The organism is Vibrio sp. SALL6 (genome assembly GCF_002002385.1).
Classification (GTDB): domain Bacteria; phylum Pseudomonadota; class Gammaproteobacteria; order Enterobacterales; family Vibrionaceae; genus Vibrio; species Vibrio parahaemolyticus.
Window position 1 is genome coordinate 1 of record NZ_MQVK01000026.1, and the last position, 57,671, is coordinate 57,671.

Below are 57,671 nucleotides of genomic sequence, written 5' to 3' on the forward strand. Positions count from 1 at the left end.
CTTATGTGTATCCCACCAATTTTAGAAATTGAAAATTAAACTTTCTCAATACAATAACGAATAAAATTAAACGGAATGATGTTCTTATATTTTTATTGTATTTTAACTTATACATTTTTACTCATTCATTTTAACTGTTTTTGTTGATTTTAAGTTGTTGATAATAATTGTCTTTTAACTTTTGTTTTAATGGCGTTGCTTTGCTGCTTCTTTAATGTTGTGGTGTGTGGCTTTATTTATAAAAAGTCATTTTAAAGTACGTTTTTAAGCAAAGTAGAACGTGACAATACTAAGATAAATAGTATTAAAAAATTAAATAAGGATTTAACCATAAGAGTAATTTTATGGTTGATAGGTTTATTGGGGTTGATTATCTGAATTTTTATGGAATTTCATCCCAATAATCTGTTTGTCTTTAAGTTTATTCTAATGAACTTAATTCTCATGGAAGTTTCAAAACATGCAGCACACAACAAAGTGGATGATGACGCCGCTTGCAATGTTGTTGGGTACGCTGTTTTCAGCGCCATCATTCGCGGTGGAAACGAGTGTAATTGATAGCACTAGCACGCCTGAATCTACACAAAATGAAGGAGATACGTCCTGTATTGTTTGTAAGTTTAGTGGGGCCGTTTACCTATCTTACGATACAAACATTTACGATAAAGACGACTACCGTTCTGTCCGCAATTTCTCGTGGGGAGGCGATCTCGTTTATTCCTTTTCGAGCGACACAAAAGCCTATTTTTCTACGGGGGGCTATCGTGCCCTAGAAGATGAAGTCGGCACCTACGCGACAGATTCGGTGTTGGGCTTGCAATACACGAACCTATATCGCTTTGGAGATACAGGGAAAATCGGCGTTGCGGGTCAGCTCACCATTCCAACTTCAGAAACATCTCGTAAAGATGAACTGCACACCGCGGTTCGTTTAGATGTGCCGATCTCTTTTTCAGCTTGGAGCGTCGATTTTTCGGTTTCGCCGAGACTGAGAAAAAATTTCCACGAATACAAAACCATGGGTGGACGCTCGCTGACTGAGTGGACTTACTCATTGTTTGCTGTTGCAGAAAAGTCGTGGGAATCGTTCGCAGTGGGGATCACGGCGTTAGGTGGTAACAGCATCAGTTATCAAGGTACGCGCAGAAGCAGTTGGCAGTATGAAGGGGCGTTGTACGGCACATACGAGTTTGATGAAAGCTGGTCATTGCTACTCGCGGCGTCATCAACGGGTTTCTATCAAGATGCAGAGCGAGGCACCTTGGGCAACATCGATTTGTTGGACCAAGAGAAAGCGTCTTACATCGCGACAGTGACTTACTCCTTCTAGGAAAATAACAACAATTAAGGATATCCAAATAATGTTTAAAAAATTGACTCTGGTGTCAGCAATAACGGCCGCACTTGCAGGCTGTGGCGCAGATGATCAGGCGTATGACTATGTCGAAAGAGATGCAAAAGAAGTCGCAGTAAAAGATCTTAAAGACGGTCGTTGGTTTTACGTTCCGACGACTGGTGCCGCGCCACGCTTTGCTCTGAACCAATTCCCATTCTTGCAAGGTTCACCTCGTTACGTTGAGCTTTGTTTTACCAAAGAAGGTCTGGAAGTTCGCAGTTACGATAAAAACTACCCAGACGCGCATCTAAGCAAAGATGCTAATAACTACTGCGGTGAAGAGAAATTTGTCGCAGACGACGACGGCGTTAACTTCGCGCAAGTGCTGACGATTCCGGGTGACTTTGCGGCGTATCGCTGTCAAGAAGACGTGCATGGTGATTGCACCAACAAAGAAGAAACCAATGAAGACGCAAGCCTAAACTACAAGAAGAAAACCCACTTCACTCCTCGCCCTGAAGATCTCGAAATTGCAGAATTCAATATGGAAGATCTGTATGGCATTACCGAGGGCATTGATGAAATTGGCGCACCACGATTGATCTCGTGGGACTTTGACCCTAAAAACGGTCTTCTCAATTTCGAACTAGAGCGCACGTTCCGTATCGATTTAGATAATATTTCCGACTACATCAACTTTGCAACGAAAGCGAGTTTGGATGAAGCGCTTGTAGATGGCGCGTTTAAATCTCGGTTCTACTACTCGTTAGTGCACGAAAGTGAAGTGGCAACCGAAGGTTACCAACCGATCTTGTACCCAGTGGGTGATGAGAACGACATTGGTTTCTTCACCACGTCGACGAAAAAGCTTAACCCAGTCACGAATAAATACGACCGTGATGTGGTTTACCTCAATCGTTTCAACCCAGATCAAGGCTCTATCAAATATTACTTGAGCGACAATTTCTTTGAAGAGAAGAACAAGTTGTTCTTGGATGCAACGCTGCAATCGATCGACAAGATGAACCAAGCGCTGAATGTATTTGGGGCGGATGCAGGCAAGCCTGAAATCGAGATTGTGAACAAAACCAAAGCGGCTGGTATTCACCCAGGTGATCTGCGTTACAACGTGATTAACCTGATTGACGAGCCTCTAGCGAACGGTCTGCTTGGCTACGGCCCGTCGGTTTCTAACCCGATGACGGGGGAAATCATCAAAGGCCACGTGAACCAATACGCAGGCGTTGCAAGAACGGGTGTACCTTTCTATTGGGATAACTTGGCGCGTTTCTATAATCGTAATCAACTGGACTTAGATGGCTTAGATCCATTGCCAACCAGCAGCGAATCTGTGAAAACAGAAGTCGCGGATAGAATTGAAGCGCTTTCTACAATGGCGGCGATGGCGAGCCTGAAATCGGATGAAAACATTCATGCGCCGCTCGTTTCAAAAGAAGACATCGTTTCTGGAAAAGCAGCGACGAAGAGCCCAACTCAGCTAATGAAAAACTTCAATGATGACATGGAGTTTGAAAAGGTGGTTGAAGCTGAAGAGAACCGTTTGTCTTTCTGGGCAGAGAACAACGTCTATCCAATCGAAGCGTCGTGGGTTTCTTCAACCAATAAGGCCATGTTGGACAACTTGAAGTTGGATGACGAGCGTTACTTTGAGATCAAACTCGATGACGCAGGTAACGAAGTATCGCGTCAGCTTAAGCGTTGGAAATACCTACCAAAAGAGTTGCAAGTGAAAGCAGCAGATGCGATTACGGTTGCGACTTACAGCAATACGCTTGTTCACGAGCTTGGTCATAACATGGGTCTGCGCCATAACTTTAAAGGCTCAAATGACAAAGCGAACTACTACACGCTCGAGCAAGCGCATCAACTTGGTTTGAACAACATTCCTGCTTACAGTTCGACAATGGACTACGCACCAAGCATGTTGGATGAAACGCCAACTTGGGGTCTGTACGATATTGCGGCGTTTAAGTTTGGTTACGGTCGTAAAGTCGAGACTATTCAAGATTCTTCAGGTTCAGCTCCTGCGCCTGTTGCGAAACCGGCAGACAGTGCGAGCGATGAAGACAAAGCGGCATACGCTCGTTACCTCGCTGATCAGCAAGCCTACCAACAAAGCTTTGCATACAAGTTTGGCAACAATCCAGACAACACATCGCTGATGGTGTGTTCTGAAGTGAAGGCACTAACGGGGAACGAGAAAGGCAAATCACTCTACAACTGTGACTTCAGCCGATTCGATACCGCCGCGTTGTCTGATGATCCAGAACTGAATGCGAAAACTCGTTATGGCGCACTTTACTACCTAGATAAAGTGAATGAAATTGAGCGTAAGTCTTACGATTTCTGTACCGATGGGAACGTTTCTCTAAACAGCGACTGTAACCGTTTTGACGAAGGTACAAACCTAGAAGAAATTGTTTCTTACGAGTGGCAGAACTATCTCGATAGCTATGATCGACGCAACTTGGAGCTATATGGGACGACGGGATTATTCTCGTCCGATTATCCTGGTTACTTAGTGCGCCGTTACATGGAAATGAGCGCTATCCGTGACAAGATGGAAGATCTTGAGCGCATCGATAACCTGTACACCAATCTTGGTTACACTTCGTCAACGGATAAGCCGGGTGATTTCTTATTGCGCATTGCTTCAAACCCTCAATACTGTAGCGAAGGCAAAGCCGATAACTCATGGTTCTGTGATTACGCGAATGGGGCGAAAAAATCCGCGGCGTTCTTCCTTGATATCTTGCGCACACCAGAGCATCAATGTGTGATAGAAAATGCGGCAGGCAACCAAAAAGTGATTTCTTTTGGTCAACTGTTAGACAACAACTCACACCAAATTCCGGCTGATTACGATCTTTCAACAGCCAGCTGTTTTGATGATTTGGCAGCACGCTTTATCGAAGATTCAGATGAGGGCTATATAGTTGTTGCGGAAACTGCGAATGGACGCTTCCTAAACTCAATTGGTAGCTTTGACCCGGATTACCCTTGGTCAAATGCGGTGTCTGTGTTGGGTAACTGGCCAGACAAAGCGCTTGCGAGCCACTTCTTAGCACGTCGATTCTCGAACCGTTTTACCGATGAGGTGAGCTTTGCATCGCTGCTTGATATCCCTGGGGTGCAAGCTGAATACGAAGACATCATGGGCAACATCGTGGCAAATGATGCGTTAAATACGCCAGTTAAATTGGTGGGTAAAGACGGTAAGGAATACACCAATCTAAAAGGTGTTACCGTGAACCTACACATCACTGAGCAAATGGAGTCCCTACCACCAATGCCTCGTGGTATTGCAAGATTCCTTGATATTGGTGCAGAAGGCCGCGGACGTGTTGGCGATGTCATCTTGAGAATGGGTGTGCGCCAAATGAAGTCTTACGACTACACAGTGAAGACTCGTGGTCAATCTCAGTTTGATACGTTTACGAAGCAGCAAGACCGGTACGGTATCATCGCGGGTGACAAAGTTGAGTTTGTTATCGACGGCGAGAAGTTTGTGGCAACAAAAGCAAACAAGCTGGCTTACGACTACGCAAACCAACTGGTGACGTCCAAAGGTTACGATCTAAAAACGTACCTAGATAGCTATGAGCCTGCAACACTAAACAAGGTTGCAGAGAGCATCGATAGCGCTTGGGGGCCATTCCGAACAGCGATTGTCCCAGCGTTCCACGATCCTGTATTGCTGCTGGATGCGCCAATGGTCAACGCAATGAAGCGAACCATTGACGCGGATATTGCGGCAGGTGTGCTGTCGTTTAGCCAGTCTTTCATCAACTTTACGACAGCGAATGTGACTTCGGGTGATTTGGTCATCGATGCAACTTCGGGCACATTGAGCTATAAAGGTGGTAAAGCGCACGATGAGCTGAAAGCGTTCGAAGCTTACACAGATGCGATGCTTTTGATTTACAACGATCACGCCGAAGACATGATGTTCGCGGTCGACAATGTGTACGCAGGGTACATGGCGTCTTCAGATGCTGACAAAGAACTTTGGCTGAAAGATCTCAATATGATCCAAGCGTATTTGCGTGGTGATATCGGCGCTGTGGCTGGTGATTACTACAAGATGCTTGATCGCCTACCAACGGCAGTGAGTTTCCAGTAAATAACTCTTAATTCACTCATACAAAGGCCTGCAGCAATGCAGGCCTTTTTCGTCATAGGACTGATGGAATTTAGGAGTGAAAGATGATCTGTCCGTCTTCTGTCATCACAAGTGTCGCTTTGCTTTGTTCGATAAGTTGGGCAGCATAAGAAGGGGTAACGGCCTGCATATCACCTTTAGATCGAAGAGTTAAAGACTCCCACGCTTGATCTCGATATTTCCCTGCTTGGGTGTATTGAATCAGTACTTTCATAGCTTCACGCTCCGGTGTGGTTGACGTGCTACTTAAGTTAACGATCTTAGGTTGGTTGCGCATCTGTTAAAAATGAAACATTAGTTTAACCAAATGTGCCTTTCCAAATATCGCGTATTGAGCAGAGCAATTTGGAATCCTTGTGATGGAAGGATGAAGGGCACTCAATCTTTCGATTCATACTGCGCAATATAATGTTTGAGAGATTTGGTTTCCGCACTCTGAAACTCTTCATCGTGCATACGCAGTGCTTGGATACGGTCGAGGCGGAACTGGCGGTAGTCATCGCGCAATTCGCACCAGGCGACCAGCGTCCAGACTTTGCCCCAAAAGAACTGGCCTAACGGTTGGATTTTTCTCTCGGTCACCTGTCCGCTTTCATCTTGGTAATCCAAACTGACCTTAAACTGATGATCAATCGCGTGGCGCAGAAGCTGCCCTCGTTTGGCAGTCTCGGATTGGGTGTGATAATCGGGCACAATCAGCGGACAATCTTCCACTTGTTGTTTGAGCTTATCGGGCAATACCGAAAGTATTTTGGTGGACGCAGAGTGAGACGCTTCGGCAAGTTCGGCATCCGACCAGGCTCGAACCATCCGTATACCCAGTTCAAGCGCCATCATCTCTTTTTCTGAGAACATCAAAGGCGGCAGATGAGAGCCAGCTTGCAACAGGTAGCCGACACCTGCTTCACCTTGAATAGGAACACCAGAACTAAGCAACGACTGAATATCGCGATAAATCGTACGTTCGCTAACTTCCATTCTTTCTGCGAGTTCTTTCGCTGTCACGGCGTAACGCTTTGCGCGCAGAAGCGTCAGTAGCTCAAACAGTCGTTCTGATTTGCTCATGATGTTCCTTATCTAGACCTACTGGTTGTTAGTGGTAGTGTGGCTGATTACTTCTCTAGCTCACTGCACATTTTTAAGTTGTGATGTTTAAGCTCGAAGCTTTCGCAGTCAATCATTGATAACAGAGGCTGAAATTCAACGGCTTGCTTAATCTGTTTTCCTGCCTGTTTTGCATCGTCCATGGAACGCCAGTAAATGATGTCTGTCCACACATCGTCCGTCGCTTCGTGACTGAGTGAGCGATACAAAAAGCCCGGCAGATTCTTCACAAACGTTTGTGACTGTTTGGCAGCAGCGATCACGTCTTGCTCTGTTGTGCCTGCGGTTAGACGAAATTGCACAGTTTCGATAACGGTTTCCATATTGTGATTCCTTATTGGTTTTGGCGGATTGCCTGTTGAGTTCCAAATAAGGTTACGCGGATGGAATGTCAGAACATGTCAGTAGTGAAATCTCACTCACTTATCATCAATATGGTTATTTTTCTGGGCTGTTGTAACGATCCCAGTAAGGTAAATCTGTGCCGAGTTTTTCGCTGATAAAATCGATAAAGGCTCTTACTTTCAACGGCATGTGCTTGCGCTCAGGAAAAACCGCATAAATGGCGTGTTCTGGTAGAGAATACTCTTCCATCACCGGTTTTAGATTTCCTGCAGCAAAGTCTCTCCCTGCAATAAATGTTGGCAGTTGCGCAATGCCCGAACCTCTTAACAGCAACTGGCGAATGGCTTCGCTGTTATTGACGATAAAGTTTCCTTTTGGAAGTACCTTGTATTCGCTGCCGTTGTTGATGAACATCCATTCGACGCCGCCACGGAAATAGGAGTAGCGCAGGCAGTTGTGACTGACTAAATCACTTGGTTTTTGTGGTGTTCCAAACTCCGCTAAGTAATCTGGCGAGGCACAAAGCACACTTTTACAAGGGGCGAGACGTTTTGCGATTAGATTGGAAGAGGTGAGTTCACCAATACGGATCCCCAAATCAAAACCGTCTTTAACCAAATCGACCATTTTGTCTTCGAGGTTTAAATCCACTTCAATTTTCGGGTAACGAGCGAGAAACTCGCTGATCAAAGGCGCGATATGCAGTACACCGAAAGACATCGGCACGGTAATTTTGAGCCGACCTTGTGGAGAGCCTTGCAGTTCTGATACCGCGTCCACGCCTTGCTGGGCCAGATTGAGCGCTTGAGAAGCGTACTCAAAATAGCGTTCTCCCGCTTCGGTCAGGCTCAGCTTACGCGTGGTTCGGTTAAGGAGACGAATGCCCAAATCGTCTTCTAGTTGGTTGATGCGTTTGCTGATCGCCGATTTCGTCAGATTCAGCTGTTTGGCCGCAAGGGAAAAGCTGCCGCATTCGACAACAGCAACAAAAACGGGCAGGGAGGCAATCGCGTTCACATCAATCTCCTATTATCGTGAAGCATTTATTGTTGAGCACAAGGATACAATTAATTTCCAATTATAGAGATTATCTTCAAGAAGAAAACAATCTAGACTATGCACCAGTATTACGACCTTGATTTTGGGAAGAAGAAAATGAAGTACGATTGGATCCTGTTTGACGCTGACGAAACCTTATTCCACTTTGATGCTTTCAAAGGTTTGCAGCTTATGTTTTCTCGCAAAGGCGTAGATTTTACTGAACAAGATTTTGCTCATTACCAAACCGTAAACAAACCGCTTTGGGTGGATTACCAAGACGGCAAAGTAACGGCAGATGAGCTAAAACATAAGCGTTTTACCGAGTGGGCTGAGAAGCTGAATACCACAACAGCAGATCTCAATAGCGCATTTTTAGAAGCAATGGCCGATATTTGCAGCTTGTTGCCAGGTGCAAAAGAGCTGATGGAAGCGCTGCAAGGCAAAGCTAAAATGGGCATCATCACCAACGGTTTTACAGAGTTGCAAGCAATTCGCCTTGAGCGCACAGGGATGACTGAGTACTTCGATAAAGTGGTGATCTCTGAACAAGTGGGCGTAGCAAAACCGGACTTAGGTATTTTTGAATACGCGATGCAGCAAATGGGCAACCCATGCAAAACGCGCGTACTGATGGTGGGTGACAACCTGCATTCCGATATTCTGGGTGGTAATAATTTTGGTATTGAAACTTGCTGGTTAAATACCACAGGCGCAAGCGTCGATGAGCGTATCGCACCAAATTACACCGTTGAGTCTTTGAGTGAACTAAAGAACATTTTGGTGGCGTAACCGAATCGGGTATTATTCCGCTGTAACCCTCAGAAAAATCAAGGAATAACCATGTCAGACATCAAACAGTTAGACAGCAAAGTCGTTTACCAGAATAAGTGGATGACGGTGCGTGAGGACAAAATTTTACGTCCGAGCGGCGCAGAGGGCATCTATGGTGTGGTCGACAAACCTGATTGTGCTGCGATTCTGGCTATCGATAACGGGATGATTCACTTGGTTCAGCAGTACCGTTACACCGTAGGTCAACGTTGTTGGGAGATCCCACAAGGGGCGTGGGAATCAAATCCAGATGCGGATCATCTTGAGCTTGCCAAAGGCGAGCTGCGTGAAGAAACGGGCATGCAGGCGAGCGCTATGGCGTATGTCGGCGCGCAGTTTATCGCATACGGCTTTTTGAATCAGACATGTCACGTCTACTTCGCCAGTGATTTAACGGACGTGGGCAATCAACTCGACAGTGAAGAAGAGGATTTGATCACTCGCGCTTTTTCGGTTGAGGAGTTCGAACAGAAGATGATCGACGGCACGATCAAAGATTGTGTCACCATCGCCGCTTATGGTTTGGCGAAGCTGAAGAAATTCATTTAGTTATCCATGACGATTTTTAATGAAAACAGCGGCCTAGTGCCGCTGTTTTTAGTTTGGGTGAGTTCGTTGAGCCATCGCTTACTCGTCGATTTTCTTACCTAAGATTTCCACTTGCGCTTTTTTAGTCACCCCCGCGACTTGCAGCGCAGTGCTGCCAACCGATTCATAGTTCAACTCGATTTTGTCTAACTTCGCGTTATCTTTTGTTGGTAGGCTTAAGCTTCTTGATGACATGCCTTTAGTCAGAACACCTAAACTGTCGAACGTCTTTTCCTGACCATCTTTCATGATTACTTTAACGCTTTTCAGATCGACCGTACCTTGTGTACATTTGATTTTTATGTGGCTGAAACGAGCGTTAGCAAATGGTGACAGTGGATTGACTGTGTCGGTTTCCGATTTAAAACTGACGGTCTTATCTGCAATCTTGTCCCAATCGTTGTCTCCTGCAACCGATTGGAAAGAGGCTACAGCCGCTAAAAGACAGAGTGCGATGGTGTTGAACAGTTTCATAGCTTTTCCTTACCTTAGGTTTAGATATTCTGTTTAATCAGTTCGATGACGTGTGTGATTTCGTCTTGAGTTAAAGCCCCTTCTTTCACGAATAAAATTTCGCCTTGTTTATTTTGTACGATAATCGCAGAACTTTCTTGCTGCAGATCCCAAGTTGTTGCTAATACGCCATTTTTGTCTAACACCATGGAAGACCAAGAGAATGTCTTTTTGCTGTCCTCTGCCGACGATTTTACAAATGTACCGGTTCCCCAGATGGCGTCTTCTTGGTTGATCACGGTTGTGGTCTGATACTGATCTTCAGGAAAGTGAGCGGCAGTGATTGCTGACATCAGCGGCGCGTTCATCTCTTTAGCTTTACTACGACCTGCAATGGCTTGTATCACACGGACTTTGCCTAACATCTGCTGAGTTGCCCAAGGTTGATAAGCCACATCGTCTCCTTGCAGCGTCATTTCGCCATAGGTATCAATGCTGACGGATGGGGTGGTTTGACCGACAGAAAGGTTATGAGAGAAGGCGAATGTCGGGGCGAGTGCGAGTAAGAGTGACAGAACAGATGGAGTTTTCATTGGGGGTTCCTGTAACGAAGTGAGGTTAGAGCGAATCAAAATAAGGGGCAAATACGATGCCCCTTATCGGATGTGGCGATTAGTTAGAAAGTACAACGCGCGCATTTAGCGGTTGCAGCGGACGATTGTTTTGTCCCATGACTTCCATCAGTTTCTCGGCTTGATCTTTGGATAAGGTTTGAGTGTCTTTAAGCACAAACCAGCGCACACCTTCTGAACATGGTGGTGTGGTTAAAGAGCCGTTAAATCGATAGTAGTTTGCAGTTTTTGGCAGTAAGTCGTTAATCTCAAACGTATCTTTAAAGAACGTGGTTTGATTCTCTTGTGGGATTGCGTTGATCAGTTTAGACAGCGCTGCGTTTTGATCGCCAGCATCAAACATCACCGAAATTACCGCCAACTCGCCGTTTGCGTTGGCGTGTACAAAGTGCGCTTCAAGTGGATATTGGCGGCCTTTGATTTGGTTTTCTGAAGGTGTGTGGAAATGGAACTGTTGCAGCTCGAACGTCTCGCCATCGATGGTGAAGCTATTACGTCCGTTCACTTGCGCTTGCAGCGTATGACCATTGTTGGTTAAACCAATGACCTGACCAGTGTACGAAAGGTTCAGTGCTTCCAGTTTTGCATCGGCTGGGTTGTCGATGTTGATTGGGCTTTGGTTTTTCGTGGTTGCGCAGTCTTTGGCGATTTCTCCCCAGTGCTCTGGCCCGTGTTTGTCATTGCCATAGCCCCATTCCGAAGCCTGAGCCGCGCTTAGAGTGAGAAGTGAGAGTGAAAAAGCAAGTAGTGTTTTGTTCATAATAATGTCTCTGTTCGGTCGCTTCGATAAGCGTTGTTACAAGGCAATGACCTAGAGGTTTGATCACTGCCTGACAAATTAGAAACGGTGGCTGAGTTGGGCACCAATTAGGAACGCATTTGAATGGGTCACGCCCGTCACCATCGGTGCAGGAACACCTTCATACGCGTACTCTTCTACGTTGACATCTTCACCAATCAAGTACGTCATGCCGATGTCAACCGTGGTATCTGATGACCATTGGTAAGAGGCACCCGCAGATAACCAGTGACGGTTCGAATCTGGGATAGAAAGCGAAGTCAGCTCATCGACAGGTGTTTTGTCGAACATGTAACCCGTGCGAAGTGTCCAACGTTCATTGGCGTACCAAGTCGCACCGATGGAGTAGTGCGCGGAGTCTTGCCACTGAAAATCTTTTAGCAACTGATCATCAGCTTTCAAGCTGTCAAATGCTGACCAACCAATCCACTGCACAGAATAGTGCAGGGCAAATTTAGGTAAGACGCGGTGATAACCGGAAAACTCCGCAATATCCGGTAGCGGCATCGCAAGTGAGTCGTACGATTCGCCAGCAAAGTGGATGTCGCCCTTGGCATCTATGTTGGGGCTGTGCTTGTAGCTTAAACCTAAGCGATGACGTTCGTTAAACTCGTACATCATGCCAATATTCGCACCAAGCCCAATGCCGCCAGCTTCCACATCAAGTGCGTTGCCTTTTACGGATCCACAGCGTTGTTCTAGTTCGTTTCCAAGTATGTTCCCACCAACGCAAACACCCACGTCCATATCGCGGTACAGCTCACCAGAGCCGTAAATCACATCAATACCACCACCGATACTAAAACGATCGTTCACCTTGTATGCCAAGCTTGCGCCAAGGTTGACACTCGCTACGCTGGTGACACCGCCAAAAACGGGTGCGCCATAGTTTGGTTTAAACTCCATGTCGGTTCCGAAGTTGGAGTATGCCGATAAGCCTAGATACCAGTCGTCGTTGATAGGGTGAATAAAGTAAAAATTGGGTACAACGGCTGGTTGACCAACGCCATCGACGTCATCAATGTCGGTCACGGTTTGAGAGAAGGACGGGGTAATGTCAACTTGAGGGGATGGAGGGAAGCCGCCCATACCAACATTGACATCTGCATTAATGTTAGCTCGATGATATTGCGCATTTTTAACGGTAACGTCAGGTTTGACGTAAGTGACACCGAACGATAAGGCATTTTGTTTAAACAGCGTCATCGCTGCGGCGTTGCGGCTGACTACAGACGCATTATCACCAATAACAGCATCACCAGCAAAAGCACGACCAAGACCCGTCGCCGAATGTTCGTTAATTTGAAAACCACCGGCATACGCCGTCGAGGAGGCTAAACCGATTAATAAATAAATCGGTGAAAGAGTGAATTGTCGCTGCATGTTTTTTCTCATGAATTAATTAGAGGTTGTATTGCAACGAAAAGCAGTAAAATAAACAAATCTGACCAGTATATTTAGGAGTAAAACTAACAGTATGTTGACAATAAATAAATTTAACTTAATAAATATTTATTGATGAATTTATTAATGGTTCATGTCGTGAATGTGGTGATTATTTTACGTGTAAATTAAACTCAGAGCCTCTATTTTTATTTTTGCGGTATTACTTCTCTATTTTTATTGTGCTGACTGTTCCCTAACAAACAGAGGCAAATCCAGCGATAAAGTGTCCGTGATGGAAACTCTGAGTCATTTGTATTTCCATTGCATCCCAACGTTGGTAGTTCGAATCAGCAAGAGAACTATCGTTTAAACCCACATGACACACTCCTCTCGGTCTTACCTGTGTTATGTGGGTATTTTTTATTTAACTTATCACTTAACTCCTCTTGAAATTCAATAATTAAAGATGGCCATAATGAAATTTAAATTGATGGAATGTTGAATAATTTTGGATTTTACTGGTTTGTTGGTATTTAAAAGTTTTGTTTATAATACTTATAACTTGAATTTCTATATTAAAAATGATCTTTGTTATATTTATTGAATGATAAAGTTTTGAAGTGACTATAATATCTCGGATTTTTCACGTTAGTGAAGTTATTCCTTCAGTATCTTGACGTTAATTTACCTATCTTTACGTCTCGTACCCTGTACGGCTAAGACAAATAGCAGTATAAAATCAAAACGATTATTTACTTCACTCCTGCTATGAAACTCAATAAAAAATGGCTCGTTTTGTGTGGCCTACTCGCTATTGGTGCTGGTGGTTATCATTATCTGCAACGTCCAGAACCCATTTCTCCTTACGCGACAGAAGTCGTTCGCAAAGGCAATATCGAAAAGGCGGTATTAGCCAACGGCATGTTGCAAGCGTCCAAATTGGTGAATGTAGGTGCGCAAGTATCTGGGCAAATTCAACGCCTCGCTGTGAACTTAGGGGATGAGATCAAACAGGGGGACTTGATTGCACAGATTGACAGCCTGACTCAGCAAAACAGCCTCAAAGAAGCCCAAGCGTCTCTTAATAGTTTCAACGCTCAGTACCAGGCTAAGCAAGCGCAGATTAAACAAGCAAACTATGAATACGTGCGCCAAAAAGGCATGTTGGCAGCGAAAGCGAGCTCACGAGCTGATTACGAGAATGCCGAAGCGACGCTCGCCATCTACAAAGCTGAGTTAGCGCAACTGGATGCCGAAATCGAGAAAGCCAAAATCAACGTCGACAATGCGCAGTTAGATCTCGGTTACACCACTATCAACGCACCGATGGATGGCACGGTGGTTTACACCGCGGTGGAAGAAGGACAAACCGTAAACGCCAATCAAACCACGCCAACTATTATCGAGTTAGCCAAGTTAGATACGATGACGGTGAAAGCCGAAATTTCGGAAGCCGATGTGATTTTTGTTCACCCAGGCCAAACGGCGCTGTTCACCATTTTAGGCAAACCGAATCAGCAGTTTAAAGGCACATTGCGCGCCATTGAGCCGGGGCCAACCATCATGGATGGCGATGACAGCGATTTGAGCATTTCAGATAGCGACGCCATTTACTACAACGCTGTATTTGATGTGAAGAACCCGCAAGGTATTTTGCGTATCGGCATGACTGCGCAAGTTTCGATTGTCCTTGAGCAATCGGAAAATACCTTGATTGTCCCTTCACAAGTGCTGCAAAAATCTGGCGGCAAAGGCAACTATACCGTGCCAGTGCTTGAACAGGACCAAGTGGTGCAAAAGCCCGTGACAGTGGGTATCAACAACAAAGTGAACGCAGAAATTCTCTCAGGTTTGAAGGAAGGCGACCAAGTTGTTCTTGGCAATGCTATGGATGGAGAATCATCAAGCCGAGGTGATCGTCGTCGACCTCCAATGAGGTTCTAAGATGAGTGACGTGCTTTTAAAAGTTGAGGATTTAACTCGACGTTTCGTCTCTGGAGACGAGTCGCTTACCGTGTTGAACCACATTAATTTAGAGATAAAACGCGGTGAAATGGTCGCGATCGTGGGTGCATCGGGCTCAGGTAAATCGACGCTGATGAATGTGCTCGGCTGCTTGGATAAACCGTCCAGCGGTCGATACTTCATTAATGGGCAAGATGTCTCGACGTTGGAATCCGACCAACTGGTGGAACTGCGCCGTGAGTATTTTGGCTTTATATTCCAGCGTTACCATCTGCTGGGGGATTTAACCGCGGTGGCAAACGTGGAAGTACCTGCGGTTTACGCGGGAGTTCCTCATCGTCAAAGAACGGAGCGAGCGCAGTCGTTATTGGCTCGCTTAGGGCTGGAAGATCGTTTGACTCACAAGCCCAGCCAGCTGAGTGGTGGCCAGCAACAGCGCGTGAGTGTTGCTCGTGCACTGATGAACGGTGGTGAGGTGATTCTCGCTGATGAGCCCACTGGCGCATTAGACAGTCACAGTGGGCAAGAGATGATGGCACTGCTTAAAGAGTTGCATCAACTTGGGCATACGATCATCTTAGTGACTCATGATATGAACGTGGCGAACTTTGCGGATCGCATCATTGAAATCAAAGATGGTGAAATCATTGCAGATACGCCAAATGCACAAGTTGTAATTAATGAGCAAGCAGAAAAGACACCGAGCGCATCTTTTCATCGCCCAGCGCAAGCCGCCAGTAAGTGGTGGAAGTGGGACAGTTTTATTGACGCGCTAAAAATGGCGCTGCTGGCGATGTCTAGCCACAGAATGCGCACGTTTTTGACCATGCTCGGCATCATTATTGGTATAGCCTCGGTGGTTTCCGTGGTGGCACTAGGTAATGGTTCACAACAGCAAATTTTGTCGAATATTTCATCCATGGGAACAAACACCATTGATGTCAGGCCGGGCAAAGGGTTTGGTGACCGCCGCTCCGGACGAGTGAAAACGCTAACCGCCGACGATGCTAAATCGTTGGAGAGTCTACCTTTTGTCGACAGTGTCACGCCGTCTTTATCCAACAGCTTAACCGTGCGTTACGCCAATCAGGATGCAACCGCGTCTGTGGAAGGGGTTGGGGAAGATTATTTTCGTGTGCGCGGTTATGAGATCGCCAAAGGTCAGTTTTGGGATGAAGAGAGCGTGAATTCGCTCGCCCAAGAAACAGTGATTGATGACAACACCAGAAAGGAAATGTTTGCGGATAGAAATCCGATTGGTGAAGTGATTTTTCTAGGTTCATTGCCAGTGCGTATTGTGGGTGTCACGCAGAAAAAAGAAGACGCGTTTGGCAACAGCGACGCGCTGAAAATTTGGGTGCCATACACCACCATGTCTGGACGCATGATGGGACAACGCTACCTCAACGGCATTACTGTACGGATTGATGAGAACGCCCCAAGCGCTGCGGTAGAACAGAGCATCATCAACTTGTTAAAAATGCGCCACGGTACAGAAGATTTCTTCACGATTAACACTGACACCATTCGTCAGAGCATCGAGAAAACCACCGCAACCATGACGTTATTGATCTCAGCGATTGCGGTGATCTCCCTAATTGTCGGCGGAATTGGCGTAATGAACATCATGTTGGTGTCGGTGACAGAGCGCACGAAAGAGATCGGTGTGCGAATGGCTGTGGGTGCGCGGCAAGCGGATATTTTGCGTCAGTTTTTGATTGAAGCGGTACTAGTGTGTTTGTGTGGTGGCATTGCTGGTATTGGCTTGGCGTTTTTGATTGGTTTTGCATTCAGTACATCTGGCAGCAGCTTCCAAATGATTTACTCAATGAACTCGATCATCTGGGCGTTTATTTGCTCAACGTTGATTGGCATCGCTTTCGGCTTTTTACCCGCTCGCAATGCCGCCAAACTCGATCCGATAGAAGCGCTAGCGAGAGACTAAAAATGAGTAACACAATGAAATTCAAAACTCGATTGGTCGCGGCTGCCTTAATTGCAGTGTGGTTGTCAGGTTGTGGTTCGCTTATGCGTAGCGACTATCAAGCTCCTGAGGTGCAAGTGCCTGCAAATTGGCAACAGATGCATGTTGCGGGTGATGTCAGTATGGATCCTTGGTGGTTGGCGTTTAACGACCCAACGCTTAATCAATACATTACTCAGGTGTTGGCTCAAAACAACGATTTGACGCTGGCAACGCTAACGCTAAAGAAAGCGCGTTTACAGCTGGGTTTAGCGCAAGATGACCTTTTCCCTACGTTGAGTTCTTCCACATCAGGACAAGTTCAAAAACCTCTTGATAGCGGGGAATCGGCAGATAGCTACAGCACTAACTTGTCCGTCAATTACGAGTTGGATTTGTGGGGAAAAATCTCGGCAGACGTTGACCAAGCCAAGTGGACGGCGATGGCAAGTCAACAAGATCGCGAGGCGACCGCACAAAGTTTGGTGGCAACGACTGCATCGTTATATTGGCAAATCGGCTATCTAAAACAGCGCTTAAACCTCAGTCAGCGTAATGTGGAAGACGCAGCTCAAACGCTACAATTGATTGAAAAACGGTACCAACTTGGCGCTGTGGATCAGTTAGATGTGCTTGAAGCCAAACGTACGTTGGCAAGCTTACAAGCGCAGCAAAGTGAGTTTGAACAGAGTTTACTTGAGGCAAACAACGCCTTTGCGATTTTGTTCAATCAACCGCCGAAGAGTATCAGTGCAAACATCCAAATGCTGCCTGAAGGCGATATGCCATCGTTGAGTGTTGGTGCTCCGTCTGATTTATTGATCCGCAGACCCGACATTAAAGCAGCGATTTATGAAGTCAAAGCCGCGCTAGCAAATAAAGACGCAGCAGATTTGGACTACTTGCCCAAGCTGACGCTCACTGGGGCTTTGGGTGGATCGTCACAAGCGCTCAAAGACCTGCTTTCCAACCCGATCGGCAGTTTAGGTGCAGATATGACGTTGCCGTTTTTGCAGTGGAATGAGATGAAAAATAGCCAAGCCATTGCCGATTTAGACTATCAATCGGCTATTGTGAGTTATCGCCAAGTGTTGTACGCCGCATTCCAAGATGTCGAAAATGCCTTGTCAGCACGCGAGAAATTGAAGTATCAGGCGGCGCGTTTACAAGAGCAATATGATGCCGCAAGTGCCGCTGAGTCCATTTATGCTGCGCGGTATCAGTATGGCTCGACGTCGATCATGGACTATTTGAATGCACAAGAAGAGACCAGAAACGCGCAAGCTTCTTTGTTGGAAAACCGCTACAACCAGTTTCTTACTCAGGTTACGCTTTACCAGTCTTTAGGGGGAACCGACGTCGCGCCACTGTAACTGTTCAGCGTTGTGACTGCTGTGATCACAAAGTTCCTTCGATAAAAATGGCCACGATGTGTCGTGGCCATTTTGCTTATCAACGTGTGTACGAAGATAAGGTTTCAACTCAGAAGCCGTGTCTGGTTAGAAACGGTACTCGGCTAAGTTGTTGCTACTTTCTAGCATTTTCTCTGCAACATAGCGGTGAGTTGCTGTTGTTGGATGCGTGACATCCCAGAACACAAACTTCTCAGCACCAGACGCTGCACACTCAGAGCGCAATGCGTGGGTGTACATGTAATCGACAGACGATGAGCGGTTGATGTCCAAACAAGGATCGCTCGCGTTCACGAAACCGTGCTCTTCTGGCGCAGAAGTTAGCGTCTCGAACAAGGCGTGAGTATCAAACAACGTGATGTTGTAACCTTGCGCTTTGTAGTACATCGCTTGTGCCTTGATGAACTCGTTCATCTCAAGCACTTTCGCACGAATTTTGTCGATCTCTTCTTGTGTTGAGTACTTAAACTGAGGCGCTTTCGTCGCGTCTGGCAGTGTCATCAACATGAAGTTCTTCGCACCTGCGTCCGTCAAACGAATCAGGGCTTCTGCATAATCCGCTTTCACTTCTGGAACGCCACGGTTGTAGTTCATGAAGTCATTCAAACCAAACTCAAGCGTAAACAAGGTGTTTGCTGGTTTGTAGTTCTTCGCCAGTTTTGCGTAGGTTAAGTACGAAGAAACTTGATCACCAACCCCTGTTAGCGCGATGTATTGGTTCTCACCAGCCGCGCCGCCAACTGCCCAGTTGTAGAGCGGAAGGTTCTTCGCTTTGGCAATGTATTCTGTCCACACAAAACCGTTGGAGAAGTGACCTAAGAACCAGCTGTTCGGGTTAGGGAAGCGCCATTGTGATGCGTTAAAGATGTTGCCTGTATCAGACAAGCTGTCACCGAGTGCAACCACTTTGTTGATTTGATCTGGCTGCATTGCTGCGTCGTTGCTCCAGATCGTGTGGTTGTATGAGAAGCGATTGTCAGCGGCGAAGAACGTAATGTCTGCGTTCTCGTTCGCCAAATCTAATGTTGCTTCACAACGCTGACGGATAACGTTTTGCGACGTGTTGGTGTAGAACATGTTTTTAAATGAAACGGAGCTCCACCAGTAGCCGTCAATGGTGAAGTAGCTACCATCTTCGTTTTTTGCCCATTCCCAATCGGTCGCCGGATCATCTTTCGAGTAGCTGGTGCGATACCAACAGCGAACATAGGTATAGGTTTGGTTTTCTTGCGTGCTGATCACTTCAGACGCTGAAACCATTTCTGGTGATAAGGTTGGCTCTTCGGCAACTGCAGAAGCAAGCGGGAGTAATGCAGTTAATAGTGTGATTGTTTTTTTCATCATTCACTCTTCTTGTAATGGTTATTGACCCAAGCACATTGAAAAAATACTTGGCTATAACATTGTTTAGATGAGAATTTTTCTCACTAAACCCTCTAATTCTGAGTAAATACTCCAGACAGTCAACAACTAAATATTCATTATTTTGATTTTGGCATCACGGTCAAAAAAATCATTCAGCATAGCAATCGATTAAATGGCTCATATTTAGAATAATTACTCACTAACATTAATTTAACATGCACTTTTTGTTAAATAAGTGATTGCTTTATAAGGTTTTGTTGATGCTTTTTGATGTTAACTAAAAATGTTGATTGAATGATATTTTGTACAAATTTGTATATTCATGAAACAAATTGTTTGGCATTTTTGGACGATGAACTATAGCTGAGTGACTCATGTATACATCGCAATGATGATTTTTCATGAGGATATAGTGAATAAAAATTAGCTCAACTAAGGAATAGGGCAAATGCACTACACAACAAGTAAAAAACAAGGCTTATTTACATTGTCTGCTGTCGCCGTCGCGCTGACTGCTTCCATGTCAGCATTCGCGGCTCCACCGATGGGATTCGACGAATCCAAGTTGCCGACGAAATACATCGTCAAATTCAAAGAAGATCCGGTAAGCCGATCTTCGATGGGTGGCAACTCGTTTTGGGGACCACGTATCGCGCAAGAATCTGTTTTGCAACAGGTGAAAGCACGTAAAGTGGAAAAACTAGGTAACCGTGCCATTTACAGCGTTGAGCTGGATGGGGATGATCTTGAACCACTGCGTAACCGTGGTGATGTGGAATACGTGGAAGTCGATCCACCGCGTTACCTGCTAAGTGAAACGGTACCTTGGGGTTACAACGCAGTGAATGCTCAACAGTTGGATGACTTCAATGCAGGTAACCGCACGGTTTGTATCATCGACTCTGGCTACGATCTGTCGCACAACGATCTGAGCGGTAACCGTGTTGCTGGTACCAATGACAGCGGCACAGGATCATGGAGTGATCCTGGCAACAACAACGCGCATGGTACTCACGTAGCGGGCACTATCGCTGCGATCGCGAATACTGAAGGCGTGAAGGGCGTGATGCCAAACCAAAACGTGAACCTTCACATCGTGAAAGTGTTTAACGAAGCGGGCTGGGGTTACTCTTCTGGTCTTGTGAAAGCGATACAAACGTGTGCTGATAATGGCGCAAACGTGGTGAACATGAGCCTCGGTGGTAGCCAATCGAGCCGCACGGAGCAAAATGCGCTGAAAGCGATCTACGATCAAGGCGTACTGTTAATCGCTGCGGCGGGTAACGACGGCAATACTGCGCACAGCTACCCAGCGTCTTACGATTCTGTCATGTCAGTTGCAGCGGTCGATAATCAAAATGATCACGCGGCGTTCTCGCAAGCGACGGATCAAGTTGAAATCGCGGCGCCGGGTGTGGCGATCCTGTCCACCGTAACAGTAGGCGAAGGTAAGTTATCTGACATTACGCTAAACGGTGTTAGCCAGTTTGACCGTGGCATCGTGCCTCATAACCGTTTGGTCCACAACGGCACTGAGTTTGTACCAGCACCAGTTGCAGGTTCAGTCACCGCGACATTGGCAAGCTGTGATGTGTCTGGTGGCAACTTCAACTGTGGCGACATGTCAGGCAAAATCTGTCTTACTGAGCGTATTGGCAATCAATCTTCAGGTACGTACCCAGAGGTGGATGCAGTTCGAGCATGTTACAACGCGGGCGCAAGCGCGGCGATTGTATACAGCAACGCGGCATTAGCTGGGTTACAAAACCCATTCTTAGTTGACCAAAACAACGCTTATCGCATGGTGTCGGTGACAGTTGATCGTGCATTTGGTCAAGAGCTATTGGGTTACGTAGGCCAAGAGATCACGGTTGCAACTACATCAGGTGAAGACTACGAGTACTACAACGGCACTTCGATGGCAACTCCGCACGTAACGGGCGTAGCTGGCTTGGTGTGGAGTTACCACCCAACGTGTACCGCAGCGCAAGTACGTAACGCGTTGATCAAAACCGCGACAGACATTGATGTTGCAGGTCGAGATAACCGCACAGGTCACGGCCTAGTGAATGCGGAAGCGGCGAAGCTGTTCTTGGATGCGGGCTGTAATGGTCCTGACGGCGGCGGTAGCTCTTCAGATTCTAGCTACTCAAACACTAACTCTGTTGCGATTCCTGACAACAAAACCTCTGGTGCCATCAGCGCACTGAATGTCGATCGCACTGGCGACTCAGGTACTGTAAGCATTGACGTAGATATTAGCCATACTTACATCGGTGACCTACGAGTGACTCTGACTTCACCGACAGGTGGACAAGTCGTGCTTCACGACAATACTGGCGGCAGCGCTAACGATATCAAAACCACTTTCCAAGTTGATTTCTCTGGTTTTGAATCACAAGGTTCTTGGGAACTTAAAGCCGTCGACAGTGCCAGAAGAGACACAGGTACAATCAACAGTTGGTCTCTGACATTTCAATAAGGAGTGACTATGAAGAAGCTGACCTTACTTTCCGTAACGGCGGGGAGTTTGACCGCGCTATTGGCGATTGGCATGAGCGCCACCAGCCTTGCCAACAACCAAGGCTTTCCTCTTGTGGATGAGCGTCCAACAAGTGCAGAGCAACAACCGGCTCGCTATTTTGTGAAATATCACAAAGGGAAAGAAAGCGAAGTGAGAGCGCTTCTTCGTCACAACAACCTTGAAGTGGTCGATGCTTTGGTGAAACAGCAAGTGTTGGTGGTGACCGGCTCTCAAGAAGATGTCGACAAGCTTTCCACCAGCGATGCGGTTGAGTACACCGAGCAAGAACCAACGAGAAAGTTGCTGTCCCAATAAGATAGCCTCAATAAGAAAAACGCCCCTCACGTGAGGGGCGTTTTTTTTGAGTGTTTTCTACGGCTAAAGCCTCTCAGAGATGAATGCCGACGAGCCTAATTCCGCATTCATCAGAGAGAAAACTTAGCGAACAATCAAACCAAGTAGGATACCTACCGCGCCGAAGTCAGCATCACTGAATGTTGTGTTTGCAAAGCCAAGATCACCCAGTACTGGCATTAGGAATACAGGTAGGAAAGTAATCAGTAGACCTTGTGCAAACGCGCCTAGAATTGCGCCGCGACGACCACCTGTCGCGTTACCAAATACACCTGCCGCAGCACCCACAAAGAAGTGTGGAACGACACCTGGGATAATCACAGTAAGACCCATCACGTACAGCAGGAACATGCCCACTAGACCGGCTGCAAAGCTCGATAGGAAGCCCACCAATACCGCGTTTGGCGCGTATGGGAACACAACCGGACAATCCAGTGCAGGTTTTGCGTTTGGAACCAGTTTGTCTGAGATGCCTTTAAATGCAGGAACGATTTCTGCGATAACCATACGTACACCTTGCAGGATGACGTACACACCACCGGCGAAAGTGATGGATTGCATTAGCGCAAACATAGACCAATGTTTACCACCACTGACTTCACGGACAAAATCACCGCCAGCGAACAAACACGTCACCATAAAGATGATGCCCATTGTGAACGAGATAGCCACTGGCGTATCGCGTAAGAACAACAAGCTCTTAGGGACATTCATCTCTTCTGTTGAGTGCTCTTTGTTACCAAACTTGCTGCCAATGAAACCAGCTAGGACGTAAGAAAGCGTTGAGAAGTGACCAATCGCAACGTCGTCTGAGCCTGTTACTTGCTTCATGTATTTGTGCGCAATTGCAGGGAAGAACACCATTACAGAACCCACAACCACAGAGCCAAGAGCGATCAGTGGAACACCTTTCATGCCGCTAGATGCCAGAATCGCCGCCACCATCATAGACATAAATAGTGTGTGGTGACCTGTTAGGAAGATGAATTTCCACGGCGTGAAACGAGCGATCAGAATGTTCACCAACATGCCGAAGAACATGATCATCGCCATCTCTTTACCAAACGCTTCTTGCGCGATAGAGACGATAGCTTCGTTGTTTGGAACCACGCCTGTAATGCCAAATGCGTGTTGGAAAATTGTCGCAAAGTCGCCTAGCGAGCTCACAACTAAGCCTGCACCTGCGCCAAGCACGATGAAACCAAGAATGGTTTTTACCGTGCCTTTAATGCACTCGGTGACTGGTTTTTTCTGGGCAATTAAGCCGATTAGAGCGATGAGACCGACCAGAACCGCTGGCTCTGATAGGACATCGTTCATTAAGAAACTGAAGAATTCCATAACGCCACCTTATAGAGCACCAAGCTCTTGAAGTGCCAAAGATAAACGCTCTTTCATTGCGACTTTGTCGACCATGTTATCAAGCGCTACGATACGTTGTTCAACGCCAAGTGCTTCCAACTGTTCTGCAATGTCTTTTGTGCCGATGAAAATGTCGCAACTTGTGCCTTTTGCTGAGCCAAGATCGATGTGATCCACAGCGGCATCGACGTTCAATTCTTTTACGATGCTTTTGATGCTCATTTCCATCATTAGGCTAGTACCAAGACCGTGACCGCAAACAACCATAATTTTCATAATTCAGACCTTTTCTTTTTTATAGGGGGTATACCCATTTGTGAATGGGGTATGTCAGGAGTAAAACTCAGTATTTATCGATGATCGCAAGAACATCTTCTTTGCTTTGAGCGTTGCAGATGGCCTCTACATGCTCTTCATTCATAAACAATTCCGCCAGTTTCGAAATCGCATCAACGTGGCTATTACTGTCCGTTGCCGCTAGCGTGACCAGCATTTTTACTGGGTCATTTTCTTCAGAGTTGAAGTTGACGCCGTTTTGGATCACCGTGATCGCCAGTGACAAGCGGTTAACGCCATCTTCAGGGCGAGCGTGTGGCACCGCCATACCAGGACCTACCACGTAGTAAGGGCCAAGCTCTTCGTGCGAGCGGTAAATTGCCTCAACGTAACTTGGTTCTATCGCGCCATTTTCAATCAAAGCTTCACAAGATTTGCTGATCGCATCTTTCCAGTCGGTTGCGTCAGAATGGATGCGAATGACATCAGAGGTAATCAGTTCACGTAGCATTGGAATGTTTCCGATTTGTTGTTTTGTTGCTGCGTACTTTATCGATCAATTTGCCAGAAAAACCTGAGAGTGATCACAAATGGTAGCGCTATCTGATAGCGCTACCATTAATTGTGATAGCGCTATCATTTTTATCAGGCATCGAAGTTTCATGTGCTGGTGTTCGAGTTCTAATGCGCTAATATCAAAACCATTAAAGCGCTGTGATAAGATGTCGCAGCTGAAATTAGAGAACATTAAATAAAAACAATGAGCGAACCTCGCAAACGAAGAAGTACCGGCAATGTCACTTTGGCTGATGTCGCCAAACAAGCAGGCGTAGGCACGATGACGGTGTCGCGAGCATTACGAACGCCAGAGCTGGTATCCGATAAGCTGAGAGAAAAAATTCAACAAGTGGTTGATGAGCTCGGCTATATCCCGAACAAAGCCGCAGGGGCACTCGCATCTGCAGAAAGTTATTCCATCGCTCTTATCATTCCGTCACTGTTTGAAAAAGCATGCGCGCATTTCTTACCAAGCTTCCAACAGGCGTTAAACAAAGCGGGTTATCAACTATTGCTGGGTTACAGCGACTACTCGATTGAGCAAGAAGAAAAGTTGCTTTCGACCTTTTTAGAGAGCCGTCCTGCGGGCGTTGTACTGTTTGGAAGTGAGCATAGTCAGCGAACGCATCAACTGTTAGATGCATCAAATACGCCAGTGTTAGAGATTGCCGAACTGAGCTCAAAGGCCAGTTATCTCAACATTGGCGTGGATCACTTCGAAGTGGGTAAGGCCTGTACCAGACACCTGATTGAACAAGGTTTTAAGAACGTTGGTTTTATTGGGGCGCGCGGGAATCACTCGACGTTGCAACGCCAGTTACACGGTTGGCAAAGTGCGATGATTGAAAACTATCTCACCCCAGATCATTTTCTGACGACTCATGAAGCGCCATCTTCACAATTGGGTGCGGAAGGATTGGCGAAGTTATTGCTGCGCGATTCAAGCTTGAATGCTTTGGTGTGTAGCCATGAGGAGATAGCAATTGGTGCGCTCTTTGAGTGCCATCGCCGTGTTCTCAAAGTCCCGACCGACATTGCCATTATTTGCCTTGAAGGTTCTTCTATGGGGGAGCACGCTTACCCAAGTTTGACATCGGCAGAATTTGATTACGAGCGCATGGGCACCAAGGCGGCAGAAAAACTGTTGCATGCCATCAAAGGTGAGCCAGAAGAAAGGCCAACCAGTATGGGCTTTAAGCTAAAGCGTCGAGCAAGTACCGCGATTAATTGACCCCTCCGCTTTCCATAAATACAAAAAGCCTCTCAATATGGAGAGGCTTTTTACATTCTGAATTCACGAGCGAAAACTACGGACGTTCGCCCGCGGCTAGGCGTTGTTCGATATCTACGATCACCTCTGGCAGATCGGAGATGGTGTCGATTAAGTAGTGAGGTGCACTCTTGATAAACTTCGCGCGTGCTTTTTCACGAGCTTTCTCTAAGGTTGCTTCGTCTGCGGCTTGGTATTCTTCAAATGTCAGACCCGCTTCGTTACCAGAAAGCAGCAGACCCACCGTCCACATGCCCGCATTGTGACCTTCAAAGATGCCTGGTGCTGAATCGTCCACTTTGACGCATGCTTTAACGTCGCTTACACCAAGCTCAATCACGTTTTTCAGTGCCATAAACGGCGCAGGGCGACCGCCTTGTGGCAGATCGTCTGTCGCGACAACATAATCTGGTTGGTAGCCGTAGTCCGCTGCAACTGGAATCAATACGTCCATTACTTCGCGAGGGTAACCAGAACAAGAACCGATCTTGATGCCTTTGTCTTTCAGACCGTTTACCACTTCAACTGCGTTGAGGATTGGTTCTGCGTGGTCAGCCACTTTTGCTTTTTGCAGAGGCATAAATGCCGCGTAAATTGCGTCGATGTCTTCGTTGGTCATTGAGCGCCCAAACTTCTCATTCCAACGTTTATCAACTGCAGGAATGCGACCCACAGCTTGGATGTGGTCCCACTTACCAAGCCCCATCGGCTCACGCGCTTCTTCAAGGTTGATGTCAAAATCAAAGCCTTGTTTAAACGCTTCCACAAAGATGCTGGTTGGCGCAAAAGAGCCGAAATCGACGATAGTGCCAGCCCAGTCAAAGATCACTGCTTGAATTGGTGAGTTGCTCATGTTCAATCCTTTTTCTTGCTAGCCAGGGCGCTTGCCTACACGTTGAACCGCGCTCTGGGTAAATTGGTTTTTGTTGAGGTCTATTGACCCTAAAAGTAATTAAAGTCTTTACACACTTTGGCGATCGCTTCTTCGAAGATCGCCAACGCTTCTGTCAGTTGCTCGCGAGTGATGATCAGCGGTGGGCTGAGTTGAATCACATTGCCTTGCGATACCTTGAAGCTCACGCCATTGTTGAGGCATTGGTACAACACAGCTTCCGCTTCGTCATACGCGCGTGCTTTGCTTTCGTGGTCGGTGACCAGTTCAATGCCCCACAACATGCCGATGCCACGAACATCACCAATCACAGGGTACTTGGCTTTCATCTCTAGCAACTTTTCACGCATAAACTGGCTGTCGGCTTTGGCTTTATCTAACAAGCCGTCTTGCTCAATAGCTTCCATGGTTGCCAGTGCCGCAGCACAACCGATAGGGCTTTTCTCATGAGTGTAATGACCCATGGAGATTTGCTCAGCAGTGTTGTATTTGTCTTTGGTTACCATGGCTGCGATAGGCACTAAGCCTCCGCCCAAGCCTTTACCGATGCAGAGCATATCTGGCTCGATGTCGTAGGCTTGGTAGGTAAACCATTCTCCGCTGCGACCCATGCCATTCGGGATGTCGTCGATGATCAACATGACATTGTGTTTGTCACAGATTTCACGGATGCGTTTCCAGTAGGCTTTGCTCGGCACTTGTACGTCGGTATTACGAACCGCTTCTGCGATAAATGCGCCCACGCCGCCTTCTTTCTCAATCACGTATTCAAGGTAGTCGGCGTAATGCACATCGCTACCGTCGGCAACTGGGAAAGCGCCACGGTAAGACACCGCTGGTGGAATGCGCTCAATACCTGCCATTAATGGTCCCATGCCTTGACGGAAACACGCTTCACCACCCACTGAGATGGCATCCAGCGATGCGCCGTGGAAGGAGTCCCACAGCGACACCACCTTGTAGTTGCCCGTGATATGGCGTGCTAGTTTAAGTGCCATGCCTACCGCTGATGTGCCGCCCGGAGCAAACAGCACGCGATTCAATTCGCCGCCACAGATTTGCGTGAGTTTTTCGGCGCATTCAATCGCGGTCTCGTTGGTAAAACGACGTGGTGAAAACGGCAGTTTGGCAATTTGCTCTTGCACTCGTTTAATCACATGCGGATGACCGTAGCCCAACTGATGGACGTTATTGCCATGGAAGTCCATGTACTTTTTGCCCGTGGCATCTTGGATGTAGATGCCTTCTGCTGCTTCCAAGGTATCTAAGCAAGGCGTCGACATGGCTTGATGAAGAAAGACCTCGGAATCGCGCTTCAATAATGCTTGCGTGCGTTCGTCGTCCATCGACGTATTCCAAGCTTGGCGCGTTGGCGTCGTGTTGACATCGCCTTCGCTACGGAAATGAGTCGGTTTGATATTCTGAGTCATAACGCTCTCTCAACCAGAAGGCTGCTTTACGCAACTTGCCAGTACATTGCTTTTTCAATCGCACCGATTAAGCGCTCGATATCTGCTGGGTAAACTTCACCAATGTTGCCGATACGGAAGCAATCTGCGTTCGATACCTTACCCGGATAAATCACAAAACCTTGCTCTTTCAAACGCGTGTAGAACGCTTTGAACTGGTAATCACTGTGAGTCGGAGAGTAGAAAGAAGTGATGATTGGCGAGTGAAGGTCATCACTCAGTAGCGGTTCGAAACCAAGAGAGCGCATTCCTGCAACCAGTGTTTTCTGGTTAGTTTGGTAACGGTTATGACGCGCTTCAATGCCGCCTTCTTGTTCGAGTTCTAACAATGCTTGGTAGAAAGCGCGAACCGTGTGCGTAGGAGACGTGAAACGCCATTTGCCGTGGTTCACTTCCATGCAGTGCCATTGGTCGTAAAGATCAAGGCTCAAAGAACGTGCCTGACCTTGGCACTTTTCGAGTTCCGTTTGTTTCGCAATCACAAAGCCAAAGCCCGGCACGCCTTGGATACATTTGTTTGCAGAGCTGATCATAAAATCGATACCAAGATCGGCGATGTCCATTGGAATCCCGCCGAAGCTCGACATGGCATCGAGAATCACCACTTTGCCGTGTGCTTTTGCCGCAGAAGCAAATGCCTCAATTGGGTTAAGCATGCCAGTGGTTGTCTCACAGTGAACAATTGCCACGTGTGTGATAGCAGGATCCGATGCCAATGCAGTTTCCACCTCGTTCAAGTGTGGCTGTGATGTTTCGCCTGGGGAAACTACATGGCATGGAATATTTAAGTAATCAGCGATCTGGGCGATACGCGCACCGTAAGCACCGTTGTCGACAACCAACAACTTTCCATCTTTGCCAATGGCGCTGCCAATTGTCGCTTCCACTGATGCGGTGCCGCTACCTTGCATTAGTACGCTGGTGTAGCCGCTATGCTTTGTCGCCAGTTTTACAAGCTTAGTGCGGATCACTTCGACAATGTCTTTGTTGTATTCATCATCCCAAGTACACCAGTCTTTCAGCATGGCTTCGCGTACCGTTTCAGAAGTAGATAGAGGACCTGGAGTCAGTAGTAGGTATTCGTTTTTCATCTCGATTTCCATCAGAATAATTTAATTGGTCTACACCAAAAGTTGAGTTCACTCTAGCAAGGATGAAAAAGGGTCGTAAATAGCCATTTAGTGAATTTCATAAAACTTTCATATCCAAAATTTCACTGATCAGTTGGTCGCCTATTTATCGATAATTTTCTCAAAACTGCCATTTTATGGTCATGATTTCGTCACAAAGGCTCAGTAGGGTGTATATCGTCAACTGGTACAGACCAAATGAAAACTTAGCCAAATTAACTGGAGAAAATGATGAAAAACCGTTTGATGAAAGGATCGCTGGCTGCACTTGTCTCTCTGCTAGCTACGAATGCAATGGCAGCACAGGAAGTCACGGTTTACACCGCTTTCGAAACTGACATTCTTGCTAAATACAAGTCTGCGTTTGAGAAAGACAACCCAGATATCAAGATTAAGTGGGTTCGTGATTCAACAGGTATCATGACGGCGAAATTGCTGGCAGAAAAGAACAACCCTCAAGCGGAAGTGGTTTGGGGGCTTGCTGGCTCGTCAATGGCACTGCTTAAAGATGAAGGTCTTCTTAAGCCTTACACACCAAAAGGTTTGGAAGAGCTGCACGCGAACCTAAACGACCCTCAATCAAACCAAGCTTGGTTCGGGAATGATGCGTTCTTTAACGCAGTTTGTTTCAACGAAGCGGTAGCGAAACAACTTAACCTACCGAAACCAACGTCTTGGGAAGACCTAACGAAGCCGGTTTACAAAGGTCACATTGCAATGCCTAACCCAGCTTCTTCAGGTACTGGTTACATGCAGGTGTCTGCTTGGTTACAAAACATGGGTGAAGATCAGGCATGGAACTACATGCGTGACCTAGACAAGAATATTGCACACTACACGCACTCTGGCTCAAAGCCATGCGTTCAAGCAGGCATGGGCGAAGTGGCGATCGGTATTTCGATGGCAAGTCGCGGCGCGAAGCTGAAAACACAAGGTGCACCACTAGCGGTTATCACACCAAAAGGTATCGGCTGGGAATCAGAAGCCGTTGGTCTAGTAAAAGAATCGGATGCAGCGAAACGCGTTGTGGATTGGTCAATCTCTAAAGCAGCAAATGAGCTCTACGTAGAAATGTACCCAGTGGTTGCACATAAAGAAGTGAAAGCGACCGTATCTAACTTCCCGAACGTTCAAGAGAACATGGCGAAGATGGACTTCGCGCAAATGGGTAGCAAACGTGCAGAAATCTTAGCGGCATGGTCTGAGAAATTTGACGCGAAATCAGAGCCAAAATCATAAGGGTTACGACAAATCCGATTGTCAAAGGAGAGCGGTTGCTCTCCTTTTTTGCATCTTGCGAAAAGTAGAGGCACATTAGTGGCCGGATACTCAGGTAGAAAAGAGGAAGTGCATGGAAATCCAACGTATTAATGCGGAGCAGACACTGCCGCTTCGACAGCAGGTTTTATGGCCAAGCAAAAGCATTGAGTTTTGCAAGGTTGATGAAGATGAAACTGGCTATCATTACGGGAGTTATGTGAACGGAGAGCTGGTGGGTGTGGCGTCAGTCTTCTTCAACAATGGCGCAGCAAGACTAAGGAAGTTTGCGGTATCTTCAAGTCAACAAGGGAAAGGGATCGGCTCTCGAATGTTGGAGACGATGATTGATGATGCTAAGGCGTTTAACGCAGAGGTATTCTGGTGCGATGCGCGTGAGTCGGCATTGAAAATTTATCAGAAGTTTGGATTACAAAAGGAGGGCGAGCGCTTTTATAAATCAGACATTCCGTATTTCAAGATGAGTTTAGATTTAAGCGTTTAATGTCGAGGGCGTTCATCTATTTGTCATCTTCTGGCTATAAATTTGTCATTGGAACGTAATACTCCAAAACTAAAGTTGGTATATACCATTTGGAGCGTGTGTTATGTCAACTAACCAACATTACCTAAATATCGAAAATGTAGTGAAGCAATTCGGACAGTTCACGGCATTAAAGAAAATCTCGCTAGCGATTGAAAAGGGCGAGTTCGTTTGTTTTTTAGGCCCTTCTGGCTGCGGTAAAACTACGTTGTTACGTGCAATTGCAGGTTTAGATCTACCTACTTCTGGCGCGATTTTTCAAAACGGTCAAGAGACCACATTTCTACCACCAGAAAAGCGTGATTTCGGAATTGTGTTTCAGTCTTACGCGTTGTTTCCAAACCTCACCGTGCAAGAGAACATTGCGGTGGGTTTGAAAAACCAAGGTATGTCAACCAAAGAGGCGCTGGAGAAAGTAGAGCAGTGGCTCGAAACGATAGGCTTACCAACCTCAGGGCAGAAGTTTCCTAACCAGTTGTCGGGCGGTCAGCAACAACGTGTGGCGTTAGCGCGAGCGCTTGCTTTATCTCCGGGACTGCTTCTTCTTGATGAACCTTTATCTGCGTTGGACGCGAAAGTACGTGTTCACTTACGTGATGAAATTTGTAAGCTGCAACGCAAGCTGGGCATCACTACCATTATGGTTACGCACGATCAGGATGAGGCGCTTTCGATGGCAGATCGAATTGTGGTGATGAACCATGGCGTAATTGAGCAAGTCGGCACGCCTCAAGAAATCTACCAACAACCGGCAACGCGCTTTGTGGCCGAGTTTGTAGGCAGCATGAATTTTATCGAGACATCTGTCGTGACCGAATCTCAGGTGCGTATTGCTGAGACTCTACTGCCAGCACCAAGTTTAACCAATCGTAAGATTCAACGTGGTGATCGCTTTGATTTGGCGGTGCGTCCCGAGAACATCAAGTTTGTCGAAAACTACCGCAACTCTCTGCCTGTACGCATTACCGCTACCGAGTTTTTGGGGGCATTTTTCCGCGTGGATTGTGAGCTACAAAACGACAGCCAAGCGAAACCAATCGTTGTTGATGTGCCAGTCGAGACGGTGCAAAACTTCAATATTCGCATTGGTGATGTGCGTTACATCCAGTTCTTGGAAAGTGGCTTGCACGGCTATGTAATCCCTTCTCAGGGGAATGCGTTTACAAAAGCGTTGGCGGCATAGGTGCAAACATGGATGCGAAGACAATGACGATGAATAGCCTGACGACTCAAGACAAAGCGAAATCAATGATGGGACGCATTAGCCGCGACAATATCGTGCTGTTTGGCTTGTTGGCGGGTCTTTCCACGATGATGATCTTGTTCATCTTGATGCCATTGTGGGCGATGCTGGCCAAAAGCGTACAAAACAGCGATGGAGAGTTTGTTGGGTTAGCCAACTTTGCGACTTATTTTTCTTCTTCAAGCTTGTGGGTTTCCGTTGGTAATACGTTTAGTTTGGGACTCGTTGTAACGACGGTGGTCGGTATTCTGGCCTTTGGTTACGCTTACGCACTCACGCGTTCACGCATGCCATTTAAAGGTCTATTTCACATCTTAGGTACCGCGCCAATCCTTGCTCCCTCACTTTTGCCTGCGATCAGCTTGATCTTCCTCTTTGGCAATCAAGGGGTTGCGAAAGAGCTACTTGGTGGTCACTCAGTGTATGGTGTGATTGGTATTTCAATGGGTTTGATCTTTTGGACCTTTCCTCATGCTCTGATGATTTTGACCACTTCGCTGCGTACTTCCGATGCCCGTTTGTATGAGGCCGCTCGTGCTCTAAAAACCTCACCGATGAAGACTTTTTTTATGGTGACGTTACCTGCGGCGAAATACGGTTTGATCAGCACTCTAATTGTCGTATTCACGTTGGTGATCACCGATTTTGGTGTGCCGAAAGTCATTGGCGGAAGCTACAACGTTCTGGCGACCGACATCTTCAAACAAGTGGTGGGCCAGCAAAACTTTGCCATGGGTGCAGTAACCAGCATCATGCTGTTATTTCCTGCGGTAATGGCGTTTGGTGCAGATCGTTGGGTGCAGAAAAAACAAAAGAGCTTGTTTGATACTCGCTCTGTACCTTATCAACCAGAACCCAACAAAACGCGTGATGGCCTTTGCTTTGTATACTGTTCACTGATTTCTGTCGCAGTACTGGCAGTGTTAGGCATGGCGGTGTACGGCTCTCTAGTGACATTTTGGCCGTGGAATAAAGCGCTGACGCTGAACAATTACAACTTCGCAGAGATGAGTACCTATGGCTGGAGCCCGTTCTTTAATTCTCTCACTTTAGCTGGTTGGACTGCGCTGATTGGTACCGCTGTGATTTTTGTCGGTGCCTACTGTATTGAAAAAGGTCGTGCGTTTGGGCCAGTTCGTCAGGCGATGCAAATGCTGAGCGTGGTGCCAATGGCGGTGCCGGGCATGGTTTTGGGTTTGGGATACATCTTTTACTTCAATGATGTGAACAACCCATTGAATGTGCTTTACGGTACGATGGCGTTTCTGGTGATTAACACCGTAGTGCACTATTACACAGTCGGCCACATGACAGCGTTAACCGCTCTCAAGCAACTGCCTTCAGAGATAGAAGCGACGGCAGCATCGGTCAAGCTGCCTCAGTATAAGTTGTTCTTCAAAGTGACCTTACCGGTTTGTATGCCTGCTGTTTTGGACATCGCAACCTACTTGTTTGTTAATGCATTGACCACCACTTCTGCGGTAGTATTCCTGTACTCAACCGATACGATTCCTGCTTCGGTATCGATTCTAAACATGGACGATGCAGGCCAAACGGGCGCAGCTGCCGCGATGGCCGTGATGATCATGACTGCAGCCGCGATTGCGAAGATCGTGCAGATGACGTTGGGGAAGTGGTTAGAAAGTCGCACTCAGGCTTGGCGTAAAAGATAAGGACACCTCGTGCAGTACGTAAAAATTAAAGATTCGATTGTTGAACAGATTGAAGCGGGCATGCTATCACCGCGTCAGAAATTGCCTGCGGAGCGCAAGTTGGCGGAGTCGTTCGACACAACCCGAGTTACGTTGCGCGAAGCGTTGTCGTTATTGGAAGCCGAAGGACGAATTTATCGTGAAGATCGCAGAGGCTGGTTTATTTCACCTGAGCCACTACGTTACGATCCTACTCAAACACTTAATTTTCCGAACATGGCGAAAGCGCAAAATCGCGTGCCAAAAACGGAGCTGATTGCGGCAAAGGGAACTTTAGCTAATAAGCAATCTGCGCGCTTGTTACAACTGCAACCGTTCTCTGATGTTTTTCGTGTTGACCGCGTTCGATATTTGGAAGACAGACCTGTTGTGTATGTGACTAACTATATTCGTCCAGAGATCTTCCCCAATTTATTGAGCTTTGATTTGACCAACTCGCTGACCGATATTTATCGCGAGCACTTTGGTGTGGTGTATCAGAAGACGCGTTACCGTATTTCTACCAGTACCTTGCTTGGTGAAGTCGCGCAAGCGTTGCGAGCAACATCGGGCACTCCGGCAATGGTTGTTGAACGTACTAACTATAACCAACATGGCGAGTTGATTGACTGCGATATTGAACACTGGCGTCACGATGCCATCAGTATTGAGTCGGTGGCAGAGCTCAATCACTAACGTTCGCATTTTCATATTCAAAGGCTCCATCTCGGAGCCTTTGTTTTGTCTAAACGGGAAAACAAATGGATTTCTTGGCAATCGCACTCGTTGTATTTTCTGCGGTTTTGCATGCTGGCTGGAATATCTTGGGTAAAAGCCATTCCGGATCAGGCATGGCATTCACGATGGCTGCAAGCCTGTCTGCTTGTGGAGTGCTTACCCCATATCTGGTTTGGTATTTAACCACGCTCGATTGGACTTCGTTGCCAGTTGAGTTTTGGGGAATGCTGGCTTTTAGTGGAATAGCGCAAATTGTGTATCTCGTCGGTTTGATCATGGCGTATAAACATGCCGATGTTGGTGTGATTTACCCAATTGCACGCGCTTTGCCGGTCATGATGGTGGGAGGGTTCAGTGTTGCACTCGGCCATGCGCTTTCATCTCAACAGTGGCTTGGTTTTGTGTTGATCACCTTTGGCTGCATTTTGGTTCCGTTGACTCATGTTCGCCAAGTTTCTTTGGTGGCGTATCTAAATGTAGGCGTGTTTTGGGCGTTGATCGCGGCAATTGGCACGACAGGTTACTCTGTGGTGGACAAAGAGGCATTAACGTTACTGACTCAGCAAGCATCAACTATTTTCAACGATCAATACAGCGCGATCTTCTATCTTGGTGCGCAGTTTTGGGCGATGGGCTTACCCGTTTTACTTTGGTGTCTGATCACCGGAAATGATCAAGAGTTGCAAGCGGCTTGGCGAATCCGAAAAAGTGCAAGTATGGCTGGCATTATGATGGCATCGACTTATGGATTGGTTCTGTTTGCGATGACGATGACAGACAACGTGAGCTTAGTTGTCGCGCTGCGCCAGATCAGTATTGTATTTGGCTTACTGATGGGCATTTGGTTACTTGCGGAAAAATGGTATCTCACCCGAGGTATCGGTGTGGCTTTCATCCTTGCAGGCATTGTGTTGTCTTTAGAAGGTGCTTGAAGCACATAAACTAAAAGGCACCGGAAGTTCAAACGGACTCCAGGTGCCTTAGAAAAGAGGGATGAGTTAGAAACGCATTTGTGCGCCAAACATCACGCCTCCAGAATCAAAATCGCTGTTTTTGGCGTAATTGTATTCTAAGTTCAAACCAAAGTGTTTATAGCCCCAAGCGACACCTGCTGCGGCTTCTCCGCCAAGGCTAGACTCGTCATATTCTTTATTCTGGCCATTGTTTTTAAGCGTGTAACTTAACGTGTAGTAAGTGATACCGCCTTTACCGTAAAGCTCAAAACCAGCACCCAAAGGGTAGCTTACGTAACCGCTGATTCGCGGACCGCCATAACTCACGTCGGTGATTTCTGATATTGGGCTAATGAGTACAGAACCAATGCCGTTAAACGCGCCTTTGTAACCTGCTTCAAGGCCGAAGTTTTGGTCGAACATGTAACGGTAATACACATCCCCTAAGAACATGTCGCCGTCATCATGGCCATTATTGACGTCGTAACTGACGTCACCATAGCCTAAATTCGCCCCCACAATGTGTTTGGTTGGCTCGGCATGAGCGGTGACAGAAAGTGCGGACAACAAGTATGCTACGGCGTATTTGTAAGACATAAGGACTCCGAATAGTAAACGAATAAACAAGATGTCGCGTGATACGCTGGATTAACGCAGACGCGTCGCAAACTCAGCTTTGGTGTTGTCTAGCCACTCATAACGACGGCGGTACATCGAGCGTTTAGAGCGAGACATTCCCTCAGTATCGCGGCGCGTATCATTCACTTTTAATGCGTAGAAATGGCGGTTGTATTCAATGCCTCCCAACTCTTGCCATAGTGCGTCGTAGTCAGTTTTGATGCGTCCTTTACTGTAACGTCGTGCTGCGTATGTGTGAGATTGCGTTTTTACGGCGAGTATGGTGTTTACTTCCCAGACTTGAGCGATGAGTGTTAGCAAACTCACCATCAAGCTTTTTGGTCGCTGACCGTACAGTTTTCGAGTCAGTTTTTTGATTTTTGCGTTGTTTTCTTCACTGCTTCGAGGGCCTTGTAGGCCACCTATCATAATGCAGCGCCCAGTGTCTACATGACCAACGGTAAACGAAAGTGTGTAGAAGTTGCCGTCTTCAGCGCTGTGCAGCACAAGACTCATGTCGCCTTCTTTTTGGTAACGCGCTTCGTAAACCAATCGAACCGAGTACTCGATGCCATCGATTTCAAATGAGGTCAGCGTTAAGCCTTTTGAGTCGGTGTAAATCTCGGCAATGGTCTCTTTAGAAAGCAGTTCTGAAATCGTTTTGTAGTGATCAACCACCAAGTTGGAGCGATCAAAAGCAGAGTTATTCTTAATGATGTACGGGCGAAACGGTTTTTCTAGGAATCGGTGTGTACGCGTACAAAGCATGTCTAACAAAGACGATTCAATGTTGTTCGCAAGGTGTTTGAATGCTCGTTTGTAGTAAAGCGCACGCATGATGAACTTCATTCTATATACCCAAATAGGGTTATAGGTGTTGGCGTACTCATCAGCATAGATCACTTTGGTATGATCAAAAATGGATTTATTTGCAGTCATTTTCACTCCCGACTCACTTAAGAGCTTGTCTTAACTGGGGTTCTGTTTTAACAGCACGAGAAATAACAGCGAGGAACACGAAAAATGGAGAGATGCACAAGGCATAAATAGGAGGTGTGTTCTTGCTGATTCCAACGTACTCAAAATTAATTTTGAACAGTGTTCGTTTGTTCGGGATTCTAAGAGAAAAACCACGGCAGGTATTGTATGAGTGAGTAAGGAAGTGTCAGGACGCTTTGCTGCGTGGCGTCATTTTTTCTTACGCGCAGCGATAGTTTTTCTTGCTCGTTGAAACTGCGCATCGTTTGTACAGTGAGCTTCTCGAAAACAAGTTCATGAATGACACGAAGGAAAAACAATGGCACACCTATCTTACTGGTTTAAGCAAGCGCTTGAACTTGAACGACCTCAGCCGGCTAAGCCACTGAATGAAGATATCGCCGCTGATGTCGCGATTATTGGTGGTGGTTACACCGGACTTTGGACCGCCATTATGATCAAACAGCAAGCACCGAAAAAGCATGTTGTTGTGATAGAAAAGGGCCTGTGCGGCAGTGGCGCGTCTGGAGCGAATGGTGGTTGCATGCTGACTTGGTCAACAAAGTTTCCGACCTTAAAACGTTTGTTTGGTGAAGCTCAGGCTGCTTGGTTAGTCAAAGAGTCCGAACAAGCCGTGCTTGAAATTGACGCGTTTTGTAAACAGCACCATATTGATGCTCAGTTGTCGCTTAAAGGCGTGTATTACACTGCAACAAATCACGCGCAAGCGGGCTGCATGCAACCTGTCGTCGATGAGCTTTCACGTTTAGGCGTCAATAGTTGGCGTCGCTGCAAAGAAGATGAGCTGCACGCGAATACAGGCTCGCCCCGTCATCTTGAAGGTTTCCATTCTTCGGTTGCTGCTAGCGTCCAGCCCGCCTTGTTGGCTAGAGGTTTGCGCCGAGTTGCATCAGAAATGGGGATCGAAATCTTCGAAAACACACCAATGACCAAATTGGATTTTGGCCAACCAGCTACCGTGTACACTCCTGACGCACAAATACAAGCAAAGCAGGTTGTGCTGGCATTAAACGCATGGATGGTGGAGCACTTTACACAGTTCAAAAACAGTATCGTGGTGGTTTCTTCCGACATGGTCATCACCAAACCGCTTGGTGAGTCGTTACGGAAAACGGGCTGGAAAGCGGGAACGAGCGTGTTGGATTCGCGTATTTTTGTTCATTACTACCGCGATACGCCAGATGGTCGCCTCATGTTAGGTAAGGGAGGCAATCAGTTCTCTTTCAACAACCAAGTGGACGTGATGTTCAATAAACCAACTCGTTATCAAAATCTTCTAAGGAAGTCATTCGATAAACTTTTCCCGAGTTTGAAAGAGGCGGAGTTTGAATACTCATGGACAGGAGGATCCGATCGCTCAACCTCCGGCTTTCCATTTTTTGGGAAGTTGAACGAGCAACGTAATGTCTTTTATGGTTTTGGCTATTCAGGTAATGGTGTTGCGCAGACTCGCATGGGCGGAAAAATCCTCTCTTCTATGGTGTTAGGGTTGGATAACGAATGGACTCGAAGTGGCTTAGCCAAAGGACCATTGGGGCATTTCCCTCCAGAGCCGTTTCGCTGGATTGGCGCAATGACGGTGCGTAATGCGGTACGCCGAAAAGAAGAGGCAGAAGATTGTGGTCAAAAGCCATTTATCTGGGATAAGTGGCTGGCAAAACTTGCAGGGCCAGCAGGCAAAGCGGATAAGCTCGACTAAACTGAAGACTTTAGCCACAAACGAGACAGTTTGCAGTGAAAGTCGTTGGGGCGGACTTTCGCCTTGTGTTAGCCTCTCTCTTTCAAGCTCAGATTCAAAAGGTGAGTAACAGAATGAAAATATTCAGCAACTTCGACAGCGGTAGCATCCATGTCGTTAAAGCGGATGATAAAAATGACATCCAACTGAAAATCCCTAACGACAACATGTCGGAATTCTACCAATGGTTCCACTTCCGCTTAGAAACTGAAGCAGAGCAGTCACACACCATCAAACTGCTCGATCTAGCGAAGTCAGCATACCCTGAAGGTTGGCAAGGTTACGACGTTGTTGCCTCTTATGACCGTGAAGAATGGTTCCGTATTCCTGCTGAATTTGATGGTGACACATTAACGTTTACTGTGATCCCAGAGCGCAGCTCTATCTATTTCGCATACTTTGCACCGTACACTTATGATCGCCATCTCGATCTACTGCACATGGCGCAAAGCGCGCACCACTGCAAGCTGGATACACTGGGTCATACCCTAGATGGTAACGACATGAGCCTACTGACTTTTGGTGAGCCAGAAGAAGGCAAAAAGAAAATCTGGATGATCGCACGTCAGCATCCGGGCGAAACCATGGCCGAGTGGTTTATGGAAGGTATGATTCAGCGTTTGCTGGATGAAAACGATACGGTTGCCCGTGCATTACTTGAGAAAGCAGTGCTTTACGTTGTACCGAACATGAACCCAGATGGTGGTATTCGTGGTCACCTACGCACGAATGCGGTTGGTGTAAACCTAAACCGTGAATGGCAAACGCCTTCAATGGAGAAAAGCCCAGAGGTGTTCCTTGTTCGTGAACGCATGCTCGAAACGGGTGTGGATATGTTCTTAGATGTTCATGGTGATGAAGCGATCCCATACAACTTTGTTGCAGGCTCTGAAGGCATCCCATCGTACGATGAAAACTTAGCGGCGCTGGAAAATGCGTTCAAACAAGCACTGTTGACTATTACGCCAGAGTTCCAAGATGAAATTGGCTACGACAAAGACGAACCAGGCAAGGCAAACCTGACGGTTGGTTCAAACTGGGTTGCCGAGCAATTTAAGTGCTTATCGTACACAATTGAGATGCCATTCAAAGACAATAACAACCACCCTGATCCGTTGTACGGTTGGTCTCCTGAGCGCAGCGTGATGTTTGGGCAAGACGTGCTTGCAGCAACACTTGCGGTGAGCGACAAAATTTAAATGCAATAGTTCCACAGCATTGATTCATTACCGAACAGCTCATCTTTGATGGGCTGTTTTCTTTCCTGCTATTCGCATTTCTTATTGTAAAAATTAGTTGCCATTCATCCATTTACTGAGTTCTTCTCAAGTTTGAGAAACTGCAAAAATAGGGTGATTTGCATCACAGAAAAGTGCTAAGAGTGTGATATTCTCCGCAACGAATTGACTATGGCTAAACCAATGTCGTTGGATTTTCTCCTCAAATGAGAGCCCACGTTTAGATAATTAACGTGTGATCGAGAGGTGGTGGTATCCGTGTTACATCATTGGCGTTCGAATATCATTTTTTGATTCCTTCCTACGAAATTTAGCTGTTTCTATTCAACTAAAAGAGAAAGTTGCGGCTTCACATGATAAGCAGCGACTTGCTTAATTTGTGTTGCTTTGTGTACAAGAAAAAGGAAAAAAATAATGAAAAAAATCGCTATTGCAGTGGCTACTGTACTTGCTGGTGGTGTGATCTCTAACGTTGCACTTGCTGACACTTACATTGGCGGTAAAGTAGGTTACAACTCTCTAAACGATGCATGTTACCTAAACGAACCTTGTGACGACGACAGCTTTGCAGCTGGTATGCACATTGGTTACAACTTCAACGAATACGTTGCTGCAGAATACGGTGTTGATTACCTAGGTGATTTCACGGCTAACTTCAAAAAGCCTGGTCTAAACACAGTTGATGGTGACCTTTGGGCGTTGACTCTAGCTCCTAAATTCAACCTACCTCTAACAGATTCTTGGAACCTGTTCGCTAAAGTAGGTGCGGCATACATGATGGCTGGTGACGAGAAAGACTTCGTTCCAACTGGCTCTCTAGGTGCTGAGTACAAAATCAACTACAACTGGAGCCTACGTGCTGAATACCAACGTTACCAAGACATGTCTGACGACATTATTGATGACATGGATTCTGACTTCTTCGGTATCGGCTTCAACTACAAGTTTGGTTCTGAGCCAGTAGTTCAAGAAGAAGCAGTTGAAGAAGTGGTAGAAACACGTCCATCTACTCGCATCGTTGAGCACGTGTATCCAGCTCAAACAGCAACAGTACAATTCGGCCTAGAAAGCGCAGAAGTGAAAGATGCATCAGCACTTTCTGGTACAGTTGATCTAATGAACACTTACCCACAAGCTAAAGTTGAGATCACTGGTTACAGTGACACAACGGGTTCTGCTCAGTACAACCAACAGCTAACTGAAAAGCGTGCTAAAGCGGTTGCTAATGAATTCGAAGCGAAAGGTATCGCTGCTGACCGTATGACAGTTAAAGGCATGGGTGAAGCAAACCCAGTTGCTAGCAACGAAACTCGTCAAGGTCGCGAAGCGAACCGTCGTGTGGAAGTAGTTGTTCCTGCGTTTGAATACCAAACGACTGAACAAGCTCAATAATTTGTTGCTATAGCCAACAAAGCAAAAAGCCAGCGTTTATCGCTGGCTTTTTTGATCTTGTCTTCAAACTTATGCTTGGATGGAACCGAGACGGTTGTTGGGCTGTATATTGAAATGACGGCGGCGGCGTGCGCTTTGCTTGTTGTTCATCATTCTGTCATCACAGATTCATAATATCGATGCTCCGTTTAGTAGGAGAGCATGATGCAAAACCTCCCACCACTTAATTCCCTGAAAGCCTTTGAAGCAACAGCCCGTTTGCGAAGCTTTACAAAAGCTGCAAAAGAGCTAAATGTCACTCGCGCGGCGGTCAGTCAGCAAGTTAAATCGTTGGAACTTCAGTTAAACGCGATACTTTTTGAGCGCAATGGTGCGCAGCTTTTATTAACGCAAGCTGCCCAAGCCTACTTACCTGTTGTTAGCCAGACTTTGCAGATGCTATCTGTAGCAACTCAACACCTTTTTGCTCGCCAGAAAAATACTCAACTGACGCTTCATGTCGCTCACAGCTTTTGTTCTCAATGGTTAATGCCGCGCTTGGCCGATTTTCATCGTCAGCACCCTGATGTCGTGGTAAAAATTTCAACGACTGCCAACACGGTACCAAATGCTAGCGCCATTGCGGATGTGGAGATCATCAACGGTTATGGAGATTGGCAATCAGAGCAGGCTGTTCAACTTACCCAAGAAAACTGGATAGTGGTGGCGAGCCCTGGTTTTTTAAATCTTAATTCGGTCATTCATCTTACCGATATCGCGCTAGCGCCAAAACTGTGCACGGGCGGATACCATGAATCGTGGCAAGCTTGGCTGCGTTTTCAGGGCTATGAAGGCAAAGTGAGTAAACCTATCGCCGAGTTTGAACATTCCTTACTAGCCATTCAAGCGGCGGTGAATCAGTTAGGCATACTGCTTGTAAGGGACTTTTTAGTGGAGGATGAGCTACAACAAGGACTTTTGGTTCCGATTGGTGGATGGTCAATGCCAAGCGCCAGCGCGCATCATATGATGGTAAGGGAAAGCGATAAACCGCAAGTTGAGGCTTTTACTCATTGGGTCATGCAAAGTCTATAAGCTTAAAAGCCCAGCATCTTCGAATAAGTGAAAGTGGTTTCCTGCGATTGAGCTAACAAAGTTGGGTGCTTTTTGGGCGGCAGTTAAAACAAGATTCGTTACTTAAGGTATAAAATGACGCTTGTTTCAATCGTCGCCCCAAATCTGATCGAACAAGGAAAAGTCATGGAAATGCTACAAGGTGGTCGGGACAATGCCATTTATCGTACTGGTGATCGCGTTAGTCGTCCGGCAAGCTCTTGGACGATGACCGTCCACCAGTTGTTAAATCACCTTCATTCCAATGGATTCACGCAATGCCCCAAAGTGATTGGGATTGAGGGTGGCAAAGAGTGGCTGAGCTTTGTGGAAGGAGATACCTTCAACTATCCACTGCAAGGTTCTATTGCTTCTGTTACTGCACTTTTATCCGCGGCCAAAATGTTGCGTAGAATGCATGATGCTTCAGAAGATTTTCTCATTTCACATCAAAGCGAAGTGTGTCATTGGATGCTACCTGATCGCGCTCCCCAAGAGGTGATCTGTCACGGGGATTTTATGCCATACAATGTTGCACTAAATGGTGAAACCGTGGTTGGTGTATTCGATTTTGATACCGCACATCCTGCTCCTCGTTTATGGGACGTTGCTTTTTCCATTTACGGTTGGGCTCCTTTTAAAACGGATGAAAATGACCGAATGGGCAACTTGGAACAGCAAATTCAACGCGCCAAGCTGTTTTGTGACGCGTATGGCTGCTCAAAATTAGAGCGAGAAAATCTGGTGGATGTGATGACGTTAAGGCTCACGGCTTTGGTTGATTACATGAGATTTATGGCAAGCAGCAGGGATGAGAGATTTCAAGCCAATTTGGAAGAGGGACATCATATCGCGTATTTGCAAGATATCGATTATCTGCGTCAACATCACCAAGCGATTACTTTGGGCATACTAAAAGAACGTTAGTTTGCAATCACGTGTTTAATCTTATCAAATAACCATAGATTTAATGGTGCATGTTGCTGTGAACGCCGACAACTCATCACGTAGCTGACATTCAATTCTAAGCGGTTCGGTAGTGCGATACTTCTGCATCCTTGCGGGACATGGTCACTCATCGTGATACCGAAATGATCGGTTTGAAGGATTATTTTGTGGATCATCGCTGGGTGTTCTATTTCCACTTTTGGCGACGCATTAAAACCAATGTTCTTCAAGCGTTCCAACAGAGGGTATCGGTAGTCATTCCATCCTGGTGTTTTGAAGAGTAAAAAGGGGTAGAGCTGCAAGTCATCAAAATCTTGCGCTGGATGCTCTTTGCGAACAAAAAAGACGGCCTTTCCTTTTCCCAACTCTTTTTGTGCGACCGATTGAGGTAAGTCCTCATCAAAGTAGTGGATTGCGACCGCATTTTCACCATCTATTAAACGGTTTTTAGCTTCGTTTCCCCAGCGCAGAAACGAAAATTTGGCTCGAGGTGCTTGTTTTAGCAGGCTCAAGTAAAGCTCATCGCCGAAGTAATCCCAAAATAGCGTGTTGGCATAAATCGACAGTTGCCCATCAAAGGTCTCTGGGGAAAAGTTTTGCGGCTTAATGGAGTCCACACTCATCAGAATCTGTTCGAAGTGTGCCATGTTTGTTTCGACAAACGTCGTCGGTTCAAAGCCATGTTTCGTTTGCACAAACAGAGGATCATCGAACTGGGTTTTCATCTTGGTGAGGTTTTTACTGATGGCTCCGGATGTTTTTCCTAACGACTCTGCGACTAACCGAACATTGCGCAGCTCATACATGCGCTTCAGCACAAGAATGTTTTGAATATCCAGATTAATCGCCATTCTTTACTCCAACAATTCGGCTCGCTTCACATCATAGCGTTGAGCTGATCATCCAAAGACAGCAAACGGTCAATTTTATTGAGGCATCTATCCGGAAGTGAAGAAAGGGGATTTCCATTTGGTAAATCAGGAGTTTCCTCGTCTTGCCCCCTTTACGTTGATACTGTTTCTACATCGAAACAGGTACAGACAATAACAGAGGTGATGTATGAAAAAACTAATCGCATTAGGCTTGATGGTTTGCTCAGCGAATGTGGCATTTGCGGCGGATGGCTCATACACAGGTACCATTGACATGACAATGAGCAATACGAACCAAGTGGATGTTGAACGCGCAAACTCGCAACTTACGTTGAAAGGCCGTAATGAAGCGATGTACGGCGGCGTGATGATTCAAACCGATGCATCTACCCAACCGATTGAACTTCGTGGCCGCCGCGATTAATCGGTCACGTTGTCATTACGAAAATGCCGCGATGAATTCGCGGCATTTTTGTTTGTTGATTGCGTATGTAATCAAGTGGCGGAGCGAAAGCGATTAGCTCTGTACCTCGATACCCGCTTCAATCTCGACAGGTTGCGCTTGTGCTTCGCTTTCTTTTGCTGCATCCAGCATTTTGCGAATAACAACAGATGCTGCCATAGCAATCGCCACCATCACAACCGCTAGTACAGTAAGCAATTGGAAGTAATCACCGTATACGGTTTGTACGATTTCTTGAGTGATCTCTTGGCCTTTTTCCATCGCAATCGATGTTGAGAAAGCGGCACCAACGATACCACTCAGTGCGATAGCAACGGAGAATAGACTAACCGAGAAGTTCTCGATGTGTTTTGGTGCTACAGACAGAATGAATGCCACAACCATTGAACCAACGATAACTTCCGCAATGGCTTGGAAGAAGTGAATCGCCAAGAAGATTTCAGGCATGATCACCACATCTTCACCAACGGTTGTGACCGCAAACGTTAGGATGCCAAATGCAATTGCAGTGAGTACAAACGCCATCGCGATTTTAGTCGCTGTCGAAAGGTGAACGTCGCGTTTTTCAAGCATACCGAAGAAACCCGCAACAATAGGGCCACCAACCATACACCAAAGTGGGTTCATTGCCATTGCTGCTTCTGGCTCAAGTGGGATAAAGCCAAACAGTGAGCCTTTCAAAGTATTGATTGCCACCATGTTCATTGACGTCATCATTTGTCCGTAGTAGACGAAGAAACACGTAGTCAAGAAGGTCACAATGAGGATGGTGCCCATCTTCAATGACTCGGCTTTGCTGGCTTTCAGCATTAAAGAGACGAAGTAAAGAATCGCAGCGCCACCGATGGCATAAACGATGTTTTGACCAATATCCATGTTTGAGAACATGAAGAACACCAACGCGATCATGGCGACGGAAATCAGTGCGAAGAATACCCAGTTTTTCAAGCTTACCGCTTTTTGGTCAAGTTCAGCGGCTACACCAGTTAGGCCCTTTCTGAACATCAATAACATCACAAGCGCAGCGCCTGCCATGACGGCAGAGATGGTAAAGCCGCCGTTAAAGCCAATTACCAGTACGATCATCGGGAACAGGTACTGGCCTAAAAAAGCGCCGACATTGTTCACGGAATAGTTGATTGGGTAACCTTTTTCGAAATCTTCTTGTGATTTAAAAGTGCGTTTGTAAAGACTTGGGTAAGAAGGTGACATCAAACCACGGCCATAGCTTGCTAGAGCGATACCGCACATCGATAAAGGAACGTTTGTCGCCGAAGCACCAAGTACCAGCAAAACGTAACCCGCAGCGAACGCCAGAAAGGCGATGGACAGAGAGCGGTAAGCTCCTAAAAACTTATCCGCAATAAATCCGCCAGCGATGGCAAACAATGGCCCAATGGCAGAAAAAGCGCCCACGATCATCATCGTATCGGCTTCGTTGTAATTTAGATCTTCTAGAAAAAAGCGAGTTAAGCTCACTAACACGCCATAAAATGATAAGCCAAACATCATTTGGCAGAACATCATAGATTTGTTTAGTTTATTCCACATAATTTTGTACTCACATTAGCGGAGAAAGATAGTGATTATTTCTGTTAAATGTTACTTAAACGAGATATTGAGTATTGAAATAATTGTCGCATAACTGACAAAAGACGCACTATATTTTCTAATGTGAAGTTTGTTATTTGCTTATCCGTTGTTCTAGATCAAGTTGATAAATGTAGTTATAAAAACTAATTTATAAATTATTATCAAAACAAAATGCTAATAACGAATTTAACGTATTGAAAAATAAATGATGGAAAGCAGGCGAGTATTGATACAAGGAAGGGAAGAAATCGCACTGTTGATGCTAAGTGCCACCAACAATGCGATGTGTAAAGAAAGATGCAAATTATGCGTACTTATTATTCACATGGTGGTGCCATATGGATGATTGCCAAACCACCTAGAGATGTCTCTCGATATTTCTTATTCATGTCTTTACCTGTTTGGTACATGGTTTCGATAACTTTATCTAATGAAATAAGACATTTGCTAGTGCGTTTTAGTGCCATTCGTGATGCGTTAATCGCTTTTACTGCGCCCATCGCATTGCGTTCAATACAAGGCACTTGAACCAGTCCCCCTATTGGGTCGCAGGTCATACCGAGAGAGTGTTCCATTGCAATTTCAGCTGCGATACAAATTTGCTCGTTGCTGCCTCCTCGCAAGGCGGTTAGGCCAGCCGCTGCCATAGAAGAGGAAACTCCCACCTCACCTTGACAGCCGACTTCCGCCCCAGAAATGGACGCGTTGGTTTTGTATAAAATACCAATCGCTCCAGCAACGGCGAGAAAGTCTTTTAGTTGCTTAAGGTCCAGCTCTTTGATGAATCGATGGTAGTACATCAATACTGCTGGGATAACACCTGCGGCACCGTTAGTTGGTGATGTGACGACTTGCCCGCCTGCCGCGTTCTCTTCGCTGACCGCAAAGGCAAACAAGTTAATCCAGTCCATGATCTCCATTGGATCATTTTCTACTGCTGCATTCGCTTCGAGTTTTTTCAACAGATTCGGAGCTCGGCGAGTGACGTTCAAGCCCCCTTCAAGAATCCCTTCAGTATCGAAACCACGCTGCATACACAGTGACATCACTTTCCAAATTTGTTCAGCTCTTTGGTCAATTTCTTCTTGCTCTCGAAATGCCAGCTCATTTTGCAGGATCATGCCACCAAGGCTGAGGCCATTTTTCTCTGCTTTTTCCAACATTTCGTCTGCGGATGAAAAAGGGAAAGGTACTTCTGCGCTGGCTTGTTGGCCGCCATGTTCGAGCTCTGCCGCTGTCGCAATAAAACCACCACCGATAGAGTAGTACGTCTCAAAGGCGACTTGAGCTCCTGCGGCATCGAGCGCGGTGATCGTCATACCATTTTCATGCAGCGGCAGGTTGTCGCTGTGAAATACAATGTCGTGGTCGTAGCTAAACTCAATTTGATGAGAGCCAGCTAACGATAATGTATGGTTTTCGATGGTGTGTTGCAGTGCACTTTTGGCACTGGTCATTTTGATGGTATCGGGCTTATTGCCCATCAACCCTAGCACTGTGGCTCGGTCGGTGTGGTGTCCTCTACCAGTCAGTGACAAAGAGCCATATAAGTCAACTTGCACCCGACGCACTTTCGCCATAGAGTCGCTAAGTAGTTGAGTGAAATGGAATCCGGCGAGCATAGGACCGTTAGTGTGGGAGCTGGATGGCCCAACACCGACCTTAAAAATATCGAAAATCGACAGCATAATTGACTTCCTTCAGCAATGAACCTTTCATAGGTCTCTAGAACAATGTTGTTAACTAGATGTTAATGCCTGTAAGGCGGTTGGCAAAGAAGATTTTTGTAACTATGCCAAAGACCACACAACAGTGACTTTGTCGCAGGGGAAATTGAGAGATAAGTATGAAGTTAGGTAACGTGGTCATCGTACTAGGTAAGCGATTGGTTAATAACCAATTGAGTGCCGAAGGCATCTCGAGAGTCGAAGCTCTAGCCGCTAAGATCCGCGAAATGCCAATGGAGAATACTGCTCTCGTATTTTGTGGTGGAAAAACGCAAGGACAAAGCATTTCGGAAGCTGACGCTATGTATGCATATTTTCAGACCCTGAATACGTCGCTGGCCAAGCCTTTTCCGACAAGCCAAATCCTGCTTGAAAATCGCTCTTTGAATACGTTTGAAAACATGCGAAATGCAGCGAAAGTTCTGTGTGAAAGCGGTTTATTTCCGTTACCGTCTCAAGCGGCGGTTGAGGTCATTTTGCTATCAAACGCCTATCATCTTGAGCGCATATTAGAAATTCAAACGCTAATGGATGAGCAAGGCTTACTGCGCGTGCTCAAATCTCAATGTGCGTCCGTGGGTTTAGACTTACACATTTCTCTAGATATTCAGAAGCACATTAGCGTGCCATACCCACATCAAGGGCCACAGGCAGAAGCGTTTCTTTTACTTGATGAACTGACGACGTATCGAGTGTATCTGGAGGGCGTTAAAAGTGGGGCATTTCAACGAGATTTAACTAGCGTTCGAGCACAGCCTTTGCTGCGGGCTAAACAAGCAATAAATCAACTTCGCGCTTTACCGTTAGAAATGGATGTTTTGCAGCAAATTGCGGAAATGAAAAAGGCCATCGAAATGACGGCCTTTGATGAATCGGTTGCAACAGCAGAGCGAGCATTGGAAGTGTTTCATCCCATTTCAACTGCGCTCAATCGCCGTTTAGATCCCGAGTCTATTCAGTGATTTCGCGTCGCATACGAACAGCACTCAACGCAATCAGACAGTAGCAAAGCAGCTCCATGCCTTCTTCCGAAATGTTCTTAACATCGCGGATGTAGCTTTCATTCATGACTTGCTGCCAGAAGCTTCCCATACCGTAAAGGCGAGAGAAAACAAGCAGTAGAACGACGGCGCCAATCAAGAGCTTCATGTGCGGAACTTGTAGAATGCGTGCCATTTCGTTCACTGTACCTTTACCACCTTGGTAAGCTTTTGCGCAAGCCAGAGCAGTGACGGTTAACGCAGGGAATACCCACGATCCGTGACGGATCATATCCATCCAGTAGTCCAGTTCGCGAATGATCAACACAGCGAAGAAGCCGGAAATCAAAATAGCGGCGTGTTTAACTTGTTCTTCTTGCTTAGAAAGTTGGAAGAACGACCATGAAGCAATCGCCAGCATGATCACTTGTAAGGTTTCAGTGATAGAGACTTCACCCAAACTTGATCCCAATACTACGTAATCAAGACGAATACTCAGATTGACGAGAATACTGATCGCAACAATCATCAATGCGCTTAAACACGATTTGTAGATGATGCGTTTTGACTCATCAGTAATCACGTTGTTTTGTGCCGTTTCGGCTTGTTTAACTATTTGTGTTTTCATCCTGACCACCTGTTTCCAGAAAAATGTGGAAGAAATGTGAATTTGTGTGATGTTGGGCATGATTTTATTGACCAAGTGGAAAGTATTGTCAGAGGAATGTCAGGAATAGAACGCTGTTCGATATTATATTTGCATACGGTAAAGTCAGAGTAGTGTGAAGTTCCTGTAGGAAAATGCGGATATCAAAGAACAAAAAAAGGAGCCGATTGGCTCCTTAGTTATTGAATAATATTACTATTTATTAGATTCGAGTTTATTGCTCGTCACTCTCTTTGTGGTTGTTACGGTAGTATTCCCACTGTTCAACACGTTCATCGTCAGAAAGCACACAGTAAGTTACACGCTCACCGTTCTCTGACACAGTGTCCAGTTCGCCACCTTGTTGTACACAGTAAACGGCCGCCGGATTGGCAACAGAGGTGTACTCTGTTGAGCGAGTTGCGCCGTCATAAGTTGAACAACCAGCAAGTACCATTGTCCCTGCCATAGCCATCATTAAACTTGTTTTTTTCATCTTTATCTCCGCATGGGATAGGCGAGTATTGCCTTGATTATAGGCAACTTTCGTCAATTATTGTCTTATCGATGTTAAAAGTAAGAAGGGCGTAGACATATTTAGAAGAATTTTAGACATTTCTCATAAAGAGCTTGCTAGTACGTCACATCTGTTGCGGATACATAGTGAATGTATCGAACGTAAGCCGCTCAACAAGACGCGATCTCGTGAACGGTTTAGTACACTTTAATTGGGTTAGGTATCGCTACTTTGGCTTGCTTATTAACACAACGATGATTTAAAGAGTGAACTCCGGTAGTATGCGCGCATCATATTTACGGGGGTATTTTCGATGAGACATTTACAATCGACCATTCATCCAGAACTCGACCATCTTGACGATAAAATTATCTTTCAGCGTAATGCAGCGCGTGCCATTGTACTTGATGGTGAAGATGTGTTGTTGCTCTACACAGAGCGTTATCACGATTACACGCTACCTGGTGGCGGAATTGATGAAGGTGAAGACGTTATTGCTGGGCTAGTCCGTGAACTCGAAGAAGAAACGGGGGCGCAAAATATTCATAGCATCAAACCATTCGGCATTTTTGAAGAGTTTCGTCCTTGGTACAAAGACGATGCCGACGTGATGCACATGATTTCATACTGTTACACATGCAAAATTGATCGTGAGCTGGGCGAGACAGCGTATGAAGATTACGAAGTGAAGAATGGTATGCGTCCAGTTTGGATGAATGTCCATGAAGCGATAGCACATAACGAAAAGACGATGGCAGAAAGCCCGAAGAAAGGAATGAGTATCGAACGTGAAACGTTCTTACTTCACCTGATCGCTAAAGAGTTGCTTTAGCTGTCACCAGAGTGCCGAAGACTGAGCTCATACCTATTGAATGGGAATGAGCTTCAGTAAGCGTTGTTTAGAAGTGGTTAGGAAGATGTGTTTAGGGATTTCATCATTCACTTCTTTACGCAATTAAGCGCAATAAAAAAGTCCGAGCTCCCCCCCGGAACCCGGACTTATTCCAGACGCGCAAGCGAAGCGTCATCTCGATATTCTGAGTTTTGTTTCAAACTATGAAAACAATAGCCGTTTTATATTTAGTGTGTAAATAATTAATAGGTCCAACCATTGGTTTTCATCTTTTTTGCACACGTAATGTGATGCATATCTATCCAATAAACAAGTGCAAATTGGACTATCATCAGTAAACCACTACTCTTTCTTATTCTTGAGATACATTACCTTAACTTTTTTGCACACGTTTGCATCGAGATCACGAGTTTTTAAATTAGCAGAACAGGATCTTGTAATTTTACGTTCTTCTGACATTCGTTGTTTTGGTGATTATTATCACAAATTAACGAGTGGAGGAAGTCGACTAAAGTCGATCAGAGGCTGTGATGGTGCCGCAGATTCAGCAGCAAATAGAAGCAATGGCTGAAAAGAAGAGTGTTGTAACTGCCCGATATCTATCAGTTTTTCCAAGGCGAAGAAACGACTGACGTACTGATGTGTTTCTTTTGGCAGAGTGAGCTGTTGGAAGTCATCGGTGCCCGCTTTCTTTATAGCGCGAGCAATTCGGCCTTCCCCTGCATTATAGGCCGCCAGCGTTAATGCGAGGTTTTGATCAAACTTGTTGTATAAAAACGCCAGATAGTCCAATGCAGCTTTCGTGCTGGCTTGGGTATCGAAACGCTCATCCACATTCGAATCAACCGTTAAACCAAAGCGCATCGCTGTTGCAGGAATCAATTGCCATAATCCCGCGGCGTTGGCGTGAGAAACGGCTTTTGCGTTGTAAGAAGATTCTAGCATTGGCACCAAAACGAGACTTTTGGGCAGTGACTTGCTTTTGAGTTGCTTAAAGATGTGGTCGAGAAGTGGATTGACGGAAGTGAGACGTTGGTCGATTTGTAATTTGTAAGGCGCGAGAACCTGATACTGCTGCTCTATATCAGTAGTATTGGGTTTTGCCTGGCAAAGAAAAGAAGTACTGAACAACAAACAGGCAGAAATAAAAAGGCCTACAGTATCCAGCCGAGATGGCGGCTGAATCTGTAGGCAAGACGACCATCGTTTAAAACGATTTATCTTCATAAGTGTGTTGCACAGGTTGTTTGAGTTGACTGACTAACTCATGGAACGCAGCAGAGCTTTGGCCATTGCTCTGGTTGTATTGTTGGCACTGCTTGATGAGTGTCTCCAATAACGTCCACTGTTTTCTCGCTTGCGCACCAATCTTGGCAGGCAAAGCGTTGAAAATTCTTGTTACGCTGGAGTCATTACACGGTAACCCCAGCTCACGCATGCATTGGCTTCTTTCATTGGAAGAGCGGCTAAGTTTATTGAGTATTGGTGTTTGTTGTTGAACGTTGGTGTTCAGTGCTTCACCATCAAACTTCAAATACAACGCCTTTTGTTGTTGAAGTAGGGTCAATAATTGCTGATACAGTTTGATGTCTTCAGAAATTGAACGAACAAAATACTGAATTCGCTGCGATGCCGCGCTTGCCATGGTGTATTCCTAATGCTGTGCTTTTACTCGTGACCAGTATGGAATTGCATAATTGCCTTAGATAGCGCTTTTGTATCTAGGCTCAATTCGCCGCGTGCTAGCGCGTTACGAACTTGCTCAACTTTTTCCATATCGACGTCTGGTAGCGATTTCATTTCTGCTTGGGCACGATCAATTGCTGCTGTGTTTGCTTGAAACGCAGGCTCGCTTACTTTGGTTTGTTCCATTGTTTCAACAGGCTTTTTACTTGCTTGTTGGAAATTTGTTTGTGGGACATGACCGCCCGCGACTTTGTCGATTTTCATGCTGTGGTCCTCATCATCATGTTCTAAATCCAATAGGCGACAAGGATGTGGTGAACATTAAATTTTATTTTTGTACTCGATACTCACGCGATGTGACGAGAGGCAAAATTGAAAAATGTTACGTTGAGTCCAAAATCAAAACTGAGTATGAACTTGGTTTCTTCCTGTCACAACCGCTCGAATGACTCTGCCAGAACTGAGGTTTTCTACCTCAATCTGTTGGCCTTGCGCTCCATCTTCTAAGGCGACACCTTTGGTGCTTGCACTAAATCCATCTTTGCTAGCAATGATGATGATTTCATTGCCTTTCTCAATCAAAGCGGGAGCACTTAAGTTGGTTGGATCGACGACTTGTCCGGCGCGGAGTCGACGCGTGGTTTCCAAGCCGATGGCGCGTTTAGGATCGGTGTAGAAATCGTCCGAGCGCGAAATGGTTCGAGTTTCCAATTTCAGATGATTGGCTGTCACCACTTCACTGCGACCTACAGTCGTCGCCGCAACCACCACTGGCAGTGTGACCGAGGATTTGATCGTGACATTGATTCGCCATGGAGCAGTAAGGTCTTCGCAACTGACGGAACGCTTTAAGTTACCGACTGGCAAAGGTTGGTTATCGCGACCCGTGATCACCAATTTGGCATCGCATTTGGGTAAATGGTTGGCAGAACCTGGCACCCACAAATCGTACTCCAGTTGGTACTCGCCCCATTGGTTAGACTTGGCGACGCGGTCTACTTCTTGTTCAAAATGTTTTGCGACAACGGCCTTTAGCTCCTCCGATGAGAAGGTGGTTTGGTCCGTGTTAGCGAAAGTTTGTCCTGCCGAAAGAATTCCTAATAACAGTATCCACTTTGAGGAAATTAGAGTTTTCCCCCTAATTTTTTTGCTTTCCGTAAACCGGAAGTTTGGTTTCCACTCTTGTTTGTAAATCATTGATAAATATAAATAAATTTTATGGCACGTATCTTGTTTGTATCTTGGCGTATTCGAGCCGACTGTAAGGAAAGATGCATGGCGATCACATTTGAAAATGCTTTAGGTGTACATCCAGAGGCACTCAATTTTCGCGTTCAGCGTACCAAAGTCCTCGCCAGTAACCTAGCAAATGTTGACACCCCTGGGTACTTGGCGAAAGACCTAAGTTTCACCACTGTTATGAACCAGATGTCGACAAACGGTGTGAGTAATTCTGTACCTAAGCTGCAGGTTCAGGCCCAGTATTCGGTGCCGTACCAAAACAGTAAAGATGGCAACACTGTGGAACTTGGTGTTGAACAAGCGAAATTCACCCAAAACAACATGGACTTTCAAACCAGCCTGACGTTTCTCAACATGAAATTTAACGGCTTGGCGAAAGCGATTGAGGGACGTTAATTATGTCATTCACTGATATTTATTCGATTACTGGCTCTGCGATGACGGCGCAAACCGTTCGCCTAAACACGGTTGCCAGTAACCTTGCGAACGCGGATGCGGTGTCTGCAAACCCAGATGATGCGTACAAAGCACTTAAACCTGTGTTCGCTACTGTGTATCAAAAAACGCAAATGACGACAGAAAACGGCATTTACCCAAATGCTGAAGTGCGTATTGTCGATGTGGTGCAAAACAAAGGTCAGGCGGAAAAACGCTTTGAGCCAAATAACCCACTCGCTAACGGCGAAGGTTATGTTTACTACCCAGACATCGACGTGGTTGCGGAAATGGCGGACATGATGTCAGCGACTCGCAGCTTCGAAACGAACGTGGAAGTGTTGGCAAATGTGAAAAGCATGCAGCAAGGCTTGCTTCGTTTAGGGCAGGGTAGCTAATGAGTCTTGCACAGTACACGGCATTATCGTCGGACGCTCCGGTTAAAGCGGCAGCAAAAGAAAACAGTGGCATTGCGCCAAACCCAACGGATAAGAACAGCGCGTCTTCACTTCAAAATGAGTTCATCTCTTTGATGGTGGCGCAAATTCAAAACCAAGATCCGTTAAACCCGTTAGATGGCACAGAGTACGTCGGTCAGTTGGCGCAGTTCTCTCAAGTTCAAAGTACCGAGAACATGTCGAAGGTCATGCAAAACAGCATGGTGCTACTCGACAACATGCAAGTGCTATCGACCGCCGGTTTGGTTGGTCAAACGGTTTACGTGAATTCAAAAGAATTCGAACTGGGTGATGGTGCGCAAAACGGCAAAATCGAACTGAGTCATGGTTCAAACCAAGTGACTTTAGTTGTGAAGGATCAGTTCGGTCAGAAGACGAACGTACCACTTGGCGCTCACGGCGCTGGTGACGTTGAGTTCTCAATCAATCCAGAAGAGCTTGGCTTAAAGCCGGGCAAATACACGGTATCTGTAGAAGTTCAAGAAGGCCAAGCGAGCCCGAATGTTCTACTGGCTGGCACTGTTGAACAGGTTCGTATTCCGAGTTCAGGTGGCGCAGCATTGGTCAATGTTAATGGCGTTGGCAACGTTCCTTTCTATCAAATCACTCAGTTTGGTGCTTAACCAAATAAGCAAATCAGAGGTCTTTTATGAGTTTTAACATCGCACTTAGTGGTCTGGACGCGACCAACACAGAGCTAAACACGATCAGCCACAACATTGCCAACGCTTCAACGTATGGTTTTAAAGGTGCGCGCACAGAGTTCGCAGCGGTATACAACGGCATGCAACCTGGCGGCGTAGAAGTTGCGTCTATTTCACAAAACTTCGATAAAAACGGTTCAATCACGGGTACTGGTCGTTCAATGGACTTGGCGATCAACGGCAGCGGCTTCTTTGTGACAAAAGATCACATGGGTCAAACGCTTTACACTCGTTCTGGCGTATTTGGTACGGATAAGAGCAACTTTGTAACAGCGAACAATGGCGCGAAGTTGCAAGGTTACAGCGTAGATAGCAACAACAACTTGATGACGGGTTCTGTAGGTAACATCCAAGTATCAACATCGTCACTCAACGCGAAAGCGACAGATAAGCTTGATTTTGTTGCGAACTTCGATGCAAGTGCAAAAGCGATTGATAAAGCGGTAACGCCGTTCGATCCAGCAGATCCAACCTCGTTCAACTCTTCTTACACGACACAGGTGTACGATTCACTTGGCAACTCTCACACCGTGACGCAGTACTTCACTAAAACGGCAGACAACGCATGGGAAGTGAACGTGCAAGTCGACGGTGGTAAGACTCCTGTTTCAACCATTCCTGTGACGTTTAATAAAGACGGTACGTTAGCGGCGCCAACAGGCTCTTTCAATGTGGCATTCCCAGCTGCGGGCGCAAACGCAATGAGCGTTGATATCAACCTAAAAGGCAGCACGCAATTTGGTGCCGCGTTTGGCGTGAGCACAAACAGCCCGAACGGTTACACATCTGGTGAGCTTGCAGGCGTGCGCGTTGAAGACAACGGCATGGTTTACGCAACTTACACTAACGGTCAATCACAGCTTCAAGGCCAAGTGGTTCTGGCTGATTTTGCTAATACGCAAGGTCTAGCAAAAGTGAGCGGCACTGCTTGGACACAAAGCTTTAGCTCTGGTGCGCCGATCATGGGCGTTCCGGGTTCTGGCACGCTGGGTAACTTGACTCCAGGTGCATTAGAGGGCTCAAACGTCGACCTAACCAGTGAGCTTGTGGCACTGATGACAGCACAACGTAACTACCAAGCGAACGCAAAAACGATTTCGACCAGCGACAAGCTCACTCAAGCCTTGTTCAACGCGGTGTAATAGGAGTTCTGCATGGATAGCTTGTTATTTACCGCAACCTCCGGTGCAAGCCGAGTTCTTAAAGCGCAACACGTTCGTTCGAATAACTTGTCGAACGCGGATACCGCAGGTTTCCGTGCGGATATGGAACGTGTTCGTAGCGTGGAGTTACAAGGCCCGGGCTTTGATGGCCGAACCATGGTGGTCACAAACTCTGCATCAACGCGTTTTGATTCTGGCGACGTTGTGAAAACAGGTCGTGCGCTCGACGTTGCCGTCATGGGTGAAGGTTACCTTGCGGTAGAAACGCCAGCGGGTAATGAGGCTTACACGCGTGCCGGTAACATTCAAATCGATACCTTTGGCGCAATGTCTATCAACGGATTCCCAGTTGTGGGTGAAAACGGTCCGTTGGTGGTGCCTGATTACCAAAAAATCGAAATCAGTGAGCGTGGTCTTGTCTCGGTTATTCCACCGGGCGGCGGTGCAGAAATCGCAGTCGGCACATTGAAACTGGTGAAGCCAGAAATCAATCAGCTGCAAAAAGAGAGTGACAGCTTGCTTCACAGTGTTGATGGTGTGCCATTCGCAGCGGATGAAACCGTGCAATTGGCACCAGAACACATCGAAGGCAGTAACGTATCGGCGATCGATGAGCTGATCGGCGTGATGTCGCTAACGCGTA

Annotated in this window: 55 protein-coding genes (1 of these 55 running past the window's edge); 29 read left to right on the forward strand and 26 right to left on the reverse strand. The window is 46.3% G+C overall.

The features are described from left to right. The first annotated feature begins 460 nt into the window (after positions 1–460). The gene (locus BIW15_RS17270) at positions 461–1,330 is read left to right on the forward strand and encodes a hypothetical protein (RefSeq protein WP_005479976.1); all 870 of its coding nucleotides are present in this window, start codon (positions 461–463) and stop codon (positions 1,328–1,330) included. Positions 1,331–1,361: 31 nt separating this feature from the next. Then, on the forward strand, positions 1,362–5,480 hold the full coding sequence (locus BIW15_RS17275; RefSeq protein WP_077281335.1) for a M66 family metalloprotease: 4,119 nt from the start codon (positions 1,362–1,364) through the stop codon (positions 5,478–5,480). Between the two features lie 70 nt (positions 5,481–5,550). Here BIW15_RS17275 and BIW15_RS17280 read toward each other — a convergent pair whose 3' ends face one another. From BIW15_RS17280 to BIW15_RS17295, 4 genes are all read right to left on the reverse strand, one after another. Then, positions 5,551–5,733, reverse strand: a complete 183-nt coding sequence (locus tag BIW15_RS17280) for a hypothetical protein (RefSeq protein ID WP_005393690.1) — start codon at positions 5,731–5,733, stop codon at positions 5,551–5,553. A 164-nt stretch (positions 5,734–5,897) separates the two neighbouring features. After that, positions 5,898–6,584, reverse strand: coding sequence for a YafY family protein (locus BIW15_RS17285; protein WP_077281336.1), 687 nt, complete (start codon positions 6,582–6,584; stop codon positions 5,898–5,900). 47 nt (positions 6,585–6,631) lie between these two features. After that, entirely contained in the window at positions 6,632–6,946 is a 315-nt protein-coding gene (locus BIW15_RS17290) for a hypothetical protein (protein ID WP_005497913.1), read from the reverse strand. A gap of 115 nt (positions 6,947–7,061) precedes the next feature. Then, positions 7,062–7,985 (reverse strand): LysR family transcriptional regulator, encoded by a 924-nt coding sequence (locus BIW15_RS17295; protein WP_005384329.1) that lies wholly within the window; start codon positions 7,983–7,985, stop codon positions 7,062–7,064. Positions 7,986–8,123: 138 nt separating this feature from the next. Between BIW15_RS17295 and yjjG the strand changes: the two genes are divergently transcribed. Together yjjG and BIW15_RS17305 are read left to right on the forward strand one after the other, a co-directional pair. Further along, positions 8,124–8,798, forward strand: a complete 675-nt coding sequence (gene yjjG, locus BIW15_RS17300) for a pyrimidine 5'-nucleotidase (protein ID WP_005374109.1) — start codon at positions 8,124–8,126, stop codon at positions 8,796–8,798. A 51-nt stretch (positions 8,799–8,849) separates the two neighbouring features. Continuing rightward, on the forward strand, positions 8,850–9,389 hold the full coding sequence (locus tag BIW15_RS17305; protein WP_077281337.1) for an NUDIX hydrolase: 540 nt from the start codon (positions 8,850–8,852) through the stop codon (positions 9,387–9,389). A gap of 78 nt (positions 9,390–9,467) precedes the next feature. Here BIW15_RS17305 and BIW15_RS17310 read toward each other — a convergent pair whose 3' ends face one another. The 4 genes from BIW15_RS17310 to BIW15_RS17325 form a co-directional block, all read right to left on the reverse strand. Next, complete coding sequence (locus BIW15_RS17310) at positions 9,468–9,902, reverse strand: hypothetical protein (protein WP_005480927.1); 435 nt, start codon at positions 9,900–9,902, stop codon at positions 9,468–9,470. Between the two features lie 20 nt (positions 9,903–9,922). Further along, positions 9,923–10,474, reverse strand: coding sequence for a YtfJ family protein (locus BIW15_RS17315; protein ID WP_077281338.1), 552 nt, complete (start codon positions 10,472–10,474; stop codon positions 9,923–9,925). Positions 10,475–10,553: 79 nt separating this feature from the next. Further along, a complete protein-coding gene (locus BIW15_RS17320) occupies positions 10,554–11,273 on the reverse strand; it encodes a carbonic anhydrase (RefSeq protein ID WP_077281339.1) in 720 nt (239 codons plus the stop codon). 78 nt (positions 11,274–11,351) lie between these two features. Further along, entirely contained in the window at positions 11,352–12,695 is a 1,344-nt protein-coding gene (locus tag BIW15_RS17325; RefSeq protein WP_017819742.1) for an OmpP1/FadL family transporter, read from the reverse strand. Between the two features lie 771 nt (positions 12,696–13,466). Between BIW15_RS17325 and BIW15_RS17330 the strand changes: the two genes are divergently transcribed. The 3 genes from BIW15_RS17330 to BIW15_RS17340 are packed head-to-tail and all read left to right on the forward strand — an operon-like array spanning position 13,467 to position 17,999. After that, positions 13,467–14,642, forward strand: a complete 1,176-nt coding sequence (locus BIW15_RS17330; protein WP_077281340.1) for an efflux RND transporter periplasmic adaptor subunit — start codon at positions 13,467–13,469, stop codon at positions 14,640–14,642. Between the two features lies 1 nt (position 14,643). Then, positions 14,644–16,608 (forward strand): MacB family efflux pump subunit, encoded by a 1,965-nt coding sequence (locus BIW15_RS17335; RefSeq protein WP_077281341.1) that lies wholly within the window; start codon positions 14,644–14,646, stop codon positions 16,606–16,608. A gap of 14 nt (positions 16,609–16,622) precedes the next feature. Then, the gene (locus BIW15_RS17340) at positions 16,623–17,999 is read left to right on the forward strand and encodes an efflux transporter outer membrane subunit (RefSeq protein WP_179115298.1); all 1,377 of its coding nucleotides are present in this window, start codon (positions 16,623–16,625) and stop codon (positions 17,997–17,999) included. Positions 18,000–18,125: 126 nt separating this feature from the next. On the opposite strand, the gene BIW15_RS17345 is transcribed toward BIW15_RS17340, so the two are convergent. Continuing rightward, positions 18,126–19,382, reverse strand: coding sequence for a type 2 secretion system lipase (locus BIW15_RS17345; RefSeq protein WP_017448010.1), 1,257 nt, complete (start codon positions 19,380–19,382; stop codon positions 18,126–18,128). A 469-nt stretch (positions 19,383–19,851) separates the two neighbouring features. Between BIW15_RS17345 and BIW15_RS17350 the strand changes: the two genes are divergently transcribed. Continuing rightward, on the forward strand, positions 19,852–21,885 hold the full coding sequence (locus tag BIW15_RS17350; RefSeq protein ID WP_023624811.1) for a S8 family serine peptidase: 2,034 nt from the start codon (positions 19,852–19,854) through the stop codon (positions 21,883–21,885). Positions 21,886–21,894: 9 nt separating this feature from the next. Then, complete coding sequence (locus BIW15_RS17355) at positions 21,895–22,242, forward strand: hypothetical protein (RefSeq protein WP_005464009.1); 348 nt, start codon at positions 21,895–21,897, stop codon at positions 22,240–22,242. Between the two features lie 123 nt (positions 22,243–22,365). On the opposite strand, the gene BIW15_RS17360 is transcribed toward BIW15_RS17355, so the two are convergent. The 3 genes from BIW15_RS17360 to BIW15_RS17370 form a co-directional block, all read right to left on the reverse strand. Next, entirely contained in the window at positions 22,366–23,622 is a 1,257-nt protein-coding gene (locus BIW15_RS17360; RefSeq protein ID WP_005463995.1) for a PTS ascorbate transporter subunit IIC, read from the reverse strand. Positions 23,623–23,631: 9 nt separating this feature from the next. Beyond that, complete coding sequence (locus BIW15_RS17365; RefSeq protein WP_020834885.1) at positions 23,632–23,919, reverse strand: PTS sugar transporter subunit IIB; 288 nt, start codon at positions 23,917–23,919, stop codon at positions 23,632–23,634. Between the two features lie 67 nt (positions 23,920–23,986). After that, positions 23,987–24,430, reverse strand: a complete 444-nt coding sequence (locus BIW15_RS17370; RefSeq protein WP_077281343.1) for a PTS sugar transporter subunit IIA — start codon at positions 24,428–24,430, stop codon at positions 23,987–23,989. Between the two features lie 249 nt (positions 24,431–24,679). Here BIW15_RS17370 and BIW15_RS17375 point away from each other — a divergent pair, with 249 nt between their 5' ends. Then, positions 24,680–25,708 carry a LacI family DNA-binding transcriptional regulator gene (locus tag BIW15_RS17375; protein WP_029852258.1) on the forward strand — a complete coding sequence of 343 codons (1,029 nt, stop codon included), beginning with the start codon at positions 24,680–24,682 and terminating at the stop codon, positions 25,706–25,708. 76 nt (positions 25,709–25,784) lie between these two features. On the opposite strand, the gene phnX is transcribed toward BIW15_RS17375, so the two are convergent. From phnX to phnW, 3 genes are all read right to left on the reverse strand, one after another. Continuing rightward, positions 25,785–26,600, reverse strand: a complete 816-nt coding sequence (gene phnX / locus BIW15_RS17380) for a phosphonoacetaldehyde hydrolase (protein ID WP_077281344.1) — start codon at positions 26,598–26,600, stop codon at positions 25,785–25,787. An 89-nt stretch (positions 26,601–26,689) separates the two neighbouring features. Then, on the reverse strand, positions 26,690–28,069 hold the full coding sequence (locus BIW15_RS17385; RefSeq protein WP_077281345.1) for an aspartate aminotransferase family protein: 1,380 nt from the start codon (positions 28,067–28,069) through the stop codon (positions 26,690–26,692). Positions 28,070–28,095: 26 nt separating this feature from the next. Continuing rightward, positions 28,096–29,199 (reverse strand): 2-aminoethylphosphonate--pyruvate transaminase, encoded by a 1,104-nt coding sequence (phnW, locus tag BIW15_RS17390; protein ID WP_039545427.1) that lies wholly within the window; start codon positions 29,197–29,199, stop codon positions 28,096–28,098. Positions 29,200–29,466: 267 nt separating this feature from the next. Here phnW and BIW15_RS17395 point away from each other — a divergent pair, with 267 nt between their 5' ends. The 6 genes from BIW15_RS17395 to BIW15_RS17420 all read left to right on the forward strand — a co-directional run bounded on the left by BIW15_RS17395 (position 29,467) and on the right by BIW15_RS17420 (position 35,643). Beyond that, entirely contained in the window at positions 29,467–30,477 is a 1,011-nt protein-coding gene (locus tag BIW15_RS17395) for a putative 2-aminoethylphosphonate ABC transporter substrate-binding protein (protein WP_005384363.1), read from the forward strand. A gap of 112 nt (positions 30,478–30,589) precedes the next feature. Continuing rightward, complete coding sequence (locus BIW15_RS17400) at positions 30,590–31,000, forward strand: GNAT family N-acetyltransferase (RefSeq protein WP_025499398.1); 411 nt, start codon at positions 30,590–30,592, stop codon at positions 30,998–31,000. A gap of 103 nt (positions 31,001–31,103) precedes the next feature. Beyond that, positions 31,104–32,222, forward strand: a complete 1,119-nt coding sequence (locus BIW15_RS17405) for a putative 2-aminoethylphosphonate ABC transporter ATP-binding protein (protein WP_025536258.1) — start codon at positions 31,104–31,106, stop codon at positions 32,220–32,222. 8 nt (positions 32,223–32,230) lie between these two features. Beyond that, on the forward strand, positions 32,231–33,955 hold the full coding sequence (locus BIW15_RS17410; protein ID WP_077281346.1) for a putative 2-aminoethylphosphonate ABC transporter permease subunit: 1,725 nt from the start codon (positions 32,231–32,233) through the stop codon (positions 33,953–33,955). A gap of 9 nt (positions 33,956–33,964) precedes the next feature. Further along, complete coding sequence (phnR, locus tag BIW15_RS17415; protein WP_077281347.1) at positions 33,965–34,669, forward strand: phosphonate utilization transcriptional regulator PhnR; 705 nt, start codon at positions 33,965–33,967, stop codon at positions 34,667–34,669. A gap of 65 nt (positions 34,670–34,734) precedes the next feature. Continuing rightward, positions 34,735–35,643 (forward strand): multidrug transporter, encoded by a 909-nt coding sequence (locus tag BIW15_RS17420; RefSeq protein ID WP_077281348.1) that lies wholly within the window; start codon positions 34,735–34,737, stop codon positions 35,641–35,643. Between the two features lie 66 nt (positions 35,644–35,709). Here BIW15_RS17420 and BIW15_RS17425 read toward each other — a convergent pair whose 3' ends face one another. Both BIW15_RS17425 and BIW15_RS17430 read right to left on the reverse strand, forming a co-directional pair. Further along, on the reverse strand, positions 35,710–36,261 hold the full coding sequence (locus tag BIW15_RS17425) for an outer membrane beta-barrel protein (protein ID WP_058966303.1): 552 nt from the start codon (positions 36,259–36,261) through the stop codon (positions 35,710–35,712). 51 nt (positions 36,262–36,312) lie between these two features. Beyond that, the gene (locus tag BIW15_RS17430; protein WP_025505036.1) at positions 36,313–37,221 is read right to left on the reverse strand and encodes a VirK/YbjX family protein; all 909 of its coding nucleotides are present in this window, start codon (positions 37,219–37,221) and stop codon (positions 36,313–36,315) included. 358 nt (positions 37,222–37,579) lie between these two features. Here BIW15_RS17430 and BIW15_RS17440 point away from each other — a divergent pair, with 358 nt between their 5' ends. The 5 genes from BIW15_RS17440 to BIW15_RS17460 all read left to right on the forward strand — a co-directional run bounded on the left by BIW15_RS17440 (position 37,580) and on the right by BIW15_RS17460 (position 43,668). Then, a complete protein-coding gene (locus BIW15_RS17440) occupies positions 37,580–38,980 on the forward strand; it encodes an FAD-dependent oxidoreductase (protein ID WP_077281349.1) in 1,401 nt (466 codons plus the stop codon). A 113-nt stretch (positions 38,981–39,093) separates the two neighbouring features. Further along, positions 39,094–40,218, forward strand: a complete 1,125-nt coding sequence (locus BIW15_RS17445; RefSeq protein WP_025571191.1) for a M14-type cytosolic carboxypeptidase — start codon at positions 39,094–39,096, stop codon at positions 40,216–40,218. A gap of 453 nt (positions 40,219–40,671) precedes the next feature. Then, a complete protein-coding gene (locus BIW15_RS17450; protein ID WP_015312861.1) occupies positions 40,672–41,649 on the forward strand; it encodes an OmpA family protein in 978 nt (325 codons plus the stop codon). A gap of 204 nt (positions 41,650–41,853) precedes the next feature. Next, positions 41,854–42,723 (forward strand): LysR substrate-binding domain-containing protein, encoded by an 870-nt coding sequence (locus BIW15_RS17455; protein ID WP_179115301.1) that lies wholly within the window; start codon positions 41,854–41,856, stop codon positions 42,721–42,723. A gap of 165 nt (positions 42,724–42,888) precedes the next feature. Next, positions 42,889–43,668 (forward strand): phosphotransferase enzyme family protein, encoded by a 780-nt coding sequence (locus BIW15_RS17460; RefSeq protein ID WP_025636170.1) that lies wholly within the window; start codon positions 42,889–42,891, stop codon positions 43,666–43,668. On the opposite strand, the gene BIW15_RS17465 is transcribed toward BIW15_RS17460, so the two are convergent. Next, a complete protein-coding gene (locus BIW15_RS17465; protein ID WP_005463979.1) occupies positions 43,665–44,540 on the reverse strand; it encodes a LysR family transcriptional regulator in 876 nt (291 codons plus the stop codon). The genes BIW15_RS17460 and BIW15_RS17465 overlap by 4 nt on opposite strands. A 208-nt stretch (positions 44,541–44,748) precedes the next feature. Here BIW15_RS17465 and BIW15_RS17470 point away from each other — a divergent pair, with 208 nt between their 5' ends. After that, a complete protein-coding gene (locus BIW15_RS17470; RefSeq protein ID WP_005464033.1) occupies positions 44,749–44,985 on the forward strand; it encodes a hypothetical protein in 237 nt (78 codons plus the stop codon). A gap of 93 nt (positions 44,986–45,078) precedes the next feature. Here BIW15_RS17470 and BIW15_RS17475 read toward each other — a convergent pair whose 3' ends face one another. Both BIW15_RS17475 and BIW15_RS17480 read right to left on the reverse strand, forming a co-directional pair. Continuing rightward, positions 45,079–46,575 (reverse strand): peptide MFS transporter, encoded by a 1,497-nt coding sequence (locus BIW15_RS17475; protein WP_042763978.1) that lies wholly within the window; start codon positions 46,573–46,575, stop codon positions 45,079–45,081. A 359-nt stretch (positions 46,576–46,934) separates the two neighbouring features. Continuing rightward, positions 46,935–48,305: an L-serine ammonia-lyase gene (locus tag BIW15_RS17480; protein WP_005481453.1), complete on the reverse strand. Its 1,371-nt coding sequence runs from the start codon at positions 48,303–48,305 to the stop codon at positions 46,935–46,937. Positions 48,306–48,463: 158 nt separating this feature from the next. On the opposite strand from BIW15_RS17480, the gene BIW15_RS17485 reads away from it, so the two are divergent. Further along, entirely contained in the window at positions 48,464–49,306 is an 843-nt protein-coding gene (locus tag BIW15_RS17485; protein ID WP_077281353.1) for a YdcF family protein, read from the forward strand. On the opposite strand, the gene BIW15_RS17490 is transcribed toward BIW15_RS17485, so the two are convergent. Together BIW15_RS17490 and BIW15_RS17495 are read right to left on the reverse strand one after the other, a co-directional pair. Continuing rightward, the gene (locus BIW15_RS17490) at positions 49,296–49,952 is read right to left on the reverse strand and encodes a hypothetical protein (protein ID WP_005481502.1); all 657 of its coding nucleotides are present in this window, start codon (positions 49,950–49,952) and stop codon (positions 49,296–49,298) included. The genes BIW15_RS17485 and BIW15_RS17490 overlap by 11 nt on opposite strands. A gap of 253 nt (positions 49,953–50,205) precedes the next feature. Continuing rightward, positions 50,206–50,466 (reverse strand): DUF333 domain-containing protein, encoded by a 261-nt coding sequence (locus BIW15_RS17495; protein WP_005463993.1) that lies wholly within the window; start codon positions 50,464–50,466, stop codon positions 50,206–50,208. A 334-nt stretch (positions 50,467–50,800) separates the two neighbouring features. On the opposite strand from BIW15_RS17495, the gene BIW15_RS17500 reads away from it, so the two are divergent. Further along, positions 50,801–51,319, forward strand: coding sequence for an NUDIX hydrolase (locus tag BIW15_RS17500; RefSeq protein WP_005464022.1), 519 nt, complete (start codon positions 50,801–50,803; stop codon positions 51,317–51,319). 501 nt (positions 51,320–51,820) lie between these two features. Here the strand turns inward: BIW15_RS17500 and BIW15_RS17505 are convergent. The 4 genes from BIW15_RS17505 to flgA all read right to left on the reverse strand — a co-directional run bounded on the left by BIW15_RS17505 (position 51,821) and on the right by flgA (position 54,223). Continuing rightward, entirely contained in the window at positions 51,821–52,567 is a 747-nt protein-coding gene (locus tag BIW15_RS17505) for a lytic transglycosylase domain-containing protein (protein WP_005481481.1), read from the reverse strand. Continuing rightward, a complete protein-coding gene (gene flgN / locus BIW15_RS17510; protein ID WP_005463929.1) occupies positions 52,548–52,985 on the reverse strand; it encodes a flagellar export chaperone FlgN in 438 nt (145 codons plus the stop codon). Before flgN ends, BIW15_RS17505 begins: the two co-directional genes overlap by 20 nt. 23 nt (positions 52,986–53,008) lie before the next feature. Beyond that, positions 53,009–53,290, reverse strand: coding sequence for a flagellar biosynthesis anti-sigma factor FlgM (flgM, locus tag BIW15_RS17515; protein ID WP_005464040.1), 282 nt, complete (start codon positions 53,288–53,290; stop codon positions 53,009–53,011). Positions 53,291–53,425: 135 nt separating this feature from the next. Further along, positions 53,426–54,223 carry a flagellar basal body P-ring formation chaperone FlgA gene (flgA, locus tag BIW15_RS17520; RefSeq protein WP_077281354.1) on the reverse strand — a complete coding sequence of 266 codons (798 nt, stop codon included), beginning with the start codon at positions 54,221–54,223 and terminating at the stop codon, positions 53,426–53,428. 78 nt (positions 54,224–54,301) lie between these two features. On the opposite strand from flgA, the gene flgB reads away from it, so the two are divergent. The 5 genes in view from flgB to BIW15_RS17545 are tightly spaced (at most 26 nt apart) and all read left to right on the forward strand, a layout consistent with a single transcriptional unit that may run on beyond the window. After that, positions 54,302–54,664, forward strand: coding sequence for a flagellar basal body rod protein FlgB (flgB, locus tag BIW15_RS17525; RefSeq protein ID WP_005463947.1), 363 nt, complete (start codon positions 54,302–54,304; stop codon positions 54,662–54,664). Positions 54,665–54,666: 2 nt separating this feature from the next. After that, entirely contained in the window at positions 54,667–55,101 is a 435-nt protein-coding gene (gene flgC, locus BIW15_RS17530) for a flagellar basal body rod protein FlgC (protein ID WP_005464013.1), read from the forward strand. Continuing rightward, a complete protein-coding gene (gene flgD / locus BIW15_RS17535; RefSeq protein ID WP_005463939.1) occupies positions 55,101–55,784 on the forward strand; it encodes a flagellar hook assembly protein FlgD in 684 nt (227 codons plus the stop codon). Before flgC ends, flgD begins: the two co-directional genes overlap by 1 nt. Positions 55,785–55,810: 26 nt before the next feature. After that, complete coding sequence (flgE, locus tag BIW15_RS17540) at positions 55,811–57,007, forward strand: flagellar hook protein FlgE (RefSeq protein WP_005463978.1); 1,197 nt, start codon at positions 55,811–55,813, stop codon at positions 57,005–57,007. A gap of 12 nt (positions 57,008–57,019) precedes the next feature. After that, a protein-coding gene (locus tag BIW15_RS17545) for a flagellar basal body rod protein FlgF (protein ID WP_005464045.1) crosses the window boundary here: on the forward strand, positions 57,020–57,671 show its 5' portion. The gene runs 80 nt beyond the window's last position; 652 of the gene's 732 nt are visible here — the first part of the coding sequence; it begins with the start codon at positions 57,020–57,022; its stop codon lies beyond the right edge, outside the window.

Excerpts from the sequence above, each read along its gene's own strand:
- BIW15_RS17270 (WP_005479976.1), top strand. The coding sequence starts at position 461 with ATGCAGCACACAACAAAGTGGATGATGACGCCGCTTGCAATGTTGTTG.
- BIW15_RS17275 (WP_077281335.1), top strand. The coding sequence starts at position 1,362 with ATGTTTAAAAAATTGACTCTGGTGTCAGCAATAACGGCCGCACTTGCA.
- BIW15_RS17280 (WP_005393690.1), bottom strand. The coding sequence starts at position 5,733 with ATGAAAGTACTGATTCAATACACCCAAGCAGGGAAATATCGAGATCAA.
- BIW15_RS17285 (WP_077281336.1), bottom strand. The coding sequence starts at position 6,584 with ATGAGCAAATCAGAACGACTGTTTGAGCTACTGACGCTTCTGCGCGCA.
- BIW15_RS17290 (WP_005497913.1), bottom strand. The coding sequence starts at position 6,946 with ATGGAAACCGTTATCGAAACTGTGCAATTTCGTCTAACCGCAGGCACA.
- yjjG (WP_005374109.1), top strand. The coding sequence starts at position 8,124 with ATGAAGTACGATTGGATCCTGTTTGACGCTGACGAAACCTTATTCCAC.
- BIW15_RS17305 (WP_077281337.1), top strand. The coding sequence starts at position 8,850 with ATGTCAGACATCAAACAGTTAGACAGCAAAGTCGTTTACCAGAATAAG.
- BIW15_RS17310 (WP_005480927.1), bottom strand. The coding sequence starts at position 9,902 with ATGAAACTGTTCAACACCATCGCACTCTGTCTTTTAGCGGCTGTAGCC.
- BIW15_RS17315 (WP_077281338.1), bottom strand. The coding sequence starts at position 10,474 with ATGAAAACTCCATCTGTTCTGTCACTCTTACTCGCACTCGCCCCGACA.
- BIW15_RS17320 (WP_077281339.1), bottom strand. The coding sequence starts at position 11,273 with ATGAACAAAACACTACTTGCTTTTTCACTCTCACTTCTCACTCTAAGC.
- BIW15_RS17325 (WP_017819742.1), bottom strand. The coding sequence starts at position 12,695 with ATGCAGCGACAATTCACTCTTTCACCGATTTATTTATTAATCGGTTTA.
- BIW15_RS17330 (WP_077281340.1), top strand. The coding sequence starts at position 13,467 with ATGAAACTCAATAAAAAATGGCTCGTTTTGTGTGGCCTACTCGCTATT.
- BIW15_RS17335 (WP_077281341.1), top strand. The coding sequence starts at position 14,644 with ATGAGTGACGTGCTTTTAAAAGTTGAGGATTTAACTCGACGTTTCGTC.
- BIW15_RS17340 (WP_179115298.1), top strand. The coding sequence starts at position 16,623 with ATGAAATTCAAAACTCGATTGGTCGCGGCTGCCTTAATTGCAGTGTGG.
- BIW15_RS17345 (WP_017448010.1), bottom strand. The coding sequence starts at position 19,382 with ATGATGAAAAAAACAATCACACTATTAACTGCATTACTCCCGCTTGCT.
- BIW15_RS17350 (WP_023624811.1), top strand. The coding sequence starts at position 19,852 with ATGCACTACACAACAAGTAAAAAACAAGGCTTATTTACATTGTCTGCT.
- BIW15_RS17355 (WP_005464009.1), top strand. The coding sequence starts at position 21,895 with ATGAAGAAGCTGACCTTACTTTCCGTAACGGCGGGGAGTTTGACCGCG.
- BIW15_RS17360 (WP_005463995.1), bottom strand. The coding sequence starts at position 23,622 with ATGGAATTCTTCAGTTTCTTAATGAACGATGTCCTATCAGAGCCAGCG.
- BIW15_RS17365 (WP_020834885.1), bottom strand. The coding sequence starts at position 23,919 with ATGAAAATTATGGTTGTTTGCGGTCACGGTCTTGGTACTAGCCTAATG.
- BIW15_RS17370 (WP_077281343.1), bottom strand. The coding sequence starts at position 24,430 with ATGCTACGTGAACTGATTACCTCTGATGTCATTCGCATCCATTCTGAC.
- BIW15_RS17375 (WP_029852258.1), top strand. The coding sequence starts at position 24,680 with ATGAGCGAACCTCGCAAACGAAGAAGTACCGGCAATGTCACTTTGGCT.
- phnX (WP_077281344.1), bottom strand. The coding sequence starts at position 26,600 with ATGAGCAACTCACCAATTCAAGCAGTGATCTTTGACTGGGCTGGCACT.
- BIW15_RS17385 (WP_077281345.1), bottom strand. The coding sequence starts at position 28,069 with ATGACTCAGAATATCAAACCGACTCATTTCCGTAGCGAAGGCGATGTC.
- phnW (WP_039545427.1), bottom strand. The coding sequence starts at position 29,199 with ATGAAAAACGAATACCTACTACTGACTCCAGGTCCTCTATCTACTTCT.
- BIW15_RS17395 (WP_005384363.1), top strand. The coding sequence starts at position 29,467 with ATGATGAAAAACCGTTTGATGAAAGGATCGCTGGCTGCACTTGTCTCT.
- BIW15_RS17400 (WP_025499398.1), top strand. The coding sequence starts at position 30,590 with ATGGAAATCCAACGTATTAATGCGGAGCAGACACTGCCGCTTCGACAG.
- BIW15_RS17405 (WP_025536258.1), top strand. The coding sequence starts at position 31,104 with ATGTCAACTAACCAACATTACCTAAATATCGAAAATGTAGTGAAGCAA.
- BIW15_RS17410 (WP_077281346.1), top strand. The coding sequence starts at position 32,231 with ATGGATGCGAAGACAATGACGATGAATAGCCTGACGACTCAAGACAAA.
- BIW15_RS17420 (WP_077281348.1), top strand. The coding sequence starts at position 34,735 with ATGGATTTCTTGGCAATCGCACTCGTTGTATTTTCTGCGGTTTTGCAT.
- BIW15_RS17425 (WP_058966303.1), bottom strand. The coding sequence starts at position 36,261 with ATGTCTTACAAATACGCCGTAGCATACTTGTTGTCCGCACTTTCTGTC.
- BIW15_RS17430 (WP_025505036.1), bottom strand. The coding sequence starts at position 37,221 with ATGACTGCAAATAAATCCATTTTTGATCATACCAAAGTGATCTATGCT.
- BIW15_RS17440 (WP_077281349.1), top strand. The coding sequence starts at position 37,580 with ATGGCACACCTATCTTACTGGTTTAAGCAAGCGCTTGAACTTGAACGA.
- BIW15_RS17445 (WP_025571191.1), top strand. The coding sequence starts at position 39,094 with ATGAAAATATTCAGCAACTTCGACAGCGGTAGCATCCATGTCGTTAAA.
- BIW15_RS17450 (WP_015312861.1), top strand. The coding sequence starts at position 40,672 with ATGAAAAAAATCGCTATTGCAGTGGCTACTGTACTTGCTGGTGGTGTG.
- BIW15_RS17455 (WP_179115301.1), top strand. The coding sequence starts at position 41,854 with ATGCAAAACCTCCCACCACTTAATTCCCTGAAAGCCTTTGAAGCAACA.
- BIW15_RS17460 (WP_025636170.1), top strand. The coding sequence starts at position 42,889 with ATGGAAATGCTACAAGGTGGTCGGGACAATGCCATTTATCGTACTGGT.
- BIW15_RS17465 (WP_005463979.1), bottom strand. The coding sequence starts at position 44,540 with ATGGCGATTAATCTGGATATTCAAAACATTCTTGTGCTGAAGCGCATG.
- BIW15_RS17470 (WP_005464033.1), top strand. The coding sequence starts at position 44,749 with ATGAAAAAACTAATCGCATTAGGCTTGATGGTTTGCTCAGCGAATGTG.
- BIW15_RS17475 (WP_042763978.1), bottom strand. The coding sequence starts at position 46,575 with ATGTGGAATAAACTAAACAAATCTATGATGTTCTGCCAAATGATGTTT.
- BIW15_RS17480 (WP_005481453.1), bottom strand. The coding sequence starts at position 48,305 with ATGCTGTCGATTTTCGATATTTTTAAGGTCGGTGTTGGGCCATCCAGC.
- BIW15_RS17485 (WP_077281353.1), top strand. The coding sequence starts at position 48,464 with ATGAAGTTAGGTAACGTGGTCATCGTACTAGGTAAGCGATTGGTTAAT.
- BIW15_RS17490 (WP_005481502.1), bottom strand. The coding sequence starts at position 49,952 with ATGAAAACACAAATAGTTAAACAAGCCGAAACGGCACAAAACAACGTG.
- BIW15_RS17495 (WP_005463993.1), bottom strand. The coding sequence starts at position 50,466 with ATGAAAAAAACAAGTTTAATGATGGCTATGGCAGGGACAATGGTACTT.
- BIW15_RS17500 (WP_005464022.1), top strand. The coding sequence starts at position 50,801 with ATGAGACATTTACAATCGACCATTCATCCAGAACTCGACCATCTTGAC.
- BIW15_RS17505 (WP_005481481.1), bottom strand. The coding sequence starts at position 52,567 with ATGAAGATAAATCGTTTTAAACGATGGTCGTCTTGCCTACAGATTCAG.
- flgN (WP_005463929.1), bottom strand. The coding sequence starts at position 52,985 with ATGGCAAGCGCGGCATCGCAGCGAATTCAGTATTTTGTTCGTTCAATT.
- flgM (WP_005464040.1), bottom strand. The coding sequence starts at position 53,290 with ATGAAAATCGACAAAGTCGCGGGCGGTCATGTCCCACAAACAAATTTC.
- flgA (WP_077281354.1), bottom strand. The coding sequence starts at position 54,223 with ATGATTTACAAACAAGAGTGGAAACCAAACTTCCGGTTTACGGAAAGC.
- flgB (WP_005463947.1), top strand. The coding sequence starts at position 54,302 with ATGGCGATCACATTTGAAAATGCTTTAGGTGTACATCCAGAGGCACTC.
- flgC (WP_005464013.1), top strand. The coding sequence starts at position 54,667 with ATGTCATTCACTGATATTTATTCGATTACTGGCTCTGCGATGACGGCG.
- flgD (WP_005463939.1), top strand. The coding sequence starts at position 55,101 with ATGAGTCTTGCACAGTACACGGCATTATCGTCGGACGCTCCGGTTAAA.
- flgE (WP_005463978.1), top strand. The coding sequence starts at position 55,811 with ATGAGTTTTAACATCGCACTTAGTGGTCTGGACGCGACCAACACAGAG.